A 57,549-nucleotide genomic window follows, 5' to 3' on the forward strand; every position below is an offset into this window, starting at 1 on the left:
TGGCACTCCAGCGGCTGAAGCGGCGGAAGGCGCTGTTCCAACTACCAAAGACCTCCGGCAGGTCGCGCCAGGGCGAGCCGGTCCGCACGATCCACAGCACCGCCTCGACGAACATCCGGTTGTCGCGGCCCGAACTGCCGCGCGTCCTCTCATCGCCAATGATGTGCGGCGCCATCCGCTCCCACGCCGCGTCATCCAGGATCAACCGATCCAGCACGCCCATCCGCCGCCTCCAAAAGGCAGCTTTGAATCATGCTTCCATCAGCCAGGGAATCCCTAGAGTCCACATGACCTAGAACAGGATCCGTTCGCCCTCGCTCACGCCTTCTGCTTCATGCCGTTGTTTGATCCTGTGATTCACGCCTCCGGCGATTCCACCTGCGGCGATCACGCTTTAGCGTCCGCCTCCGCTCGCCTATCGCTGTGAGACATGCCATGGGAGCGCAAGTCGCTCGGCCGCCTCGATCGCGTAGAACAATAGCGTGCCGATGACGCCGAGCACGACGAGGGCGGCGAAGACGCGCACCGTGTCGAACTGCCCCTGTGCGACCAGGATCACATAGCCGAGCCCTGCCGACCCGCCGACGAACTCGCCCACGATCGCGCCCACCAGGGCGAAGCTGATCGCGACCTTCATGCCGACAAACAACGAAGGCAGCGCGTTGGGAAAGCGGAGCTTCCACAGCACGCGCCAGGCCGAGGCGCGGTGGACACGAGCCAGCGCAATGGCGTCCGGATCCACCGAGCGCAGGCCGAGCGCGACATCGGCGACGATGGACACGATCGCCAGCATCACCGCGATGGCGATCTTGGGTTCCGCCCCGGTGCCCATCCAGATCACGAACAGCGGTGCGAGCGCGACCTTCGGCAGCGAGTTCATCACCACCAGCACCGTGGTGATGATCCGATCGAGCATGCGCGACGCGGTGATGCCGACCGCGAGCGCGACGCCGATTACGACCGACAGCACGAATCCCGCGACCGTCGTCCCCAGCGTGAACCCGGCATGGCGCGCATAATAGGCCGGCGAGGCGGCAAGCTCGGCAAGGATGGTCGAAGGCGGCGGCAGGATGATGGGCGGCGGGCGCAGCAGCCAGACCGCCGCCTCCCACAGCAGAAGCAGTCCGAGAAGCACCGCGATGGTGCCGAGAACGCCCTGCCCATGCCCACCCGCGCCTTCCGACACCGCTCTATTCCTTCACAATGCCGAGGCGCGAGAACAACCCGCGGATGGCGCCGACATGCCGCGCGAATTCCGGCGTCTCGCGGATGCTGAGCGGACGCGGGCGCGGCAGATCGATGTCGAACACCTCCACCACGCGCCCGGGGCCGGGCGACATCACCGCGACGCGGTCCGACAGATAGACAGCCTCGGCAATCGAATGGGTGACGAAGACGACCGTGCGGCCGCCATCCTGCTGGATGCGCGCCAGTTCTACGTTGAGGTCGTCGCGCGTCATGGCGTCAAGCGCGCCGAAGGGCTCGTCCATCAGCAGGATCTGCGGCTCGCAGAGCAGCGCCCGGCAGATGGCGGCGCGCTGGCGCATGCCGCCCGAAAGCTCCCAGGGGTTACGGTCGGCGAATTCGCCGAGGCCGAAGCGCGCAAGCAGCGCCTGGGCGCGTTCCACGAAGTCGCGCCGCCGCAGACCCTGGAACTCGGCGGCCAGCAGGACATTGTCGCGGATGCTGCGCCAGTCGAGCAGCACGTCGCGCTGGAACACCATGCCGAGCCCCTCGGCCGGGCGACGCACCTCCATGTCGCGGATGCGGATGCTGCCCTCGCTCACCTGGTTGAGGCCGGCGATGCAGCGCAGCAGCGTGCTTTTCCCACAACCCGAAGGACCGAGGAGGGAAAGGAACTCGCCCTCCTGCACCGCGAGCGCAACGCCGGTCAGCGCCGTCACCGGACCGCGGGCGGACCGGTAGGTCTTGCCCGCGTCCAGGATCTCGACGCAGGCGCCCATCAGGCGACGAGGTCGTTGGTGTAGTAGTTCCCGGCACGCCAGCCCGCGCGCACCGCGCCGGCGGCCTCGAGCGAGCGCAGCGCCGCGGTCCAGTCCTCCTCCGCCTGCCAGCCGATTGGGCGGCTGCGCGTCGCGGGCGTGTCGAAGAACTCGATGGTGAGGCGGATCTGCTCGCGCAGCACGGCGCGGTCAAGCCGCGCATCGGGGCGCTGGCGGATCATCGCCTCAACGCCATCATCGAGCGCCGTCTTCAGGTGTTCCCAGGCGCGCTGTTGCGTCGCGACGAGCCGCTTGAGCGCGGGGCCCCGGCTCGCGATGGTCGCCTCGGTGGCGATCAGGCCGTAGCTCGGGAAACTGACGCCGGCGTCCTCGGCCTGGATCGCCTTGCTCGGTCGCGGACCGGCGGCGACCGGCAGCGCCGATGGCGTGGTGGACATCAGCCCGTCGGCGCGCCGTGCCGTATAGGTGCCCCATAGCGCCGCGGGATCGACGAACAGCACGTTGACCGTGTTGCGATCCAGGCCACCGGCGCGCAGCCAGGCATCGATGAAGGGCGCCCAGGGGCTGGCCGCGAAGACGACGATGCTCTTGCCGCGGAAATCCTGCACGCGCTGGATCGGGCTGTCGCGATCGACCAGCACCGAGAGATCGGTCCGCCGCCCGAAGCCGGCGAAGGCGCGCACCGTCGCACCCTGTTAGCGCGCCTGGGCGATGAGGCCGACCTGGACCTGGCCGACATCGGCCTGGCCCGCATTGACGAGTTGCAGCGTATTGCCGCTGCCGCGCCCGTCCTGCACGTCCACGGTCAGGCCCGCCTCGCGGAACCAGCCGCGCGCTTCGGCAAGGTGCATCGCCGCCTGCACGCCCCAGGGCGAGAAGTCGAGCCGCACGGTCAGGCGCTCGGCCTGCGCCTGCGCGATGCCTGGCGCGGCGATGGCCCCCGCCGCCGCGACCAGCGCCGTCCGGCGTCCGAAGAGAAATCCGCTCATGCCCGTTCTCCCTGCTGGTTCCGTGCCTCGCGCAGGCGCGCGGTCTCCGCCGCGTCCACCGCGCCATCCCCGTCCACCGCCACGCCGTAGCGCGCACGGGCCGCCGTCGCGGATACCTTGCCATTCCACACGTCGCGCGCAACCGCCACCGGATCGCGCGCGAAGGCATCGCCATGGCCGCCACCGCCGGCCTGGTGATGGGTCAGCAATTCGCCGCCATGCATGGTCATGGTAACCTTGCCGGGAATGGCGCGGCGCGCCTCGCCCTCGCCCAGCCAATTGCCGGCGGCGCCACCGGGCTCGCCACCCGCGAGGCCATAGGGCGGGAAGCGCAGCCGGTCGGCGCGCAGCTGCAGCACCGCTTCCGCGGCGAGCAGGCGGTAGGATCGCCGCAGCCCCATGCCGCCGCGGAAGCGGCCCGCGCCGCCGGAATCCTCGACCAGCGCATAATCCTCGATGCGCACGGGATGCTGGCGTTCGAGCACCTCGACCGGCGTGTTGGACAGGTTCTGCGAGGGGTTGGTGATGGCCTCGATGCCGTCCTGGTTCGGCCGGCCGCCCCAGCAGCCGCTGATCATGTCGACGATGATGAAGGGGCGGTTGTCGGGATGCCGGCCACCGAGGCAGACCACGGTGTTGCCGCCCTCCCCGCCCGCCGGGACGATGTGCGGCACGATCTGCGCCAGCGCGCCGAACATCGTGTCCATCACGCGATAACCGGTCAGCGCGCGCGCGGCGACAGGCGCCGGCGAGATCGGGTTCAGCACGCTGCCTTCCGGCGCGGTCACCTCGATGCAGCGGAAGACGCCGGCATTGTTCGGAATGTCGCCGCGCAGCGCGCAGCGCACGCTGAGGAAGGTGTTGGACTTGGTGAAGGACAGCGTCGAGTTGATCGCCGCGCGCACCTGCCGCGAGCTGCCATCCCAGGACACCTTCAGTGTGCCGTCGCCGACTACGGTGATGGCGACCGACAGCGGCACCGGGTCATCGGAAAGCCCGTCGCTGTCGATATGGTCGGTGAAGCGGTAGGTGCCCTTGGGCCAGGTCGCGATCTCGGCGCGGGCCATGCGCTCGGCGTAGTCGAGAAGTGCTGCGAGGTAGCCGCGCATCCGATCCGCGCCGTAGCGCTCAACCAGGCGGCCGATCTCCCGCGCGCCAACCTGGCAGGCGGCGTATTGCGCGCGGAGGTCGCCCAGCACCCGGTCCGGCACGCGGACATTGAGGCCGATCACCGCCTCCAGCGTCTCATCCATCACGCCGTCGTGGAACAGCTTCAGCGGCGGGATGCGCAGCCCTTCCTGGTAGATCTCGGTGCTGTCCGCGGCATTCGAACCCGGCACGCGGCCGCCTACATCGGTGTGGTGGCAGATCACCACCGACCAGGCGAGGATCTCTCCGCCTTCGAAGATCGGGAAGAACATGAAGATGTCGGGCAGGTGCATGCCGCCCGAATAGGGATCGTTCATGATGACGGCGTCGCCGGGCACCAGGCGGCCGCCCCATTTCGCCTGCACGGCCTGCATGGCTTCCGGGATGGCGCCGAGATGCTGCGCGATGGTCTTGGCCTGCGCGACCATCTCCCCCTTCGCGTCGCAGATCGCGGCAGAGTAGTCCATCACGTCCTTGACGATCTCGGATCGCGCGGTGCGGATCACCGTGTAGGCGACCTCGTCCACGATGGCGTCCATCGCGTTCTTGATCACCGCGAAGGTGATGGGGTCGCCGGGCGGCGCGGCCATGTCAGGCATCCGTCTCCTCCATCTCGATCGCGATGCATCCCGAACCGGCGGCACGCGCGGTGCAGGCGGGCGGGACGACGATGGTGGTGTCGTAGCTCTCGATGATAGCGGGCCCGGCGATGGGTCCCGCCGCCACCGCCGCGCGCGGCAACAGGCGTGTGGGCACCCCCACGGCACCGCGTGCGAAGGAGACCATGCGCTCCCCGCTCTCGCCCGCCAGCGCGCGGGCATCGAGGTCGAGCGCGCCGAAGTCGAGCCGCGTCGCCGCCGTGCCGATCGCCGAGAGGCGCAGGTTCACCAGTTCGACCGGCTCCCCGGTCGCGACATAACCGAAGGTCTCGCCATAGAGTCGCTCGAAGTCGGCTTGCAGCGCGCCCGCATCCCACGAACCGGCCGGCAGCGGCACGGTGAGCTGCGAGGACTGCCCGAGATAGCGGACATCGGCAGCGAAGCGGAGTTGTACCGCGGCGGCGTCGTAGCCTTCCCCGGCGAGCGCCGCGCGGCCTTCCGCGGCCATACCGTCGAGCGCGGCGGCGACGGCGAATGCCGCGACGGTCGCGAGCGGGGCGAGCAGCGGGCGGACGAATTCATGCACCGCTTCCGCGGCCAGCATCCCGGCGGCGGAAAACACGCCGGCGACCGGGCTGACCAGCACGCGTCGTATGCCGAGTAGCCGCGCGACATCGACCGCATGCAGCGGCCCGCCGCCACCGAAGGCCATCAGCGCCATGTCCCGCGGGTCCTTGCCGCGTTCGACTGTCACGGCGCGGATGGCGCGCGCCATGTTGACGTTGGCGACCTGGCGGATGCCGTGCGCCGCTTCCTCGACCGTCAGGCCGAGCGGGCGGGCAACATGCGCCTCCACCGCTGCGCGGGACAGCGCCGCATCGACCGGCAGCGATCCACCGGCCAACGCGCGCGGATTGAGGTAGCCGAGCACCATGTTGGCGTCGGTGACCGTGGGCCGTTCCGTCCCGCGCCCGTAACAGGCGGGGCCAGGGTCGCCGCCCGCGCTTTCCGGGCCGACGACGAGCAGGCCGCCGGCATCGATGCGCGCGATCGACCCGCCGCCCGAACCGACCTCCGCGATGTCGATCGCCGGCACCTTCAGCATGTAGCCCGCGCCCTTGACGAAGCGGGAGGGCGTCGAGATGCCGTCGCGGAACTCGTATTCGGTGACGATCTGCGGCTCGCCGCCCTCGACGATCGCGGCCTTCGCCGTGGTGCCGCCCATGTCGAAGACGATGAGATCGGGCGCGCCGATCGCGGGACCGAGGCGCGCCGCGCCGGCGACGCCGCCGGCCGGGCCGGAGCCCACGGCGAAGACCGGTCGGTCGCGCGCAGTGCCGACGCCGATCATGCCACCATTCGAGGCCATGACCTGCACCGGCGCCGCGACGCCGATCGCGGCCAGCCGTTCCGCGAGCTTCGACAGGTAGCCGCGCATCGCCGGCAGCAGGTAGGCGTTCACCACCGCGGTGGATGTGCGCTCGTATTCCTTGATTTCGGGCAGCACCTCGCAGGATGCGGTGACGAGCAGCGCCGGCGCGGCCTCGCGCAGGAGAGCGGCAGCGCGGCGTTCATGCGCATCATTGGCGTAGGAGTTGATGAAGCAGATCGCGACGGCCTCGATGCCCTCGGCGAGGAAGGTGGCGGCCGCGGCGCGCACCGAGGTCTCGTCGAGCGGCGTCACCACGCCGCCATCGGCGCCGATGCGCTCGATCGCCTCCCGCCGCCAGCGCCGTGGCACCAGCGGGTCGGGCTTCTTCCACGCCATGTCGAACATGCCGGGCGTGCGAATGCGCCCGATCTCCAGCACGTCGCGAAAGCCCTGCGTGGTCAGCAGCCCGGTGCGCGCCCCGACCTTCTGCAGGATGGTGTTGGAAGCGACGGTGGTGCCGTGCACCACCTCGGCGACGTCGCGAGGATCGAGTGCGGCCTCGGCGAGCACGGCGGCGACGCCGGCGGCGACACCCTCGCCAGGATCGGCCGGCGTGGTCGTCGTCTTGTTCACATGGATGCGCCCGTCAGGCAGGGCGAGCACCACGTCGGTGAAGGTGCCGCCGACATCCACGCCAATGCGCGCCGCGCCGCTCAAGACGAAATCCCCATCGCCGGAGCCATCCTTTTCTTATTGACCAACTGGTCAATAGCGCGAAGTATGATACCCGCCATGCCAGCCCGTCAACGCCGGATCCGCGGCTCACGCGACGCCGAGGCCGCGCGCGCCGCGATCCTCGATGCCGCCATCGCCGAATTCACCGCCAAGGGCCTCGCCGGCGCGCGCATGGAGGCGATCGCCCAGGCGGCCGGCGTGGCGAAGGGGCTGGCCTTCCATCACTTCGGATCGAAGGACGGGCTGTGGGCCGCGGCACTCGCCGAGATCTATCGCCGCCTGCGCGTCGGTCAGGACGAGGCGGCGCTCGATGCGCTCGGTCCGGTCGAGGGCATGCGCCGCCTGGTGACGGATACCTTCCGCCTGTTCCGCGACCACCCCGAGATCGTCGCGCTGATGAACGAGGAGAACCTGCACCGCGGGCGCCACCTGCGCGCGGCGCCGGAAGTGCGTGCCCTCTACAATCCGTTGTTCGGCGCGATGGAGCGGCTGCTCGCGGAAGGCCGGCGGCAGGGCGTCTTCCGCGCCGAGGCCGAAGTGACGCTGCTCTACGTGGCGCTGTCGGGGCTCGGCTATTTCTACTGCGCGAACCGCTGGACACTCTCCGCCGCCTTCGCCGGCGACCTTTTCCGGCCTGAACGCATCGCCGACTATGAGCGACTGATCAGCGAGATGGTCGTCGCCCATCTCTGCGCAGACGTCCGTCGTCAGGAGATGTGAGACGACGAAGATGGCGGAGGATCTGGCTCACTGGGGGCTGAAGATTGCGTGGCCTGGCGCCGATCAGGCAGTCCCCAGACGAGTGCCCGCCGTGTCCCGGAAGATCCACACATCCTGCCTGCGGAGCGCGACATGGACCATCGCGTCCACCTCGACCGGTACTGATCCCCGCGCGCGCAGGCCATGTGCCGCAGCCGCCTCCTCGATAGCCGGGTCAAAGATCAGCGGCGCGAAGCGTGCCAGGCGCTCGACCGAGATCGTCACCCCCTCGGCCGCCGTCAGGTCATCGAGGTAGCGCGCCGGCACATCCTCCTCCGCCCGCAGCCTGTCCTCATCGGGGTCGCGCAGATCGACGGTGAAGACGGCGCGGTACGGGATGACGTTGATCACGTTCGGCTCGAAGGCCATTCAGCTTCCCGTCACCGTCCCGCCCGATCTCGCCGAGGGCATGGAGGCGGCCGAGCAAGCGTTCGGCATTGATGCGGAGGCCTGTCATGGCTGGGGCTCGCGGATCGGAAGGCGGTCGCGCACGATCTGCACGAAGAACTTCGTGCCGTGCGGCAGGGCGTCGTCGTTGAAGTCGTATCCCGGGTTGTGCAGCGGCTTCGATCCTTCGCCATTGCCGATGAAGGCGAAGCAGCCAGGCGCCTGTTGGAGAAAGCGGGCGAAATCCTCCGATCCCGTGTTCGGCGCCGCCGCCTCGGCGACGCTGTCCGCACCGAACACCTTGCGCGCCGCGGCGAGGGCCGCCGCCGCGGCGTCGGGGTCGTTGATCGTCGGCACGAATTCGCGCGTGTAGGTCACGTCGCAGGCGAGGTCGTAGCCGGCGGCGGTGCCGGCTGCGATGCGGCGCAACTCCGCCTCGATCGTCGCACTCACCGCCGGTTGGAAGCTGCGGGCGTCGCCCAGGATGCGCGCCGTGCTAGGCAGCGCGTTGCGGGCGCCGTCCGTCAGCAGCTCGGCCACCGAGACCACTGCCGTATCGGTCGGTGCCACGCGGCGGGAGACAATGGTCTGGAGATTGACGACGAGGGCGCAGGCGGCCGCCAGCGCCTCTCGCCCCTGTTGCGGCCGCGAGGCATGGCCGCCCACGCCGCGCAGGACGATCTCGAAATTGTCCTCGGCCGACATCACGGCGCCGGCCCGGGTGCGGAAGGCGCCGACGGGCAAGCCGGGCTGATTGTGGATGCCGTAGATCTCGTTGAAGGGGAATCGCTCCGCCAATCCATCGGCCAGCATGGCGAGCGCGCCCTTGCCCCACTCCTCGGCAGGCTGGAATTCGAAGCGCACGGTGCCATCGAAGCCGCCCTCGGCCGCGAGGATCCTCGCCGCGCCCAGCAGCATGGTGGTGTGCCCGTCATGGCCGCAGGCATGCATCACTCCTGGCATCCGCGAGCGATGCGGCGCCTCGCCCTGTTCCTGGATGCGGAGCGCGTCCATGTCGGCCCGCAGGGCGGTGGACCGGTTGCCGGTCCCGCGCGTCAGCGTCGCCACCACGCCGGTGCCGCCGACGCCCTCGGCCACCTCGGTGAAGCCGAAGGCGCGCAGGCGTTCCGCCACCAGGCGGCTGGTCCGGTTCTCCTCGAAGCCGAACTCGGGATGGGCGTGGAAGTCACGGCGCCAACCCCGCAACTCAGTCCACAGCGCGTCGTCGTCGGTCATCCCAGATCCCCCATCAACCCGTCGCAGCCGTGGCGCCGGCGACCGGTGCCTCGGCAAGGTCCCCGCGAAGACCCGTCATCACCACCAATGCTTCAGGCTGCCATATCCGTCTCGGTGACGAGCACCAGGATCCTTGCATCGTGGCCCGGACCCGTGGGTTCGGCCAATGCCGCGACGGCGCCGGCAAGGCCCGCGCTGCCGGACGGCGTCGTGCGCGGCCCGCCGCATCCATGCAGCAGCCCCGGCGCCGCCGCGGCCGCGGCATCCACCGCGTCATCGTATGTGCCCGCGACGCGCACGATCTCGGCACCCTGCGCCTGGATGCGCTGGGCGCGCGCCAGGGGCACGCCGTCATGCAGGTACACGCGGGCGCCGGCTCCGGCGAGACGCGCCGCCGCGGCGACCGCCAGGCCGTGGTTCCCGTCGCTGGCGCAGACCAGCGCAGGCTGGCCTGCCGGGCGCGATGCGACCAGCCCCGCGAAGTCCGTCCGCGCGGCACGGGCCAAGGCGCGGAGCCCGGCATAGGTCCCGCCGAGCGACTTGAAGCTGCCGAGCATCCGGCGCCCCTCGTCCTTGGCCAGCACCTGGGCGACGCCGAGCCTAGTGGCGAGCCGGGGCAGATCGAGCAGCGGCGTCGCCGCATAGTCCGGCGAGAGGCGGGACAACGCCGCCGCGACGGCGGCCGGCGCCACGATGGCAGCTTTGGACAGCGTGTTCATACGGCGGTGGTCGGCACGCCCCTGACCATCCATGTGCTGGTTTCCCTTGAGCGCGGGGGAACGGCAGCGCTGGATGCCTTCGAGAGGAAGCTCCGCGCCCGCGAAGAACTGCAAGGCGCCTGGTACGTCACGGGCGAGGTGGATTTCGTCCTCCTGCTGCGCGTGCGCAGCATGGAGGCTTATGAGAGATTCACCCGCGAGATGTTCCACGACGTTCCGAACGTCGCGTCATTTCGAACGATCGTCACCCTTCGTGAAGTGGAAGGCCTCCGCCAGCCATGATACCGGGCCGACGGCCGACGATTGCATTGGCATGCGCCTCGATCGAGACACGCCCACTCGCCTCGATAGGCACCCGATCACGAACCCGAGACTTGAGTTGCGTCACGTCGGCGGTCGCTATCGTTGTGAGTATGGGAGCGAGATTGGGCGCCGCTGTCGTCGTGGACCAATAGTCCTCGAAATCGTCGAACGTTCGTCGCGCGCGGATAACGCGCGCTTCGATATCGGCAAGACCCGCCCGCACCCACAGCGCATGCAGTCCTTCCGGCGTCGAGGCTTCAGCCCTCGGTGCCCGCAGTGGCGCGAACCCCATGCCTTTCATCTCGGTTATGATGGCCTCCGACGGGCCGCCGCCATTGACGACGTCCCAGACGTAGGCGGCCGCGAGACCGCCCGGCCGCACAACGCGAACCATTTCAGCGACGCCTTTGGCAGGGTCCGGAACGAAAAACACGACGAGCGCCATGACGGCCGCATCCAAGGTGCCATCGGCAAATGGCAATGCCATTGCGTCGCCCTGTCGAAACCTCGCGACAGGTGTCGCCAACCGCTCTCGTGCAAAGGCCAGCTGACCTTCCGAGGGATCCACGCCTTCGACGGTCATGGGGGCGCAGTGCTCGACCAGCAACTGCGTAAACGCGCCACTGCCACAACCGATGTCGACCCATCGCAAACTGGGCGGGGGCGAGAGCCATTCCAAAAAGGCGCGTCCGGCCAGTCCACTCCATTGGCCCATCATCCGTTCATAGGCGGCACCGTCATCGAACGTGATCGTAGGGGCGGACATCGGGACACCTCGCTGCGCATGTCGCGCGTCTCACGAACGTCGGACCCGACGATAACCGGATGCAACCGTGGGATCTACGCTCCGATCACGTTGCTGACTGCCCGGGATCGACAGTAGCCAAACTCCTGGCAGTCGGCACCAACGACCGCGCTTCCGCGGGCACTCGAAAGCTGTCAGTCCGCAGCCGCCCAACATCGGACCGGTTGGGGATGACGTCTACAAGGTCATCGTTCCATCGCGCCACGGATTGGCGTTGGACCGCCGCTACTCGGGTCGCACAAAGACGCAGACGATGCCAAAGCATGCGAGCTGTGCCGACATCACGTAGAAGGCAACGTCGTACCCTCCGCCACCGGCCACAAAGGCTATGAAGAGGAGAGGTCCGCAGACCGACGCAACGAAGCCGAACAGGCTGGAAGCCGAGGTCACGCTGCTGACCAGGTGAAGCGGTGCGACCCGCGCCAGTTCGGCGATGTGAACACCATTCCATCCGATCGCCGTGAAGCCCACCAGCGCGGCCGAAAGGTAGAGGATCCACGGCTCCTGGCCACCAACGCCTACAAGTAGAGAGACCGAGAGCGCGGAGATGATCGCCTGCACGCCGAGATGGCGCAGGGCACTGCCTATGCGGTCACCCAGCCAGCCGAGAACAATCCTGCCGCACATGCTGGCGCACAGCATGACCGCGACGACCTGCCCCGCCTCGGTCAAGGAGACGCCGTGCCGCGTGTAGACGAAGGTGGCCGTAAACGACGTCAAGCACGCCTGCATCAGGGAGTAGGACGCCCCAACCGCCGTCAGCATCGGTAGCGCCGGATGCGACTGCAACGCCCTGACGCAGCGCAGGACCTCCGTCGGTTGAAACAGGGCTCGCACCCACGCGGCGTCGCCTTCCACGCGCGCCTCCTCCAGCGACGCGCGCAGCGGCTGCACGGCCAGACAGCAGGCCAGCAGTACGAGGACGAGCAATCCGAGCGTCGGCGCGACGCCATGCGCGACGACGAAGGGAGCGGATACGAGTCCGGCCAATGCGCCACCGAGCGGAACACCGGCCTGCTTGATCGAGAAGATCAGTGTGCGGTGTCGGGGCGGTGCCGATCGTATGAGGATCTGGCTCCCGGCTGGCGTGTTCGGGCCGTTCCCGAGGCCGATCGCGAGGGCGCCGAGCATTCCCGGGAATCCGATTGGCAGCGACAACGCGAAGAGGCCAAGCGCCATGCAGACCATGCCGATCTGCAATGTCCGTATCGGCCCGAAGCGTCCGAGCATCGGTCCGCCACTGGCGAGGAACCAACATATTCCAGCGGAGGACAGCGCGGCGACGAGGCCGATGCTTTCCGTGGGCAAGCCAGCGCGCTCCATCAATGGAGGGCCCAGGATGGGAATGGAGATGCTCGCAAAGGCACAGACAGTCTGAACGAGAAGAGTTCCAGCGAGAGCGCTGACCCACAGAGGCACCTTCACAGTCGTTTCCACCCCAATGGGCGCCATGCGCCAGCCGGTTCAGTTCTCGGTCCGCAGTATCCGTTGCACCGTGCGGTGAGATCGACAAGGCACCCGCACATCCCGCTCGACCTCCCTGCAGCAGGAACCATTGGTTCCGGCGCGCCGCGCGTGAGACAGTTCGCGCAAGCAAACCCGGCAAGTCCCAGGCTTCGGGTCGTGGTGCACCGCATGGGGCGGCGCCCCGCACAAGGAACGATCCCGATGTCCAACACCAAGGCCCTCACCGCCGTGCAGCGGCCCGAACACAGGGTCCTCCCCCTGCCACCGACGATCCGCGGCGGCGCTCAGCGCAACCTGCAGGCCACTGCGCGTCATCTGGGCGCCGCGGTGCGTGCGGTTTGAGGGAAGTTCGCCGGTCTCGGGCCGCAGGTGCCGGGAGGCCGAGTTTACCCATGTGGTTGATGGGATGGTCGGCCGTATGGTCGAGCAGGACACGCCGAAGCGCCCCTGCGCCGCTCGTTCGGCTGAGGGCCAATGTTGAAGGGATCGCGTGCGCGACACATTCTGTATGGCGAGGCATTCGCGGGAGGGAATCAATGATGGCGCGCTTGCCGCGAATTGCCTGCAACGGCGCGGTGCCCGCCACATGACTGTCGCCGTGCGCGCAACGCCAACCGCAGCGCTCCTGTGGGCAATGGCGACGCTCGGCTTCGCCGCCGGTGCCACCGCGCTGCGATACGCCGAGGCCGAGGCACGGCTGCAGCAGGAAGGGCGCGGCCTGCAACGCCTGATCGCCCAGCGCGCCGACCAGCATGACGCACACTTGACCGCCATCTCCGCCCTGGCCGCCGGCCTGCCAGGCATGACGGAGGGACTGCGGCAGGTCGCGGAGAGCATCCTGCGCTTCTACCCGCGCATCCTCGCCGTGGATGCCGTCGCCCTGCCATCGGGCGAGGCGCCGGCGCTCGCCTTCACGACGCGCGATGGATGCGCGCCGGGCAGCACCTGCGCCGCGGGTGTCGTACGGGCGGCGGCCGTCGCCACCGACGCCATGCCCGTCCCGCTGCCGCAGGGGCCGGGACGCTACCTGCTTGCCAAGCGGGTGGGTGAAGGGCCGGCGACCCGCGCCCTTGCCCTTGAGATCGATGCGGCGCGCCTGCTGGAAGCCGAGGCCGCGACAGGCGAGGCCGCGGCCGGTGCGCGCCTGTCGCTCACCCTGCCGGACGGCACGCCGCTTCTCGCGCGTGCGGGGGATCCGCCAGGCAGCCCCTTCACCGTCTCCCTCGCCTTCGCGGCGCCCATCGGCAGCACGAGCCAACCCATGCTGCTGCACCTCGAGCGCCAGCCTTCACTGTTCGCGATCGTACCATGGGGCCTGGTCGCGGGCTTCAGCGTGGTGGTGGCGGCGGTCGCAGCACTTGGCCTCGGCCTGACGCGGTCCCGCCGGGCGGCGCGGGAAGCACGCAGGCGCGCCGAACTCGGTGAGCAGGCAGCGCGCCTCGCCCATGCGGGGCGCGTCAACGCATTGGGGGAGATGGCATCGGGCATTGCGCACGAACTCACCCAGCCGCTGACCGCACTGCTCAGCCAAAGCCAGGCGGCCCTGCATCTCGCGCGCCGCGGCTCTGCGGTCGATGCCGAGACGTTGCTTGCCGCATTGGAGGCCAATGTCGCCCAGGCGCGGCGCGCCGGGGGCATCCTGGCGCGGCTGCGCGACTGGGCGGCGAATGACCTACCGCCGCCGCGCCCGATCGAGATCAACGCCATCCTGCGCGGCGTCGCGGCGCTGAACGCGCGCGACATGCAACTGCGCGGCGTCGAGGTCGCGCTCGACCTGCCCGACCCCTCCCCCATCGCCCTGGCCGAACCGGTGCAGGCCGAGCAGGTGGTGCACAACCTGCTCCGCAATGCCGCGGACGCGATGGAGGCGAATCCGGCCGGCGCGCCGCGCCGTGTCAGCCTCGCCGCCCGCACCCTGCCCGGCGGCGGCGCCGAGATCGCGGTGGAGGACACCGGCCCGGGCCTGCCGCCGGCCATCCTCGATCGCCTGTTCGAGACCTTCTTCACCACCAAGCCTGGCGGCATGGGCCTCGGCCTGCCGCTGTGCCGCACCCTCGTCGAGCGCATGGGCGGCGGCATCGAGGCTGCCGCGGCGCCGAGCGGCGGCGCACGCTTCGTGGTGCGGCTCGCGGGCGCGTCAACATGACACAGCCCGTGGTGCATCTGGTGGATGACGACGCGCCCGTGCGCGGCGCCTTGGCGCTGCTGCTGCGCACCGTCGGCATGACGGTGGAGGAACACGCCGATCCCGCCGCCTTCCTCGCCCGCCTGCCCGGCGCACCGCCGGGCTGCCTGGTGCTGGACCTGCGCATGCCGGTGATGTCGGGATTGCAGTTGCAGGAGCGGCTTGTTGCACAGGGCTGCGACTGGCCCGTCATCCTGCTCACCGGCCATGGTGGGCTCGAGGCCTGCCGTCGCGCCTTCAAGGCCGGCGCGGTGGATTTCCTGACCAAGCCCGTGGATGAGGAGGTGCTGATCGAAGCGGTGCATGCCGGCTTCGCGCGGCTCGACACCACCCGCACCCGCAACGCCGAGCGGGCCGAGGCGCGCGCGCTGCTCGCCCGGCTGACGGCGCGCGAGGCGGAGATCCTGCGCCTGGTCGGCCTTGGCCACGCGACCAAGGAGATCGCACGCGCGCTCGACCTCTCGCCGCGCACGGTGGAGACGCATCGCGCCAATATCGCGGCCAAGCTCGGCACCGCCTCGGTGGCGGAGATGGCGCGGCTGGTGCTGCTCGGCGGGCAGGCGCCTCCGTAGCGCTACGGAGGGCCGCCCGTGGCGGTCGCGATACCGCGCGCGGGGCCGCTTCGGCATGGTCCGGCCCGGCGCGGCAGACCTGCCGCAGCAATGGAGAAACCGGCCATGACGCTTCGCACCACCCTCGCCGCCGCGGCGCTGCTGATCAGCACCGGCGCCGCCCAGGCGCAGGTCCTGCAGGAACGCAACATCTCGCTCACCGCAGCGCAGGCGATCGCACTCGGCGCCGTCGAGGCCTGCGCGGCGCGCAACATGAATGTCACCGCAACGGTGGTCGACCGTGCCGGTATCGTGCGTGCGAGCCTGCGCGCCGACCGCGCCGGGCCGCACACGGTCGAATCGAGCGTGCGCAAGGCCTTTACCTCTGTCTCCATGCGCAGCCCAACCTCGACGCTGCAGCAGGCGACGATCGACAATCCCGGCGCGCGGAACCTGGTGGACCTGCCGGGCGTACTGCTGCTTGGCGGCGGCGTACCGGTACGCGCGGGGGACGAGGTGATCGGCGCCGTCGGCGTCGGCGGTGCGCCCAGCGGGCAGATCGATGAGGAATGCGCCAACGCCGGTCTCCAGCGCGCGCAGGACAGGCTGCGCTGAGGCGTCGAGCCGCCCGAAGGCGGTGGCCCGACCATTCTTGCCACCGAAGCCGCTTCCGGTTTCGCAGGAGCCCGTCGTTGTCGCGACGGCAACCACGACGGGCGTAGTCAGATCGGCTGTCACCGCTGATCGGCCGGACCCGTCCCCGATTCGCATAGTTGCGAAGTGCTGGGCACGGCGCGAGGCGCTGGTGCCCCGCACCGAACCGCATCGAGTGCGGCAACGGTCGCGGTGGAGCACCGCATCTCGAAATGCTGCGCGGCGCGGCTGAAGCAGGTCATCCTGAAGGCGTCGGCCCTGGCCACTCAGCATCGCTTCCGCACGGTGACCCATCATCCACTATCGGAGGGCCCTGCTCCCCTCCGGCAAGTCCATCAGGCGAAGCCGGCGCAGGACCTGGGCCATCACCGTCTGCGCCGCGGCGGACAGGGCTCGGCCGCGACGGGTGATCAGGCAGATCTCACGCGAGACGTTGGGTCGCGCCATGCGCCGGAACACCAATCCACGCGCGACCGGCAGGCTGCCGAACAGCGCCGGCACGATCGAGAAGCCATCCCCGGCCATCAGCAGCGGCGCCAGCATGGTGAAGGTCGAGACCTCGTGCCGCGGCTGCGGCAGGACACCCGCGCCCTGCAATGCGACGCGCGTGCCGGTGTCGAGCGTCAGCGCCACATAGGGCCAGGGTGCGAGACCGTCCCAACGCGGCACGGCGGGGCCGGCGGCGAGCGGATGCCCCTCGCGCACCACCAGGCCGAGTTCGTCGCGCAGCAGCGGCCGGAAGGACAGCGCCGCATCGTCCTGCCAGCGGCTGGTGAAGCCCAGCTCCGCATCGCCGGTCAGCACGCGGTTCTGGACGTCGCTGGAGACACCGTCGCGGATGGTGAAGCGCATGTCGGGGTGCTGCGTGGCGAGTGCCTCGATCACCGGCGTCAGCACCACCGCCATGACCGAGGTGGCGGTGGCGATGCGCACATGCCCGCCCTGGCCGCCCGCCTGGCCGCGAAGGTCATCGATCGCCGTGTCGAAGTCGCGGATCAGCACGCGCGCCATCGGTAGGAAGCCGGCCGCTGCGGGCGTCAGCTCCACGCGCCGGGTGGTCCGGTGAAACAGCCCCACACCCATCGCGGCTTCCGCCGCCTTAATGGTGGCGGACAACGCCGAATGTGTCAGGCCCAGCCGGTCCGCGGCACGCGCGAAGCTGCCTTCCTCGGCCACGGCGACGAAGCAGCGGAGATGGCGGATCGAGGCATTATTCACCATTCACGCATAATCGGACAGGAAAATGCGTTTTTCAAGCGGAGTGCGCGCTGCCACGCTCTCCCTGGATTGGACGAGGCCAGGAGAGACCATGCTTCGTCTGGCGGTGGATGTCGGCGGCACCTTCACGGATATCGTGGCGCATGACGCCGCGGCGGGTCGCCTTGCCTTCGGCAAGGTGCCCTCCGTGCCGTCCGATCCCGGGCAGGGCGTGCTGGACGCGGTTGCCTTCATGGCCCTGCAATTGGGGCTGAGCGTGCCCGACCTGCTGGCACGGACGGAACTGCTGGTGCATGGCACCACCGTCGCCACCAACACGCTGGCCGAGGGGACCGGCCCACGGCTCGGCCTCATCACCACGCGTGGCTTCCGCGATGTGCTCGAACTACGCGAAGGCACCAAAGCCGAGCGCTATGCCTTGCGCACGCCATTTCCCGAAGCGCTGGTACCGCGCGAGCACCGCATCGAGGTGACGGAACGCCTCCGCTGGGACGGCAGTGTCGTGACCCCGCTCGACGAGGCGGATCTGCGGGAGGCGCTCGCGAGGCTGCGCGCGGATGATGTGGAGTCCATCGTCGTGGGCTTCCTCCATGCCCATGCCAATCCCGCCCACGAGCAGCGCGCAGTGGCGTCCATCCGTGCCGCCGGCTGGGCCGGCCCGGTGGTCGCCTCCCATGAGGTGGTGCGCTGCCGCGGCGAGTATCCCCGTATCTCCTCCGCAGCGGTGAACGCGATCGTCACGCCGCGCCTGGCCGCCTATCTCGGCGACCTTGAATCGCGACTGGAAGCGGTGGGCAGGCGCGTGCCGGTCATGGTGGTGCAATCCTCCGGCGGGTTGCTGCCGGCACAGGAGGCAGCGGGCTTCGGCATCGGCTGCGTCGCCAGCGGTCCCGCAGGCGGAGCGGCGGCGGCGGCACTGCTGGCGCGTCTGGTTGGCCGGCCGGATGCGGTCGGCTTCGATGTCGGCGGTACCACCACGGATATCTCGGTCATCGCCGATGGCGTGCCGGTGGAACGCGCACGCAGCGACACCGACGCCTATGCCATCGCGGTGCCGGCCATCGACATCCGCGTGCATGCGATCGGCGGCGGGTCCATCGCCGCGGTCGATGCCGGCGGCCTGCTGCAGGTGGGCCCGCGCAGTAGCGGCGCGGCACCCGGCCCGGCCTGCTTCGGGCGCGGCGGGACGCGCGCAACCGTCACCGACGCGGCGCTGGTGCTCGGGCTGCTGTCGGAGGACGCGCCGCTCGGTGGCCGCCTGCGCCTGTCCCGCAGCCTCGCGGAAGCAGCGGTGCGGCGCGATGTCGCGGAGCCCCTGCGCTTGAGCGTGGAAAACGCAGCGCGCGCCATCCATGCCTTGGCCGCGAGCCGCATCGCGGAGGGCGTGCGCGCCGCGACGGTGGGTTGCGGGCGCGATCCGCGTGACATGGCGCTGCTGGCCTTCGGCGGCGCCGGCGGGCTGTATATCGACCATGTCGCGACGGAATTGGAGGTCGGCCTGGCCGTCGCCCCGCGCGCGGCCTCGGTGCTGTCGGCCGTCGGCTTCCTGGGTGCGGAGGCGCGCGTCGATGCGCTCCGCAGCCTGGCCCGGCCGGTCGATGGCTTCGCGCCCGGCGAGCTCGCCGGGATCGTCGCGGAACAGGAAGCCCTGCTCGCCGCACACCTCGCCCGCGCCGGTTACGAGCGCGACCGCATCCGCTTCGTGCGTCACCTCGACTGCCGTTATATCCGCCAGACCGGCACGGTCGGCGTGCCGATCGACGAGGTGACGGGTGCGGCGACGATCGCCGAGGGCTTCGCCAGGCGCTACGAGGCGCTGTTCGGCCATCGCCACGCGGACGAGACCTGCATCGTCGAGACCTGCCGCATCGCGGCCTATGGTATCGATACACCTTTCGCCTGGCCCGAACTGCCGCCCACGCCGCCCGCCCGCGCGCGCGCCATGCGCCGTGTGTACGACGGTGCATGGCGCGACATGCCAGTCTTCACGCTGGAAGACATCGCCCCCGGCCAGCGCATCGCAGGGCCGGCGATTCTCGAATCCAGTACCACCACCATCGTGCTCGCCGCAGGGCGGGAGGCGCAGCTGGATGGTTGGGGCAGCCTGCGTCTTGCCCCGCTCGCCGCCGCGCAGGAGGCCGCATGACCACCGATGCCCTGACGGTCGCGGTCATCCGCGCGAAACTTCTCGCCGTGGCCGAGGAAGTGGTGGAGGTGATGGCGCGCACCGCCTTCTCCCCGCTGCTGAACCAGTCGCGCGACTTCTCCACCGCCGTGCTGGATGCGCACGGGCGCCTGCTGGCGCAGGCCGAGCGCGTGCCGATCCACATGGGCGCGCTGCCCTTCGCGGTGGAAGCGGTGCGCTATCGCTTCGGCGATGACGCATCGCCCGGCGATGTCTTCCTGCTGAACGATCCCTATGACGGCGGCAGCCACCTGCCGGACTTCACCTTTTGCCAGCCGGTCTTCGCAGAGGGCGCGCTGCGTTTCTGGGTGGTGAACCGCGCGCATCAGGGCGACATCGGCGGCATCTCGCCCGGCGGCTACAGCCCGCAGGCGACCGAGATCTGGCATGAGGGCCTGCGCATCCCGCCGCTGCGCTTCGTGACGCAGGGGCGGATGACTGAGGGAATCCTCGACCTCATCTGCCTCAATTCGCGCATGCCGCAGGATACCCGCGGGGACGTACTAGCCTGCCTCGCTTCGCTGCGCGCCGGTGCGGCGCGGCTCGATGCGCTGGTCGCGCGCTATGGCAGCGCCGTGGCGACATCAAGTTGTGAAGCGATCCTGGAGGCCGGCGAACGCGCCATGCGGCAGGAGATCGCGGCCTGGCCGGACGGCGTCTATCACGGGGAAAGCGCGCTCGACCCGCCGGCGCCTGGTGCCACGCCGATCACGGTTCGCGCGCAGGTGACGTTGAGCGGCAGCGATGTCGAGGTGGATCTGACCGGAAGCGACGACCAGGTCGCCTCCTTCCTCAATTCCTCCCGCCCCAACACCATGGCCGCGGTGAACGTCGCCTTCATGTATCTCAGCGCGACGCAGGACGCGCGCAACCAGGGCAGTTCCCGCCCGCTGACGATCCGCACGCGGCTCGGCAGCCTGGTCGATCCGATCGCGCCGGCCCCGGTGACCGCCTGCACCACGCTGACGGCGAGTACCATCATCGAGGCGGTGATGCGCGCCATGGCGACGGCCGCGCCGGACCGCGTGCTGTGCGGCTTCGCCCGCCGCTTCCGCATCGCAATCAAGGGTGAGGGACGCGATGGCCGTCCCTTCCTCTGGCATCATTTCTCCAATCGCGGCGGGGCCGGGGCGAATGCCGGCGAGGATGGCTGGACCAATCTCGGCGTGGTGCATTCGCCGGGTGGCAACCCGAGCCCAAGCGTCGAGCAGACCGAGGCCAACTACCCCTTTACCGTCGAATCCTACCTGCTGCGCGCGAATAGCGGCGGTGCCGGGCAGTTCCGCGGCGGTCTCGGCGGCAGCTATGTGCTGCGCTACGACGGCGCATCCGCGGCGTTGGTAACGCCGACCGGAGACGGCGTCGCCATCCCGCCCTATGGCCTGGCCGGCGGCCTGCCCGGCCTGCCGAACAGCGTTGCCATCGAGCATGCCGGTTGCGCCGAGCCACTCGATGCGAAATCCGGCACGCGCGTTCTGCATCGGGGTGACCGCTTCATCCATCACGCCGCCGGCGGCGGCGGCTATGGCGATCCCGCCCGGCGCGACCCGGACCGAGCCGCGCGCGATCGTCAGCGCGGCTATTGCGACCCATCATCAGAAGGAGCGACCGCATGACCGAGTGTCCCCGCCTCTCCCGCCGCGGCCTCCTGGTCGGGCTTGGTTCCGCTGCCCTGCCGGCAGCCGCGCGAGCGCAGGGCGCCTATCCGACGCGGCCGGTGGAAGTCGTGCTGTCCTGGGCGCCGGGCGGGTCCTCGGATTCCGTCGCGCGGCTGCTCGCACAGGCGCTCGCGACCGAGTTCGGTCATCCCTTCGTGGTGAACAACCGGCCCGGCGCGGGCGGGACGATCGGCCATGCCTATGTCGCGCGGGCGCGGCCCGACGGCTACACGCTGCTGGTCGCGACCAACAGCACCTATGCCATCGCGCCCTATCTCTACGAGAACATCCCCTATGACGGGGACACGGCATTCGCGCCGATCTCGCTGCTCGGCACCAATGCGCAGGTGCTCACGGTGCATCCCTCCGTACCCGCTACGACGACGCAGGACTTCATCGCCTGGGCAAAGGCGCAGCGCGACCCCGTCCCCTACGCGTCCTCGGGCATCGGGGCGACGAGCCATCTCTCAGCAGAACTGTTCATGTCCATGGCGGACGTGACGATGCTGCACGTGCCCTATCGCGGCGGCAGCGAGCCCGTGCAGGCGGTGGTCGCCGGCCAGGTCATGGTGAACTTCATGGATGCCAGCACGGCCAAGCCGCTCATCGAAGCGGGGCGGATCAAGGGGCTGGGCGTGACGACGCTGACGCAATCCCCCGTGCTGCCCGGGATCCCGCCCATGGCGGAGTCTGGCCTGCCGGGCTTCGAATCCTCAACGGACTTTGCCTTGCTCGCGCCTGCTGGCACGCCACAGCCGATCCTCGATACGCTGCTGGTGGCGACGCGCAAGGTGCTTGCCACCCCGGCGGTGCGCGAACAGCTCACAGGCCGCGGCATCGCACCCATCGGCGGCACGCCGGCGGAGTTCACCGCTTACTCCGCCCGCGAGAATGCGAAGTGGCGCGAGGTTATCCGCAGCCGCGGCATTCGCGCTGCTTGAGGCGGATTCCCGAGAGCTTCCGAATGCGGCGCCGAACGGCACTCGCTCGATGAGGTTGTGGAACTGCGCCGGCCAGCGCGACCGGTCCGACTCAGCGATGCAGTCTTCCCACTGAGGGCGCGCCTCGCCACAGCGGTGGTAGGCATTGGGCGGACCCGACGGTGCGCGCTCGCGCCTTGTGCCACGCTGCCAGCAGAACAGCGGCGCCAGGAGGCGCGAGGCCAGGCCGAGCGTCCCACCGACCGCCTGCGCCGCTGCGCCGTGACCCAGCGCCATGCGCTCGCCCGCGAAGCGCGCCGGGGTGATGCGGCCAAGCAGCAGATCCGCATCCGTCACCGTGGGCCGCTCTCCGCTGCGCCCGTAGCAGGTGGGGCCGGGATCGGTGCCGGCGCTTTCCGGGCCGACCAACAACCGGCCCGCGCCGTCCACGCGCGCGATGGACCCACCGCCCGCGCCGATCTCCACCAGTTCCACGACCGGGATGCGCAGGCGAAGGCCGCTGCCCTTCTTGAAGCGGTAGACGCGGTCAGCCTCGAAGCTGCTCTCCTGCGTCGGGCGGCCGTTCTCGATCAGGCAGATCTTCGCCGTGGTGCCACCCGTGTCGAAGGCTACGGGGCGATCGCGCCCGAGTCACTGCCACTTGCCGGCTATACGGAGGCCGCGTTGTTCGATGAACCGCACCGCCAAATGCCGGATTCAAATATCTACTCGGACCTGTGGCATGCCACGCGGTGTTGCCCGCCCAGGTCGCTCAGCATCGGGTCGTCGATAGCGCAGCGGTCTATTGCGATGGGGCAGCGCGTGCGAAAGCGACAACCGGTGGCGGGCCCGGAACTCACCTCCCCGCGCATGGCCACAGCTGCGCGGGGGCGTGTCGGATCCGCGACCGGCACGGCCGAAAGCAGCGCTCGCGTGTAGGGGTGTCGTGGGTCGCGCCACAAGGTGGCATGATCGGCGCTCTCGACGATGCGGCCTAGATACATCACCAGCACGCGATCGGCGAAATAGCGGACGACGGACAGGTCGTGCGAGATGAAGAGATACGACAGGCCGAGGTCCCGCTTCAGCGCAACCAGCAGGTTCAGGATCTGCGCCTGAATCGACAGATCCAGCGCCGAGACCGGCTCGTCGCAGATCACGAGCTGCGGCTTCAGCACCAGCGCGCGGGCGATGCCGATGCGCTGCCGCTGTCCGCCGGAGAATTCGTGCGGGTAGCGCGCCGCCGCATCGGGCGGCAGGCCGACCCGGGCGAGGATGTCGAGCACCTGCTCACGCCGCTCGCGCCGGCTGCCCATGCCATGCACATTCAGCGGCGTCTCCAGGAGGGTGCCGACGGTCTGGCGAGGATTCAGCGAGCCGTAAGGATCCTGGAACACCATCTGCATGTTCCGCCGCAGCGGCGCGAGCGCCCGCTGGCCCAACGTCGCGATCTCCTGTCCGGCGATGCGGATGCTGCCCTCGGCGGGGTCCACCAGCCGCAGGATCGTCTTGCCCAACGTTGATTTGCCGCAGCCACTTTCGCCAACCAGGCCGACTGTCTCACCGGCCGCGACGGCGAGTGAGACGCCGTCCACCGCCGTGACCGTGCGGCCGCGTGAGAGATAGCGGGTGTGGAGGTTGTCAACCGACAGCAGCGACATGTTCGGTACCGGCGGTGACGATGCAGGCCACGCGATGGTCGGGCGCCAGCGCCACCAGTGGCGGCGGGGTAAGGCGGCAGGCATCGACGCGGTCGGGGCACCTGGGCGCGAAGGGGCAGCCGCGCTCGCTCGCGGCGGAAGCGACGGAGCCTGGGATCTCGTTCAGGCGGCGCGTCGTGTAATGCGCCTCCCCGTCATGCCCGACCGAAGCGTCGAGCAGGCCGCGCGCATAGGGATGCCGCGGCGACGCGAAGAACGGCCGCACCGGCGCCTGTTCCACGACACGCCCGGCATACATGACCGTGACCCGGTCGGCCCATTGCGCAACCACGCCGAGATCGTGAGTGATCAACAGCACCGCCATGCCGAGCTGCCGGCGCAGGCTGTCGAGCAGGTCCAGCACCTGCGCCTGGATGGTGACGTCCAGCGCCGTCGTGGGCTCGTCGGCGATCAGCAGCTTGGGGTTGCACGCGACCGCCATCGCGATCATCACGCGCTGCCGCATGCCGCCCGAAAAGTGGTGAGGGAAATCGTCGTAGCGACGCGGGGCATCCGTCACGCCAACCAATTCCAGCAGCTCGACCGAACGCCGGCGGGCGGACGCCTTGCCGATGCCTTCGTGCCGCCGCATGACCTCGGCGATCTGCATGCCGATGGGCAGCACTGGGTTCAGCGACGTCATCGGCTCCTGCAGGATCAGCGACAGGGTGCGGCCGCGGATGTCGCGCAGCGTACGCGGCACGGCGGTCACCAAGTTGATCCCGTCGAACATCACCTCGCCGCGCAGGATACGCGCACCTGGCGGCAGCAGCCGCATCAGCGCGAAGGCCGTGATGGACTTGCCGCAGCCGCTTTCGCCCACCAGGGCCATGGTCTCGCCGGGAAAGACGTCGAAGCCGACCCCGTGCACCACCGTAGCGGCGGGAAATCCGATGGTCAGGTCCTCAACCCGCAGCAGGGGATGCGTCATGCCAGGCCCGAGCGCGGATTGAGGATGTCGTTCAGCCCGTCGCCGACGAGGTTCAGCGATAGCACCGTCAGCGCGATCGCCGCGCCGGGCAGGGCCGTGAGAAACCATTCCGTACGCAACAGGCTGCGCCCGTCGCCGATCATGCTGCCCCAAGAGACCAGGTTCGGGTCGCCCATAGCGAGGAAGGACAGGCCGGCTTCGGTCAGGATCGCGTTCGCCACCATGACCGAGGTGGTCACGATGATCGGCGGCAACGCGTTGGGCAGGATCTCCATGGCGATGATGCGCGGCGACGAGTAGCCGAGCGAACGTGCCGCCATGACGAAATCTGCCTCGCGCAGGGAACGGAACTGCGCCCGCACCAGCCGCGCGACCGTTGGCCAGGCCGCGACGCCGATCGCCAGCGCGATGGTCGAGGCCGCCGGCTGCACGATGGCGACGATGACGATAACCAGGAGGAAGGTCGGGACGGTCTGGAACACCTCCGTCAGGCGCGACAGCGCATTGTCGACGACGCCGCCGAAATACCCCGCGCAGGCACCGACCACCGTGCCGATGGCCAACCCGATCGCCGCGGCCGACAGCCCCACCAGCAGCGAGACCCGCGCACCATGCGCCAGCCCGGCGGCCACGTCGCGCCCCAGGCTGTCGGTGCCGAGCGGATGCTCCCAATCCTCGCCCGGCCACATCGCCGGCACCGCGACCATGTCCTGGGGGTCGCCGGGATAGAGCCAGGGCGCGAGCAACGCGACGGCGACCACCATCAGCAGGATCATCAGCCCGACCAGGAAAGCGGGGTTGGTGACACACGCCCGCAGCAGCCTGCCGCTGCGGCCGCGCGCCAGCGGTCGCGCGATGGGTGGGGCGGCGGCGGCGTCGGCCGGGCGATCGAGGGCGCCTTCCAGCGGCACGTCAATGCACCTCAATGCGCGGATCGAGCCAGGCATGTAGTAGGTCGATCGCCACATTTGCCAGGATGACGAGCAGCGAGGAGAACAGCAGCACCCCGAGCAGCACGTTGAAGTCGCGCCCGGTCACTGCCTCCAGCGCCAGCCGCCCCATGCCGGGCCAGCCATAGACCGTCTCCACCACGACGGCGCCGCCGAGCAGATTGCCCAGATGCAGCCCAGCCATCGTGGTCACGGGGATAAGCGCGTTGCGCAACGCGTGACGCAGTTGCATCGTCACGGGGTGCAGCCCCTTCGCCGCCGCAGTGCGCATGAAATCCTGCCGCTGCACCTCCAGCATCGAGGCGCGTGTCAGCCGCGCATAAACGGCGATGAAAAAGGAAGCCAGTGCGAGCGATGGCAGCACGAGGTACTGCGCCCGGTCCGCCAGCAGGGCGAAACCCGTCAGGTCGGTGCCCAGGGTCATGTTGCCATTGGCCGGCAACCAGCCGAGCTTCACCGAGAACAGCACGATGGCCATCAGCCCGATCCAGAAGCCCGGTGTGGAATAGAAGATCAGCACGACGACCTGAAGCAGCCGGTCCGGCCAACGATTGGCAAAGATCGCCATGACCCAGCCGGCCAGGATGCCGACAACCAACGCCATGGTCATCGCCGCGAGCATGAGCAGCAGCGTATTGGGCAGTCGCGCCAGGATCAGGTCTGACACCGGCATGTTGAACCTTGCGGAATAGCCGAGACGCAAATGGGCGAGGTTGTCGAGATAAGCGAGCAACTGCGTCAGCAGCGGCTGGTCGAGGCCGAAGCGGGCACGCAGCGCGGCCATGGTTTCGGCGGTGGCGGAGCCGGCTTCGGCGGCGATCACGTCAGCGGCGTCGCCGGGCACCATCTTCAGCAGGAAGAAGCAGAGGATGACGATGCCGATCATCGTTGGCAGCGCCTGCCAGGCGGTGCGGCGCAGTGTCCGGCCGGCGCGGCCGAGCACCGTCATGCGGCACCCGTCAGACGGCGATCGAGGTAGTCGAGCCGGTCCTGCCCCCAGAACAATTCGCCATCCAGGCAATAGGACGGCACGCCGAAGACCCCTGCGGCCTGCGCACGGTCGAGGTTCGCCTGCCACTGCCGCTCGGTCTCCGGCTCCGCCTCGGCGGCCAACAGTGCGGCGGCGTCGAAGCCGGCCTCGCGGGCGATGGCGGCGCGGGTGGCCGGATCGCTGATGTCGCGCCCCTGCGCCCAGTATCCGCGCTGGAGCGCGAAGCCGAGCGCGGTCGCATCCAGCCCGAGACGCTGCGCGGCCACCAGCATGGGCGATGCCTTGCCGGCGTCCTGCAGCGGCGGACGCCCTTCGAGCAGCAGTGGCATCCCGAGATGCATGGCGCAGCGCGCAAGGTCATGGAACCAGTAGGCGCGCCGCGCCTCCGGCCGCGTGCGGACAGAAATGCCGCCATTTTCTGCGATCAGCGCGATGGGGACGGGATCGATGCGCGCGCCGTGCTGCGTCGCCATTGCCCTGAAGCGCGGCGCCCCGAGATAGGCCCAGGGCGAGGAGACACTGAAATAGTACTCGACGATCACGGGCATGGCGCGCCTCCTTGCGTCGCCTGGTGAGTGAACGCGTTCATTTTTCTCGGGTCAATCGCGGAAGCGGCCCAAACCACCTTGCGATTGCCGAATATGCCCATGATTCGCCCAATTTCGCCCCAGCCGCGGCAATTGCCGCCCGCAAATCATGCGCCGCGCGGCTCGCTCCTCCAACTTGGACAAAAACTGAACCTGTTCATTCACGCGACCTTGGTGGCAGACTGGAGCCAACCGGATGGAGTGCCTGCGCGTGAATGCTGCGCCCAAGCTGCGCCTCGCCGCCGATGTCGGCGGCACCTTCACCGACATCGTCCTGGACAACTGCACCAGCCGCTGGACCTGCAAGGTGCTGACGACGCCGTCTCGACCCGAGGAGGGCGTGCTGGACGGTATCCATGAAATCTTACGGATCAGCGACCGCCGACTGGCCGATGTCGCCGACTTCGTCCACGGCACGACGCTGGCGACCAATGCGGTGATCGAACGCCGCGGCGCGCGTATCGCCCTGTTGGCGACGCAGGGCTTCCGCGACGTGCTCGATATCGCCACTGAGAGCCGCTACGACCAATACGAACTGGCGCTGATACGGCCGAAGCCGCTGGCGGCACGCGAACTGCGCTTTACCGTGCCGGAACGCATGGACGCCAGCGGCAGCGTACGCCTGGCGCTGGATGAAGCCGCCGTGGCCGCCCTGGTTCCCGCCTTGCGGGCGGAGAGGGTCGAAGCGATCGCGATCGCCTTCCTCCACAGCTACGCCAACCCCGCTCACGAACGCCGTGCCGCCGCGATCCTGCGCGAAATGATGCCGGAAGCGAGCCTCTCGCTATCCTGCGAGGTGTGCCCGGAGATCCGCGAATACGAACGGACCTCCACCACGACGGTCAACGCCTACGTCCAGCCGCTGATGGACAGCTACCTGTCGCGCATGGAGGCGCGCCTCGCCGAGGAGGGATTCCGCGGCACGATCGGGCTGATGACCTCGGGCGGCGGGCTGACCTCGATCGACACGGCGCGGCGCTTTCCGGTGCGCCTCGTGGAATCCGGCCCGGCCGGGGGCGCGATCTTCGCCACGCAGATCGCGGCCATGCTCGGCGAGACCGAGGTCATCGCCTTCGACATGGGCGGCACCACGGCGAAGATCACGCTGATCGAGGATTTCGCCGCGGAATCGGCGCGGCTGTTCGAGGTTGATCGGGCGGCGCGCTTTCTCAAGGGCAGCGGCCTGCCGGTGCGTATCCCTGTCATCGAAATGGTGGAGATCGGCGCTGGCGGCGGCTCCATCGCGCATCTCGATGCCCTGAAGCGCGTCGCCGTGGGACCGGAGAGCGCGTCCTCGGTGCCGGGCCCGGCATGCTACGGGCGCGGCGGCGCCAGGCCGACCGTAACGGATGCGGATCTGGTGCTCGGCCTGCTCGACCCGGCGGCCTTCGCGGGCGGCACCATCCGTCTGCAGCCGGACCTGTCGTGCCAGGCCTTGGCGGCGGATATCGGCAACGCCCTGGGCATGCAGCCCGAGATGGCCGCCTACGCGGTCTATGAGATGGTCTGCGAGAACATGGCCAGCGCCGCCCGCGTGCATGCGGTCGAACGCGGCGTGACGGCCAGCCAGCAGACGGTGATCGCCTTCGGTGGCGCGGCGCCGCTGCATGTCGGCCGGGTCGCTGAGAAAATCGGCGCCGCGCGCGTCGTGGTGCCGCCCAATGCGGGCGTCGGCTCCGCCATCGGCTTCCTGGCGGCGCCGATCTCCTTCGAGCTGGTGCGCAGCGAGTACATGCGCATCGACGCGTTCGACGCGGCGACGGCGACCAGGCTGCTCGACGCCATGGCGCGCGAGATCCGCGAATGGGTGGAGCCGGCCGCGCATGGCGCGCGGTTGTACGAGAAGCGCATGGTGTTCATGCGCTATGTGGGCCAGGGCCACGAGATCACGGTCGAACTCCCTGACGGGCCGTTGGCGGCGGATGCCGGCGTGGCGCTGCGCGCGGCGTATGAGGCGACCTATGCCGACATGTTCCGCCGCTTCATTCCGAATTCGCCGATCGAGATCCTGGCCTGGTCCGTCACCATCGCCACCAGGACCGCGCTGCCCGCGGCGATCGCCCAATCGCCGCCGGACGGGCCGGCGCCGCCGCCCGATGGCCATGCCGATTTCTTCGACGGCCGCGCCGGCGCCATGGTCGCGGTGCCGCGCTATCGCAGAACGCAGCTCGCCAACGGCGCGCGGATCGCCGGGCCGGCCGTCATCGTCGAGGACGAGACCTCGACCTTCGTCACGGCAAGCTACGATGCCTGGGTGGACGCCACCGGATGCATCGTGATGCAGCGCAGGTCACGGGGAGCCGCAGCATGACCACCGACCAGACTGCCCTCATCGACCTGCAGATCATGTGGAACCGGCTGATCGCCGTGGTCGAGGAACAGGCACAGGTCCTGCAACGCACGGCGTTCAGCCCGATCGTGCGCGAGGCCGGCGACCTTTCCGCCGGCGTCTTCGACATGCAGGGTCGCATGCTGGCGCAGGCCGTCACCGGCACACCCGGCCACATCAATTCCATGGCCCTGACGGTCGGCCACGTGCTGCGCCATTTCCCGGCCGAGACGATGAAGGAGGGCGATGCCTACATCACCAACGACCCCTGGATGGGCACCGGCCATACCAGCGACTTCGTCGTCACCACGCCTTGCTTCCACAAGGGCCGGATGATCGGGCTGTTCTCCTGCACCAGCCATCTGATCGACATCGGCGGCATGAACGCCTCGACTGAATCGACCGATGTCTTCATGGAGGGGCTCTACATCCCCATGCTGAAGATCGTCGACCAGGGCGCCGTGAACGAGACGCTGATGGCGATGATCCGTGCCAATTCGCGTACCCCAATCGACACGGAGGGCGATACCTACTCGCTGATCGCCTGCAACGATGTCGGCTGCCGTCGCCTCGTCGAGATGATGGATGAATTCTCCCTGTCCGACCTGGACGGTCTTGCCGAGCACATCATCGGGCATTCCCGCGCCGCCGTCCTGGCGGAGATCGGCAAGCTTCCGCGCGGCACCTGGCACAACACGCTCGTGACCGACGGCTACGGCGCGCCGATCACCCTGAAGGCCTCGCTCACCATCTCCGACACCGGCATTCACGTGGACTTCGCCGGTACCGACCCGATCGTGCCGCGCGGCATCAATGTCCCGTTGTGCTACACGCTGGCCTACACCGCCTATGGCCTGGGCTGCATCGTGGCCAAGGAAATCCCGAACAACTACGGCTCGCTGGAACCGCTGACGATCGAGGCGCCGGAGAACTGTATCGTCAACGCGATGAAGCCGGCTGCCGTCTGGTCGCGCCACATCATCGGCCAGTTGATGCCCGACCTGGTGTTCGGCTGCCTGCGCCAGGCGGTGCCGGACCGGGTGCCGGCGGAGGGATCGGCCACCCTGTGGAACGTGACCGTCAGCGGCAGCCGCCACAGCCCGCCGCGCTTCGGGGCCAATTTCCGCACCACCATGACCGGCAGTGGCGGCATGGGCGCCTTGCCTTATCGCGACGGGCTTTCCGTCACCGGCTATCCGTCCGGCGTGCGGGGAACGCCGGTGGAGATCGTCGAAACCATTGCCTCGGTCATCTTCTGGCGGAAGGAGTATGCCGAGGACAGTTCGGGGGCCGGCCTGCATCGCGGCGGCCTCGGCCAGGCGATCGAGATCGAGAGCAGCATCGGCGAGGACTTCAACTTCCACGCCGCGCATGAACGCATCATCTATCCGGCGCGCGGCTTCGATGGGGGCCTGGACGGCATGCCGGGACTGCTGGCGCTGCGCTCCGGCCCACGGCTCAAGGGCAAGGGCATACAGCCCGTGCCGGCCGGGGACCGGCTGCTGATCCGCACGCCCGGCGGCGGCGGCTTCGGCGATCCCGGCCAGCGCGATCCCGCGGCGGTGCGGGCCGACCTGCGGGCCGGGCTGATCAGCCCGCAGACCGCCCGCGACGCCTATGGCGTGGAGGCGGCGCCGGCCGACGGCTTGATGCCGGCCGACCGGTGACGCTTCACCGGCACCGCCGTCTCGGCCGACGCGGTTACGCCGTCCAGCGCGAGGCACAGCATGCGGTGGCAGGCCGCGAGGCCAGCCGTCAGGTCGTCGGCCCCGGCCCGCACCCAGGCGCGCACCGCGCCCTGGAAGACGATGTAGGCAAGTTCGGCAACATCGGCCGGCGCGGCCGTCGCTCGCAATGCGCCGCGGGCCGAGGCCAGGCCGGCCCGGCGCGCCAATTCGGCCTTCATCAGGCGCACGCCTGCCGCGTGCTCGCGCGCATGCTTGCCGACATTGAAGAACAGGAACTCGCTGAGGATAATGTGCGCCATCGCTGGGCTGGCATGGTGCAGCCGGTAGTACTCCGCGAAGATGGCCGTGAACTGCTCGGCCAGCGGCGGCGTCGTCGGGAAGGCGGCGCCGACGGCCCTGGCGCGGTCGAAATCCTCCATCGAAGCCAGGAAGGCAATGTCGCGCTTGTTGTCGGCGTAGAGGAACAGCGTGCCGATCGCGACACGGGCGCGCCGAGCGATCTCCTGCATGGTCGCGGCGTCGAACCCCTTCTCGGTGAAGGTGATGCGCGCCGCCTCCCGGATCGCCGCCAGCTTGAGACGCTTCTTCTGTTCCAGCGAGGCCGGGCGCCCAGGCTTCTTCGCCGCGCCGGATGCAGACGAAGCCTGTGTCGCGCGAGGCATCCGGCGCGTCCTCCCGCTTTCCAATCCTGCCCTAGATCGCATCCGACCTCGGCCGCGGTCAATCGTCCTGCTCACCGTTCTATCCCTCGGTCCCCCCTCGACGGGGCAAAGGAGCCACGCCCATGAGCGATCATCCCCTCCGCCTGTCCCGCCGGGCCATGATGGGCGCGCTGGCCGGCCTGCCGGTGCTGCAACCGGGGCCCGGCCATGCCGCCGAGCCGAGGCGCGGCGGCACACTGAACGTGCTGCTGAACTGGGAGCCGCCGGCGCTGCTGTCCTTCACCAGCACCTCCAGCCTGCCGCTGTCGGCCAAGGTCACTGAAGGCTTGCTGCAGTACGACAATGACATGGTGCCGCATGCCCAGCTCGCCACCGAATGGGCCGTCACGCCGGATGGGCTGACCTACACCTTCAAGCTGCGGGAAGGCGTCAAGTGGCATGACGGTCGCGATTTCACGAGCGCCGACGTGGCCTATTCCATCATGGCGCTGAAGACCGTGCATCCGCGCGGACGCAGTACCTTCTCCCAGGTGACGGAAGCCGCCACGCCGGACGCGCATACCGTCGTGCTGAAACTGGCCAAGCCCACGCCGTATCTGCTTCGTGCATTGCAGGCCGCCGAATCGCCGATCGTGCCGAAGCACCTCTATGATGGCACCGACCCCTTCACCAATCCGCACAACAGCGCGCCGGTCGGCACCGGCCCCTTCAGGTTCAAGGAATGGGTGCGCGGCAGCCACGTCATCTACGAGCGGAACGAGGCGTATTGGGATCAGCCGCGCCCCTATCTCGACCGCATCATCGCCAAATACTATCCGGACATGGCGTCGCGCTCTGTCGCCTTCGAAACGAAGAGCTGCGACATCGGCTACCGCACGCCCGTCGTGCTGAACGATGTCGCGCGGCTGCAGCGGCTCGACTTCCTCGGCTTCGAGCGCAAGGGCTACGCCTATTCGCCGCCGAACATCCTGTGCGTCGACTTCAACCTGTCGAACGAGGCCCTGGCCAAGTTCCCGGTGCGCCAGGCGCTCGCCCATGCGGTGGACCGCACCGTCATCGCGCGGACCGTCTTCTATGGCCTGGCGACACCCTGCGCCTCCCCAGTGGTGCCTGGCCTGACGGCGTTTCACGACCCGACCCCGAGCCCCTACGGCTTCGACCTGCGACGGGCTGAGGCGCTGCTCGACGAAGCCGGCTATCCGCGCGGCGCCGACCGTACCCGGCTGCGCCTGCGGCTCGACTACCCGGGGGAGGAGAACAGGCGCCTAGCGGACTACCTGCGCGCCGCCTTCAGCCGCATCGGCGTCGCACTCGAGACGCGCAGCAACGATTTCGGCGCACATGTGAAGCGAGTCTATACCGATCGCGACTTTGACATGCAGATCGCCTCGATGAGCAACCTCTTCGATCCATGCGTCGGCGTCCAGCGCTGCTACTGGTCGAAGAATATCGTCCGCGGCGTGCCGTTCTCCAACCCCAGCGGCTACAGCAACCCGCAAGCCGACGCCCTCATGGAGGCGTCGATGACCGAGCTGGACGAGGCGAAGCGCATCGACCAATGGAAGCAGGTCCAGCAGATGGTCATGCGCGACATCCCGACGCTCAACCTCGTCTCCCCCACCTGGATGACGATCCATCAGACCCGCGCCGAAGGTCATTCGGTCAGCGCGGACGGCTTCGAGGGCACCTTCGCCCATGCCTATCTGGACGCCTGAGCCGCCGCATGCGCAGGAAGATGCATCTGGCTTTCAACCTGTCGACGACGCACAACAACGGGCGCTGGAACCTTCCTGGCGCCTGGGATGACCGGACCTTCCCCGATGTGACGCTCTACGAGGATGCCGCGCGCCTGGCGGAGCGCGCCTGCCTCGACATGCTGTTCTCCGGCGACGGCACGGGCGTGCCCGATACCTGGGGCGGGTCGCGCGACGGCGCCGTCAAATGGGGCGTCTTCTTCCCTCGCGTGGACATGCTGCCGGTCATGGCGGCGGCTTCCCGCGTGACGAAGCATGTCGGATTCGGCCTGACATACTCGACCACCTTCATGCACCCCTATTACCTCGCGCGGCTGATGAGCTCGCTCGATCACATGACCAATGGCCGCATCGCCATGAATCTCGTGACATCGACCCGCCGTACGGATGCGGCCAATTTCGGCTTCGACCAACTGATGGAACATGGCGCGCGATACGAAAGGATGGAGGAATTCGTCAGCGTCTGCCGTCAGCTCTGGGACGCGACGGAAGCCGATGCGATGGTCTGGGATCGAGACAGCGGCGTGGTTGGCGACCCGGCCAAGGTGCACGACGTTCATCACGCCGGCCGCTTCTTCAAGGTCGAGGGCCCGCTGAACACGCCCCCCGCGCCGCAGGGCAGGCCGGTGATCGTGCAGGCCGGGGGCTCGCCGCGCGGCGTGCAGGCCTCGGCGCGCATCGCCGACCATGTCTTCGGCGGCGACATGCCACTCGAGGTGCAGGTGAAGCAGCGCGCGGCACTGGATGCCGCGCTGCGCGCCGAGGGGCGCGATCCGGACAGCGTCGGCGTGCTCTGGCAGACGCCGATCGCTGTGCGCGAGACGGACCGGGAGGCGCGAGCTTACCGCGAGATGCTGCGCGGCTCCATGTCGCCGGAAGCTGTCGCTGTCTACCTCTCCTATATCGATGGCTACGATTTCTCCACGCTACCGGCACATTTCACCCTGGGCGCGTTACGGGAGCAGATCATCGCCACGCAAGCTTCGCCGAACGGCCTTGTCACCAAGCTGGCCTACAAGTTTGGTGCCGACACAACGATCAGCCGCGAGGACTTCTTGGAACAGGCGCTGCTGACGGTGACGCAGTATGAGAACACCGTCGCCGGCACGCCGAAGCACGTCGCGGATGTCCTGGAGGAGCGCTTCGAGGCGACCGGATGCCGCGGTGGCTTCATGATAGGCCAAGCCATCGCGGTCATCGCGGATCTGCAATCGATCGGTGATCTCCTGGTTCCTGAACTGCAGCGGCGCGGTCTGTTTCGAACTGAATATAGCGGCCGAACACTGCGCGAGACCCTGGCGGAGTCCTGACCTGGGACATGATCGATTCCTTCTCGGTCCGGTTCAAGACCAGAAGCAGCAGTGGGAGACGTCCAGAGACTTCTCGTCACGGTGACCGCGGGCTGATTCACTGACGCGGATCGGCGCGAGGGGTGGCGATGGTTCGGCAGCCTGGGTTCTTCGATGTGGAGGAGCGGCTGCGCAAATTGTCGGCCAAGGGCGATGACCTCGAGCGGATCGCCGCGCTGGTGGATTTCGCGATGTTCTGCGTGGAGCTGGAGCAGGCGGTGCCGCATTCGGACGGCGCGAAGGGCGGCCGGCCTGCCTTCGATCACGTGCTGATGTTCAAGATCGCGCTGCTGCAGGCGATGCACGGGCTGTCGGACGAGCGCCGCGAATACCTCAGCAAGGACCGGCTGTCGTTCATGCGCTTCCTCGGCCTCGGATTTGCCGACTCGGTGCCGGACGCCAACACGATGTGGGCGTTCCCGAGGCGCTGAAGCGTGCCGGCGCAGTGGATCGGCTGTTCGCGCAGTTCGATGCCAGGCTGCGCGCTGCCGGCTATCTGGCGCTGGTCGTGCGTACCATCGGCATCGTCAGGGCGCGGGTGAAGATCGGCCTCGCCAACCTCGCCTACAACATGAAGCGGTTGGTCTGGCTCAGCGACAAGGCCGCGCCGGCGTAGCGCCATGCAAGCAGGCCAGCCGCCACCGCCGCAGTAGCGGCCCCGTCCGCGCGATGCACATCACGGAGCGGTCTCCCACTGCCGCCGCGCCAGCCTCAACGATCCCCCGTCGGCTGAAGCGCGGGGTTTCTGGAGGTGTCTAACTGCTGAGGATCTACCGCGAGGAAGGGCTGAAGGTGCGCCGCCGCGGCGGCCGGAAACGGGCGCTGGGCACCAGGGCGCCGATGTTGTTGCCGCAGGGTCCGAACCAGCGCTGGTCGCTGGACTTCGTCTCTGACGCGGTTGGCTGTGGCCGACGGTTCCGCATCCTGCGCGTGGTGGACGACTTCACGCGCGAATGCCCGGCGCTGGTGGCCGGTACGTCGCTGTCGGGTGCCAGGGTGGCGCGCGAACTCGACGCGATCGCGGCGATGCGCGGCCAGCCCCTGGCGGTGGTCAGTGATAACGGTACGGAGCTGACATCGACCTCGATGCTGCGCTGGTCGCAGGAACGGCAGGTGGAATGGCACTACATCGCCCCGGGCAAGCCGACCCAGAACGCGTTCGTCGAGAGCTTCAACGGCCGTCTGCGGGATGAATGTCTCAACGAGACGCTCTTCACCTCGATGGCACAGGCCCGGGCGGTGCTTGCCGCCTGGCGGCAGGACTACAACACCGTCCGGCCGCATTCGAAACTGGGCGGGCTCACCCCCGCCGAAATCGCCAGCCAACGGGGTTGGGGGCATGCCTCCAACCCCGTTGCCATCACCTCAACCATCAGCCGTCAACGCAGAGGACTCTCCGTCTGACTGAAGCCATCCAAGTGAGCACGTCAATAGCCTCCGGTAAAACTCGTACTGCCAAAAAGGGCAGGAAAGACAGGGGTCGGCATGGCGCCGCAAATCTGGGACCACATGCGTCTCTCGCGCAGGCCGCGATAACGACATCGGCTTAAGGCCGCGGCATTCTAGGCTTTTCCGCGAAGGCCCTCTCCGAAGGAAAACTCCTTCAATATCAATTATTTAACATGGTCGCCCGATCGGGATTCGACCCTGGGAACAGCATCCACCTAACCCACGGAAATCGCGGCGAAAATGACGCGATAGCTTGCCAGGAGACGGGCCGGCGCATCGTCAACGCACCTTCATCCAGGCGCCGCGCTGCGTCGACCGCCTTGCAGACCCGCGGTTCGGAATCTCTTCACCGCTTGCGGTAGCCTCCGCCAGCATCGCGACGAAGCTTCGCTTTGCCCTGTGCCGCTCAAGGATTTCGGCGACGTAAGCACGATGCGCCTCCTTGTCGCCCGCTGTCGTCCGCAGGACTTCCATCCGCTTGATCAGGCGGCACGCTTCGCCGTAGCCGCCCTTGTTCGCGAGTGCGATCTGACGCTCCGCGACTGCCGCATAGGTCTGCAGAGCATCGTCGGGGCACGCACTTTCACTCGCCTGCGCAAGCCGCAGAAGCTGCGGGTCGGAGCAGCGGTGCCGGCGCGACGCTGTCCAGGCCTCCGGCAGACGTCGTTCCAGAATGAGAATCTCCAACAGCAGGTCAGCGAGCCCGACCGGCACGAAGGCATGGGCGCCGGACTTCGTCGCGGCGATCCTGTCCTCGAGCAGCGCAACGGCCCGATCCGCCGCTACCACCCGAGCCTCAGCCTCGCGAGACGCCGTCTCTGCGATGCAGCGGTAGAGTTCCATGGATGGCCGCCGCTCGAAGCCGCGCCACAGTGCCGTTTCCGCCTCCGGCGCACGGTCGACGACGCGATACCGTCCGGCAAGGAACAGCAGCAGCCGCTCGGCCGATGGGTCGTCGTCGAACAGCCAGGCGCCCTCCTCCGCCCAGCGCAACGCCTCGGCCGCACGGCCATGCTCCAGGCAGAACTCGGCCAGGCGAAGGTAGTCCTGGGCCCGCAGAAGATCGGTGGCGCGCAGCGCAATACGCGTCTCGATGTCGCCATCCCGCGCAGCGAAGCTGTCCAGGATGCCGAACAGCTGGTAGCGGGCGACCCCGTCCCGATCCATCACCATCACGCGGCCGACCATCCGCCGTCCGGGCCCCAGCCGGTCCCAGGCCGATTGCGCGAGACGCCGGTACTCGGCCAGCCCCTTCGGCCCGAGCACATCCGCATAGCTGAGACTGGCGCCACGGAAGGTGCCGAACTCGTCCTCTGTCTCACGTTCGAACAGGTCGCGCGCCAAGGCCACGGGGTCGGGGCGGACGGCATGGCAGGCGGCGAGGTGCAGCGCGGCGGCGCGTTCAAGGATCTCCGTGCCGCCGCCATCGGAATCATCCACCTGTTCCAGGGCGCGCGCGATGCGGGGAAAGGCATCGTCGAGCAGCCGGAGCAGCAGCACGGCGTGGCCGGCTCCGATCAGCAATTCCATCCGATCCAGGACCTGCAGCACGCCCTGGACCCAGCTTCCGGCGTGAGCATAGTCCACATAGCGCCCTGTGCGGAGCGCGCGGTGCAGGGCTTTCCGGCATCGCTCGGCCACATCCTCCGGATCGCCCGAGGCGGCGCTGGCGGCGAGGTCCAGCCTGCCGAGCAGCGCCGGGTCGCGTTCAGCCAGATGGAGGATCATCTCCACCAGCCGGTCCGCTCCTTGGCTGCGCAGGTGTTCCCTGATGGTGCCGAGGCGGTCGGGCATCTTTTCCCCCGACCCCGCTTCGGCGTTGACCGTGAGCGCGGCGGCGACCAGGTGCTTGCAGAACCCATTCTCGAAGGCCGGGCATGAACATCGCCCGGAGATGGCCGAGCCCTGCCCGCGAAGCTCAATCCGGTAGATCTCGGAACCCATGACCTGGCCGACGATGCGATCCCCATCGCGCGACAGCAGTTCAACCCGACCGGCACGGACATATTCCTCGCAGCGGGCAAAGACGCTGTCACCGGCGAGAGTGCGCAGCGCCTGCAGGTTGAAGCGCGGCGCCCGCGCCGCCCGAGGCTGTCGGTTCCCTGCATACACTGTCGCACTCCGACCTTGAGCGGTTTCACCGCAGGACCGTCTACATTGATCAACCATATGGACTGAAAGGCAAAGGCTCTTACGGGAAGCCCGCCCGCGTCGCGTCGACCTTAGAGCCCCGAAGCATCGAGCGCAGCATCGGATGGATCAGTCGCAATCGCCGCCTCGCGCGTGACTTCGCGCAACACTGCCGCATCGCCGGAGCGTTCGTCCGCTTGACCATGATCCGCATCATGCTCCGCCGTCTCGCAACAATGCTCTCAACATGAAGAAAGACGTCTCGGATGGGCTCTCAGCGCCAACGAAATCGCCAATGCCCTGCAGCGGTTCGTGTTGGCGCTTCGAGTCGGAAAGCCGTGGCGGGCGCCAGGGGCGGCTGGCGGACCATCTGTGCCGGATGGACTTCGTCATGCTGGACGAACTCGGCTACTTGCCGTTCGCGCAGTCCGGCGGGCAAGTGCTGTTCCAGACCATCCAGCGCCGCCGCTTGCTGCACCAGCAGCAGGCCGCATAACCTTCAACCAAGGTGAGCCAGACACACCAATCCTGAGCATCCTCCACCGTCTCAAATCATCCGACGACGGAGACGCGACGCCACGATCGTGCTGCCAACGAAGCATGGCGTGCGAGGTCAACTCCGTCTCGTTATCCCTGCAGATCATTGCCGGTCGGCCCCGCAGCGTCGCGATTTGGTCGAGTACACGCCGAACACGCAGCCCCGACAGCATGGTGTCGACGACCAGTGACGCGCTCTTACTCTGGTGCGAGCCACACATCGGCCAGATGCTGATACACCATATGGCTCGGAGACATGGTGTAGTTGCGTACGCGCCTGTTCGTCACGACGATGCGCTGCCACCAGAGGATCGGTGTCGAGAAGCTGAGATCGAATACCCGCTCCTCGAACACACGAATCAGTCGCTTGCGCTCCGTCTTGTCGACGGTGCGGGATTGTTCATCAAATAGTCGGTCAAGCTGGCGATCAGTGACGCCGCTACGCGAGCTGGGAGATCGGTCCGACGAAAGATACTTCGGCATGATGGTGCTCGGATCATCGTTGTAGGGCGCCTCGGCGTCCACGACCGCTTCGTAGGTCAGCGCGCTCTGGGTTTGGTACCATGCTGAGAGCTCGACCTGCTGGTGTTCGACCTGAACACCGATCTGCCGCCATTGGTCGATCAGGAAAACGCCTGTCGTGACGTAGGGCGCGATGCTACGGTTCGTCAGCGTGAAATGCAGGTTTGGCACGCCCGCTTCGCGCAGCAGTCGACGGGCCTCCGCGCGGCTGGCAGCGATGTCGGCGCCGAAGCCTGGCCATTGCTGCATCTCCTCCGGCGTTGCGGAGAACTCGCTTCCCGGACGCACCACGCCTCCGACTGGTCCAAGCGTCGAGATGCGGCTCAGCGCCTGCGAACCTCCCCAGCGGTCGATCGCCATGTTCAACGCGCGCCGCACCCGCACATCGTTGAAGGGCGGTTTGGTGGTGTTGAACGTGCAGAGCAGCAAAGCCAGCCAGGTTGACTGTTGCACCGACGCATCCTGGCCGAGTCCACGGACGATCCGGTCACGCTCCACCGGCGAGAAGCCGCGGAACTCCGCCAGGACCTGCCGGCCCGCCAGCGCGTTCACGACCGCTGCGGAGGACATGGTGATCGCGCGGAAGCCATCGAGATAGGGCTGGCCCTCGCGGAAGTAGCCGTCGAAGCGCTCTCCAACCCAATGTGAACCGGCGACGTGCTCGACGAAGCGGTAGGGCCCGGTGCCCACGATGTTGCGGGCCGGGAAGTTCGGGTCGGCCCGCAGACGGGCCGCGCTGTAGATGGAGTTCCAGGGCGAGGCGAAGAGATCCATCATGGAGGCATTCACCTCCTTCATGCGGAAGACGACGGTCAGCGGATCCGGCGTATCGATGGATGCGATGGATGCGAAGGTCGCGAGCTTGTGGGACACGATGCCATCCGGCGGTGCGCGCATCCGGTCCCAACTCGCCTTCACGTCCTCGGAGGTGAGGATCGTTCCGTCGTGGAAGCGCACATTCGGATGGAGGCGGAACGTGTAGGTCAGGTGATCCGGGGCAGCCTCCCAGCTCGCGGCGAGATCACCGACGATGTTCGGGTAGTTGCCGGTCTCGTAGCGCAGCAGCGTCGAGTAGTGCGGCGAGACGCGCTGCAGGACGGCGAAGGTCCCGGTCGCATGCAGGTCATAGGTCGGTGGCTCGGCAGCGATGGCGAAGGTCAGCACGCCACCACGGCGCGGCTGTTCTGCGGATTGGGCAAGAACCGGGCCGGCGGCAAGCCCGGCGGGAAGCGCAAGCAGGCTGCGACGTCCAAATCCGCTCCGATCCTTCGACATGGTCATCCTCCCTGGTGTCGCGTTTATGTGGGCCAGGCTGGTCAGGTCCTGAACTTCGGGTCGAGCCAGTCGCGAAGTGAGTCGCCCAGCAGATTGAAGGCGAAGACGGCGAGCGAGATGGCCACGCCGGGAAAGATGATCATCCAGGGCGCCTCCTGGTAGAAGCTCGCGCTGTCGCCGGCGAGCATCAGCCCCCAGGCTGCCTTTGGCTCCGAGACGCCGAGCCCGAGGAAAGACAGTGACGCTTCCAGCAGGATCGCCTGGGCGATGTAGGCCGTCAGCAGGATCATGTAGGGCGCGAGCACATTGGGCGCCATGTGGCGCAGGATGATGTGCATCGACGAATAGCCACCGGCGCGCGCCGCATCGATGTAGGGCATGGCCCGCACAGCGAGAGCGGCTGACCGTACCACCCGCGAGGCACGCGGGATGATCGGGATCGCGATCGCGAAGACCAAGTTGAAGTCCACGCCCGCCACGGATGCCTTGCCGAGTACCGCCACCACGACGAGCGCGAGCACGATGATCGGGAAGGACAGCACCATGTCCACGAAGCGCTGCAGGAGCAGATCGACCCAGCCGCCAAAGAACGCCGAGGTGAGGCCAAGCAGCCCGCCGAGGGTGCAGCCGATGAAGGAGGACAGGAAGCCGATCGTCAGCGCGGTCCGCGCCCCGTAGATGAGGCGCGTCATGATGTCTCGGCCGAAAGAGTCGGTGCCGAGCGGATGCTCCCAGGATGGCGGCGTCAGCATGGATGCGAAGTCGATCGCCTCGGGCTCGTAGGGGGACAATGCCTGCGGCATGACCGCGGCGACCGTCATGAGGATGATGACTACGAGACCGGCGGCGCCCATGGGCTGCGTGCGCAGGAAGGTCATCAGCGCACTGCGGCGCTTCAGCGGTCCGGCCGTTGCGGTGGTTGCTGACATGGCGGTTCTCAGCGGTACCGGACCCGTGGATCGAGCACGCTGTAGAGCAGGTCGATCACAAGATTGGTGGCGACGAAGACGAGCGCGAGCAACATGACCAGCGCCTGGATCAGGATGAAGTCCGAGCGCGACACGGCTTCAACAAAAAGCCGGCCGATGCCATTGAGGTTGAACACCTGTTCCGTGACGACGAGGCCGCCGATGAGGAAGGCGAACTCCAGGCCGATCACGGTGATCGCCGGCAGCATCGCGTTGCGCATCGCATGCCGTGCGACGACCAGGCGCTCGAAGACACCCTTGGCCCGTGCAGTCCGAATGTAGTCCTCACGCATCACCTCGATGATCGAGGATCGGATCATCCGCGCGACGACTGCGGAGTACCGGTAGCCCACTGCGAGCGCCGGCCAGATAAGTTGCGAGATGTTGGCCACAGGGTCCTGGAAGAAGGGCGTGTAGGTGATGGGCGGCGACCACCGGAAGACTGCCAGCAGGCCGAGGATGATCAGCATGCCGAACCAGAAGGACGGCACCGCCAGCCCTGCGATGGTGATGATGCGCACGGCATTGTCGATCCAGGTATCGCGATAAAGCGCGGATACCGTGCCAAGGGGTATCGCGATGACGACCGAGATGAGCGCCGCCATGAAGGCAACCTGCATGGTCAACCCGATGCGGCCGCCGATCTCCTCTGCTACCGGGCGCCCGGTCCACATCGAGGTGCCCAGGTCAAGTGTGACAAGGCCGGCCATCCAGTCGACGAATTGCCGGGGCAAGGGCTTGTCGAGGCCGAGCCGAGCACGCTCGCGATCGACGATCTCCTGCGTCACGTGGCCGCCGTCGGCCCGCAGTTTCAGCTCCACGACATCGCCGGGAATCACGCGCAGCATCAAGAAGGTAAGGAGCGCCACGCCCAGCAGCGTGGGGATCATCAGCAGGATACGGCGTGCGGTATAGTGAAGCATCTGGCGCGTCCCTCCTCAGACCTTGATGCAGGCGGCGAAGTGACCGGGGTGGACCTCGCGCAACGGCGGGACGACCTCACGACACTCTGGGCCGGCCATCAGGCATCGGGTGTGAAAGACGCAGCCGGCAGGCGGCGTGAGCGGCGAGGGAATCTCACCCCCGATCAGGCGGGGCGCACGCGCGCGTTCGATCTTCGGATCCGGCACCGGTGCCGCGTCCAGCAGTGCCTTGGTGTAGGGATGCAGCGGAGCACTGTAGAGCGTGTCGCGATCCGCCATCTCCATGACACGGCCGAGATACATGACGACGACGCGGTGCGAGAGATGCCGCACCACGGCCAGATCATGCGCGATGAACAGATAGGCCAGGCCCAGTCGCGCCTGCAGGTCCTGGAGCAGGTTGACGATCTGCCCCTGGATGGAGACATCCAGTGCCGAAACCGGTTCGTCGCAGACGATGAAGTCCGGCTCCATGGCAAGGGCGCGCGCGATGCCGACGCGCTGCCGCTGCCCACCGGAAAGCTGATGCGGGAAGCGTTCCGCCATGTCGCGGTGGAGGCCGACCTGATCGAGCAGTTCCGCGACACGATCGCGCGCTGCGCCGCGCCCGAGCTTCAGTCGCTTTCGCAGAGGCTCCGCGATGATGGATCCGACGCTCATGCGCGGATTGAGCGAGGAGAACGGATCCTGGAAGATGACCTGGATCCGCCGACGCAGATCGCGCAGCCGCGCCGGGCCCGCCCGCGTCAGGTCCTCACCATCGAAGGCGATGTCGCCGGAGGTGGCATCATCGAGCCTGAGCACCAGACGGCCGACCGTGCTCTTGCCGCAGCCGCTCTCGCCGACCAGGCCCAGCGTCTCGCCGCGCCGGACCGTGAAGCTGACATCCTGGACGGCGCGCACTGTTCCGGTGCCGCCGAAGAGTCCACCGAGGCTGATCGGGAAGTGCTTCACCAAGCTGCTCACTGCGAGCAATGGCGGCCCGTCGCTCGGCGATGGCACGGTCGTCCCCGACTGCACCGTCTCCGGGACAGGTTCGCCTGCGAAGTGGCAGGCGGCGTGATGGTCATCGCCAATGTCCTGCAGGCGAGGATCCTCCTCGCAGGCTTTGGCGCGAAGCCGGCAGCGTGGCGCGAAGCGGCATCCGCGCGGCGGGGCCAGTAGATTTGGCGGCAGGCCTTCGATGGTCTCGAGGCGACCGACGCGCGTCTCATCGAGGCGCGGTACCGAGCGCAGGAGCCCATGCGTATAGGGATGGCTTGGGGCAGCAAAGACTGCGTCTGCACGCCCCTGCTCGACGATCCGCCCGGCGTACATTACCGCGATGCGGTCGGCGTAGCGCGCAACGATGCCGAGGTTGTGCGTGATGATCACCAGGCTGATGCCGAGGCGCCGCGACAGATCCTTCATCAGTTCCAGGATCTGTGCCTGGATGGTCACGTCGAGGGCTGTCGTCGGTTCGTCGGCAATGATCAGGCGCGGATTGCAGGCCAGCGCGATAGCGATCATGACGCGCTGGCGCATGCCACCGGAGAATTGGTGCGGATACTGGCCGAGCCGCCGATCCGCATCGCTGATGCCGACCATCCCGAGAAGTTCAATCGAGCGCGCCCGGACCTGTTCCGTGGTCATGCCGAGGTGCATGCGGAGCGGCTCGGCCAGCTGGAGGCCGATGCTGAGCACCGGATTCAGACTTGTCATCGGCTCCTGGAACACCATGGCGATGTCGCGGCCGCGGATCTCGCGCATTCCTTCCTCGGATCGCGCGAGCAGGTCCTGGCCGTCGAACATCACGCGGCCCTGTACGATCCGGCCTATGGGGCGCTGCAGCAGACGCATGACGGCCAGGGCGGAGACGGACTTGCCGCATCCGCTCTCGCCCACCAGCGCCAGCGTCTCGCCAGCCGCCACAGACCATGAGACACCGTCCACGGCACGCAGCTGGCCACGCGGGGTCGTGAACTCGACCGCCAGGTTCTCGACTGAAAGCAGGGGCGTAGCCGCCGCCGACGCGCGATCAACGACAAGATCGCCATCAGAACGTGACGGCAGCAGCATCCGGACGCTTCCTTCTTCACTCTTGTTCGGTGCGGTGACGCTTGCATCATCGCCACCCCGCAGCAAGCGCCGCGGCATGGTGCACACGTCGCCTCCGCGCGGGTTGCATCGCCACGAAAAGTCCGGAGAAGGCGGAAGTCTCAGGAAATTTGCGGATCTTGCGCTACATCAACGGCGCAGGGCCGATAGGGAACGGCTTTGGGCGCATTGGCAGTTCCGATTGGTTCGCGCCATTCCGGCAGTCCTACTGTTCCATCGGGTCGCGATGGAGGTCCGTCGGTTGGGCAAGCGTACGAACATGACGCTGGTCGGCTTCCTGCAAGCGCAGAACTGCTCGAACCTTCCAGGGTCCTGGCGGCACCCCGAGGCGATCCCCGACTTCCTGACCGCGGACCACTATGTTCGGATTGCCCGCACGCTCGAGGAAGGCAAGTTTCACCTCGCCTTCTTCGACGATCGCCTGGCGATGCCGGACATCTACGGCGACGACTACAGGACGGCGGTGAAGTACGGCATCCGTTCGGTGAAGATGGACCTTATCCCGCTGCTCACGGCGATGGGCATGGCAACGCGGCATATTGGTCTCGGCGGCACCTATTCGACCACCTACTACGAGCCGTTTCATGTTGCGCGGACCTTCCAGACGCTCGACCTCATGGTCGGCGGGCGCGCGGCGTGGAACGTCGTCACCTCGTTGAACGATTCCGAGGCCTTGAACATGGGGGCTGCCGGGCACCTGCCGCACGACATGCGGTACGATCGCGCCGACGAGTTCATCGAATGCGTCCTGGGGCACTGGAATTCGTGGGAGGATGACGCTCTGGAGGTGGATCGGCGGCCCGGCGGAATCTTCGCCGACCCCGACAAGGTCCATCGGCTGAACTACGAGGGGAAGTATTTCCGATCGCGCGGACCCTTCACGGTCCCACGCTCGCCACAGGGCCACCCGCTCGTGATCCAGGCCGGGCAGAGTGGACGGGGAAAGACCTTCGCAGCGCGCTGGGGCGAGTTGATCTTCGCATCCTACAAGTCGCTGACGTCGGCGCAGGCGCAGTATCGCGAACTCAAATCCGCTATCGCCGCGGCAGGACGCAATCCCGACCACGTCCACATCGCGCCACCGATCTATGCCGTGGTCGGCGAGACGCGCAGCATCGCGAAGGAGAAGGAAGCCTTCCTGGCCTCGCTCGCCCAGCCCGAGGACGCGCTCTGCCTGCTCGGCGAGATCCTCAATTTCGACTTCGCGGGTCGCGACCTCGATGCCCCGATGACCGACGCGGACATGCGGGCCATGACCGGCCAACAGGCGCTGCGCGACCGTGTAGCGCAGGCCGCCGGGACACCGCATCCAACGACGCGCGACTTTATCGACCTCTCGAAGCGCGGGACGCTCTACGAGATGCCTGTCTTTTGCGGCACGGCGTCCGACGTCGCAGACGAGATGGAGGCCTGGTTCCAGGGTGAAGGGTGCGACGGCTTTGTCGTCGCCGCGACCCACCGGCCCGGGTCCTATGAGGACTTCACCCGCTACGTCGTACCCGAACTGCAGCGACGCGGCGTCTTCCACACGGAGTACCGCGGCACGACGCTGCGGGAGAACATGGGGCTGCCGCGCCCGGTCGCGCATGGCGTGCCCAAGCGAACGATCTAGACGGGGGAAGCAGCATGGCGCGCGAATACAGGATGGTCTCGACAAGCGGCATTCTGGGATACGGCTACCCGGCGGCTGCGCTGGATGCAGCCATGGAACGTGGCGTGGACATGATCGGCTGCGACGGCGGCAGCAGCGATCCGGGGCCGTATTACCTCGGCAGTGGCAAGCCCTTCGTGTCGCTGCGCGCCATGAAGCGTGACCTGCGGCTCATGCTGATCGCGGCGATCAAGCATAGGGTTCCGATGGTGGTCGGGACGGCCGGCGGCGCCGGCGGCGAGCCGCACCTTCAGCTGGTGGCGCAGATGGTGCGCGATCTCGCCAAGGAAGAAGGCCTCAGCTTCAAGATGGCGCTGATCCATTCGGAGCAGGACAAGGCCACCATGCTGCGTCACGTGCAGGATGGCCGTACCCGTCCGCTGGGCCGCATGGGACCACTCGATACCGGCACCGTCGAGCGCGCCGAGCGGATCGTGGGGCTATGTGGCCCCGAGCCCTACATGCGAGCCCTCGATGAGGGCGCGCAGATCATCCTCGGCGGCCGCAGCAGCGACCCCGCGCCCTTCGCCGCCAGCGCAATGAGTGCCCAGTTGCCGCCCGCGCAGGCCTGGTACGCCGGCAAGATGCTGGAATGCGGCGCGCTCCCGGCATGGCCGAAGGGGCCGGATTGCCTGCATGTGATCGTCCGTGAGGATGGCGTGGTCTGCGAACCAATGGGCGACCGCGCATGCACGCCCTTGTCCGTCGCGACGATGGGACTGCACGAGAATTCGAGTCCGATCCGCCATGTCGAACCTGGCGGCGTGCTCGATACCAGCGATTGCCGCTTCGACCAGATATCGCCCAAGGCCACGCGGATCTCCGGCATGCGCTGGGTTCCGGCGGAAGACTACTCGATCAAGGTCGAGGCCGCGGAGCGCGTCGGTCATCGTGCGATCAGCGTCTGCGGCACGCGGGATCCGGTTCTGATCGGCAAGGTCGACCACTTCCTTGGCCTGGTGCGGGATCTCGTGCGCAAGAAGGCGGCTGATCTCGATATCCAGCCCGATGACTACAGGCTGACGATCCACACCTATGGCCGGAATGGCGTGATGAGCAGCCGGGAGCCCGTTACCGACGCCACGCCGCACGAACTCGGCTTCATCATCGACGTGGTGGCCCGCGACCCTGACATCGCACAGGCTGCCATCGCGCTGTCGCGCACCAGCATGCTGCACAGCGACTTTCCCGGCCGCCTATGCAAGGAGGGCAACATGGCGATCCCATTCTCGCCGTCCGACCTCATGGCCGGAGAGGTTTTCCGATTCACGATGAACCATGTCGTTCTTCCCTCCGATCCCTGCACCCTGTTCCCGATCGAGCACGAGACGGTCTGACATGCCCCGCATCCGAGACATCGCGCGCGTCTGCAAAAGCAAGAACGCCGGCCCCTTCGACTTGACCATCGACGTCATGTTCGATGAGCTCGAGACGTTCCGGCGCGTACGGGATACCGGGGTGCTGTGCCCCGCCCTTTTCGCAAAGCTCTACGGCGTCGACGAGAAGGATGTTCTCTTCACGCCCTACGAGCCAGGACACGCCTTTAAGGCGACCATCCCGCGCCTCGTCACGGCGGGCGATATCGGTGACACCGATGTCTATGGTGCACAGCAACATGCGCCGTTACTGGACGTGGAGGTGCCGATTTAGCCGCGCTGGCCTCTTTTCCGCCCCATGACGCGCGACTAGCATGCCCGGACCTCGGCCTCAAATGCCGAGGGTCGGGAGGAATCGTGCGACGCATCTCGCTGGATCCGGCGGAACTCGAGACCTTTCTCGCCATTGCGGAGACCGGGAGCTTCACGAAGGCCGCGAGGATGCTCGCGCTCGCGCAACCGTCGATCAGCCAGCGTGTGCAAAAGCTCGAGGCGGAACTCGGCGCAAGGCTGTTCGACCGGACTGGCCGCGATGTCGTCCTGACCGATGCGGGCGAACGGCTGCGCATGCGGGCGCGGCCGATCGTCGATGAGATGCGTGCCCTCGTTTCTGAGTTTCAGGCCGTCAGGGAGGCGCGCCGCCGGGAGGTCAAGGTCGCGGCATCACCGATGGTCGCCGCGGTGGTGCTACCGCCCGTCGTGCGCCGCTTTGCGGAGATGGCGCCTGGGGTTGCAGTGCATATCCATGAGACCGTACTGTCCCAAGCGCTCGATCACCTGGCGGCAGGGCGGGCCGATTTCGCGGTCATGGTCATGGACAACCCGGATGCGCGTTTCCGCTTCGACCTGTTGCACGAAGACGAGTCGGTCGTCGTTGCCCAGCGCGGACATCCGCTGCTGAATGAACCAATGGTGCCGCTGGACGCAATCCTGCGCTACCCCATGCTGCTGCCAAGGGGACATGTGTCGTTGGTGGCGGCGGTGACGCGGGAGTTCCGCAAGCGCGGGCTCGATTTCCAGCCGATCCTCAGCGCGCGTACGGTGCAGACCATCCTTGGCATGGTCGCGGCCGGCGTCGGCATCGCCCTGGTGCCGACATCCGTGTTGCGCTGCATATCCCAAGCGGAAATCGGTACTACGCGTATCGTCGGAGCACCGTTCCCCAGGCGCTTCGGCGTCGTCCAGCTGCGGGGGCAGGCGCTGTCACCGGCGGCGCGCGCCTTCCACGCTCTTTTGCGGCAGGAATGGCCCCGGCCTGACGCGGCCTCTCAGGCCACGGCGGCCGAATAGCCGGTCGTCAGTGCCGCCGTGCGCGCGGTATGGGCAGGCCCATCGTCGCGCGCAGCGTGGTGCCGGGATATTCGGTCCGGAACAGGCCACGCCGCTGCAGTTCAGGGACCAGCAGCCGGGCGACATCCTCGTAGGTTCCGGGGATCTCGGTTGCCGAAATCACGAAGCCGTCGCAGGCGTCGGAGAACCATTCCTCCATCTGGTCGGCGACCTGCTTCGGCGTGCCGCTGATCAGAATGCTCTCGTGCAGCGTGCCGCGGCCGGATGCCTCGACGAAGTCGCGGACCGACGGGTTCTTCTTGCCGCTCTTTTGGATCACGCGATCGCGCAGGCTGTGCCAGGAGACTTCAGCCAGCTCTTCATCCGAGAACGGTTCGTCGTAGGGGCGGGTGGCGAAGTCCACGTTCAGCACCTCGCAGAGCAGCGCCAGACTGTCGATGGGCTTCGCCAGGGCCTCCGTCAGCGCGCGCTTGTCGTCCGCCATGGTAGTCGTCTCCCCCAGGATAATCTTGGCTGACGGGGCTATCCTGACGAGATCCGGATCCCGGCCTGCGGCCGCCGCCGCGGCCCTCAGCGCCGCGTACTGCTTCCGACCCACATCCCGAGAGTGATAGGAGGCGAAGACCACTTCCGCCCAGCGCCCGGCAAAAGCGATGCCGCGTCCACTCTGCCCGGCCTGGAGCAGGACCGGCTGCCCCTGGGGCGAGCGCGGTACCGGCAAGGGTCCGCGCGACCGGAAGTATTCCCCGCGGTGATCGAGGCGATGGACCTTCTGCGGATCCGCGAAGCGACCCGTTGCCTTGTCCACCACCAGCGCATCGTCTTCCCACGACGACCACAGGCGCGTCACCACGTCGACGAATTCGTCAGCGCGATCGTAGCGCGCATCATGCTCCATGTGTTCGTCGCGACCCATATTCTCGGCTTCCGAGCCGTTCAGCGACGTGACAACATTCCAGGCGACCCGCCCCTTCGTCATCAGGTCCAGCGTGCCGAACAGGCGAGCAACATGGAACGGCTCGTAGTAAGTCGTCGAGTAGGTGGAGCCGAGACCAAGCCGGGACGTCGCCGCCGCCATCGTCATCATGACGGTCGTAGGGTCCAGCTTCACGGCGCGGATGCCGTGTTCGACCGTCGCGCGGTGGTCGTCGCCGTAGATATCGGGCATCGCGAGCCTGTCGTCGAAGAACGCCATGTCGAACTTGGCGTCCTCCAGCGTGCGGGCGATGCGCTGGTAGTATTCCGGCGCCAGGAAGTCCGTTGCCGAAGCGGGATGCCGCCAGGAGCCGACATAATTCGTGCAGTTCTGCGCCTGCATGAAGGCAATCAAGCTCATCTGGCGCTTGGCTGTGGTCATGGTTTCCTCGTTCTGTGGCGAGCCGCTGGACGCACCCGGATCCGTTCAGCTTCGAACGTCATGGTCTTCAATATCGGACTCGTGACCGCCGACTGTCGTGGTCGGCACGCTAAGAGCGCCGCTGAGCGATTGCCAATCACTAGGAATGATGCATCGATTGCTGATTCCTATGGTGCTACTTGCATCGGATGGGGGCATCGCGCATGAGGCCTGTTCCTGTGCGAGGCGCCGCCTTTTGGCTCTGGAGCATACCGCCCGTCAGATGCGCGGAAACGCGCTCACTCCCGCGTGCCGCGTCTTCTGCGCGGTGCTGAAGGATGAGTGGCAGTCGCCCAACTGAGAGCCTGCCGCCTTCAGCCCGCGCGCTGCAGCAGGCCCTCCTGTGCCGCGCGCGACCAGCGGGCATCATCTGCCCGCGTGCGCGCCGCAAAGGCGACCGCGCCCTCGACATTGCCGTAGTTCCCCATGGCGATGATGCGCTGATGGATGGCCGGCTGGGCGATGGCGGCGTCCAGCGCAGCATTCATGCGGACCAGGATCTGCGCCGGCAGGTTGGCAGGCCCGTACAGGCCGACCCATCCCATGAAATCGAAGTCCGGCACGCCCGCCTCGCTGATCGACGGGACGTCGCGCAGCAGCGGCAGCCGTTCGCTCGTGCTGACACCGATGATGCGGATGCGGCCGCTGTTCATCTGCGACAAGGCCGACTCCGGGCTGCCCCAGCCAACATTCAGGTGGCCGGCGATCAGATCGGCCATCATCGGCCCGCCACCACGATACGGCACCTCCGTCATCTCGGTGCGTGTCTGACGGGCAAAGAGATGACCGACGTAGGAATTCAAGGCCGTCGATGTGCCGAAGCTCACGCGTCCCGGGTTGGCGCGCGCATAGGCAATCAGCTCGCGCAGATCGCTGAACGGCGCCGCGCTGCTGGCCACCAGGACCATCGGGTAGGCCGCCAGCAACGCTACAGGCGTGAAGTCGTCGACTGGATGGAACGGCATGTTCGGCATGACATAGCGGTTGGTCAGATGACCGCTGGTGACCGAGACGTAGAGATAGCCGTCGGCCGGCGCGCGCGCCACCTGGTCCGACCCGATGACGCCATTGGCCCCTGCCCGGTTCTCTACGACGATCGGCTGCCCGAGCGACGGACGCATGGCTTCCGCCAGGACGCGAGTGATGAGGTCGGTGCCGCCACCCGGCGAGTACGGCACGATGATCCGGACCGGCCGCTGCGGCCAGTCCTCCTGCGCGGAGGCAATGCGGGGCGCGACCAACCCGGCCATGCCGGCGCCAATCAGGACGCGGCGAAGGACTGCCATGACGTTTCCTTTCCCAGCTTTCTAATGCGCGACGCGCATGCCGAGCGCGTCGGCTTGGCGCCGTTCGAAGGCGCGGCAGGCATCGTTCCACTCGAAGCCGCGTATGCCGCCGCGTACGGAAGCGGGTTCCACGGACTTGTAACACTCGGCCCATTCCGGCGGCAGCGCGACGGAATCGGGTGTCGACAGCCACAATCGGAACAGCAGGCGCTTGCGCTCCGGCTCCTCATGATCCTCGAACTCGGTGCGGGAATGCAGCACGACATGGTTGTTGATGAGTTGCATGTCGCCCGGCTCCAACCACATCGAGAACATGACGTCCGGTCGGCGAATGATCTCCTCCACCAGGTTGAGCGCCTCCCATTGCTGCTCGCTCAGCGGCGCCACGCCATCGAGCCGCTGCGCCATGTTCACCCGGTTGCGGTTGAGACGCCCGAACAACCGCCCCTCGCGCATGCCGAACAGCGGGCAGAGCAGGTAAGGGGCCTCGTCCGGGGCCTGCTCGCCCTGGCGGCTATAGGCGTAGGGCTGGTAGAGCAGTTCGAGTAGATCCGGCCGCTCCGCCGCCATGCGGTCGTGCAGGGTCATGGAACTGGAGCACATGCTCATGCCGCCCGACCTGGCTGCGTTGTAGCAGGTGAGTGCCACGACATCCGAGCCATCGATGTGGAAGTCCAGACTGGCCTTTGTGTTATAGCCGCGCCCGCCGCCATGGCGGTACGTCTGCCCGGCGTCGCGTACGGCGGAGATGTATTGCGAGGCTTTGCCCTGCGGCCGGGCGACACCGTAGTGCAGGCCGATGCCCCAAGTCATCAGCTCGAACTCCGCCTCGCTCATGCCTTCGCGCGGAAGACCTTTGACGAGCGAGACGCCGCGGCCCTGCGCTTGCTCCGCGAATGCGGCGGCGAACACGTCCCGCGCGGAGCCGAGGTCGAAGTCGTCCTTGCCGTAGTCGAAGATATGCCTAGCCGGATCGTAGGCCGCCTGCACACTCCGTCGTAGGTGGGCCGCCTGATCCGCATCGATGCGATAGATCCAGCTCTGGTCGCGTGTGAGTTCCTCGACCGACCAATGGGCAGGCGTGAGAGCTGTCTTGTAGGGCATCTGGTTGCTTTCATGGTTGGCCGTAGATCGTGGCGCGCAGTGCAACGCAACACGCCGCCATCTCGCGTCGGATCAGAGGAGGTCCGTCATCAGCACCGCCGGCGACAGCGGGCTGGCGAAGCGCGCCCGCACGGTGCATGGCCCGCAGCCGGGGCTGCGCCGAAGGACCTGTTCCACACCCGGCGTCACCAGACTCCGGCGCAGCGCGAGCGCCCCCGATCTTGCAGGGCGGAGGCGGCAGGTATGCGTTCCACACACCGTCATGTTGCCTCCAACGCGAATTGGAGCACGGTGCTCTCGGTGATGATGCCGCCCCGATTGCCGACTTCGAGCGAGCCATAGCGCTGCGCAAATCTGGGCGGAAGCGAGCGAGCTCCGGCCGGCGCCAGCCAAAGGCGCAGCAGGTGCCGGCGGCGTTCCGGTTCGGGAAAATCCTCGAAGTCGGTGCGGCTGTGCAGGATCTGGTGATTGTGCAGGAACTGCATGTCGCCGGGCCGGAACTCGATGGTCAGGTTCAATCTGGGATCATTGGTGAGCGCATCGAGGTATCCCAGCGCCTCGATCTCGATGGGCGTCAGCCTGCGTGCCGCTTCGTGGTTGGCCTGCGCTGAACGGATATACTGGCCGGAGTATATCGTGGTCAGCTCGCCAGCATGCCAGTTGAACACAGGCACATCGAACCACGGCAGCATGCCCTTCGGGATCTCGCCGCGCCGGTCGGTCGGGAAGGCGTTGAAGAGTGCGGCGCGCAGATCCGGCCGGCGCTCGAGCATGACGTCATGCAGGGTGACGGAACTGACGATACGGCTTTCGCCGCCTGATTTGGAGGGCATCAGGCACAACAGCCCGACTATGTCGCAACTGTCGGTGTGGAACTCGAGCGCGCGGTCGGTCTGATAATAGCGCGTCGTCGGCTTGTTGATGTCGAGCCCAAGGTTGCGCACATGGCCAAGAAGGTGGCCCTTCGCGTTCTGCGAGCGGAAGCTGCCGAGATGTACGCCAACGCCGAGATAGGCGATTGCCGCCTCTTCCATGGTGACAGCGCCGACGTCAAAGCCGCGGAACTGGACGAAGCCACGGCCATGCAGGAGCTCCTGCAGGATAGCGTCCAGCCGCGGGCCCAGGCATGGCAGCTTGAAGCTCTCCCGGGTGATCTCGCCCATTTGACGACCGGAGGCCTTATGCATCCGCGTCGCGGTCGCGATCTCGTCCAACTCGGTGTCGGAAAAATGATGCAGCCATGTGGGGTCCGCCTGAAGCTCGGATCCGCGCCACGCGGCCGGACCCTTGATCGGGCCATCGGGCATCGGTAGCGCGCCAGCCACATGGGCATGCGACATCGTTTCCTCCGCTTCACCTTGATGCTTGCCCCTGACTCTGTGGACGTCGCGGCGAGGCGTCCATTTGTATCTGCCTATGTGTCGCGCCAGTTTGCTTATGGGTGTGGATAGGCGTGGAACAAGCCCCATTGAGGGGGTGATCGGCGTCCAAACGGGGCTCTGATTCACTCTCGGTGCAGATCGGCTAGATGCGGCAGGCAAGTCACGAGGAAATCTCAGCATGCCGCGACCGTCACGCCACGCAATGTCGCCGGTCGGGCTCACGGTCGACGCGGTCTCCATCGAGGGTGACCACGTGGTGGTCAGTACTCATCCGATGTCGCCGGACGCAGCATGCACCGGCTGCGGCCAGAGATCGGAGCGAATCGATAGTCGCTACGAACGACAGCTGCAGGATCTGCCGGCCCATGGCCGCTGCGTCCGGTTCCGGGTTCAGGTGCGGCGGTTTCGCTGCGGGAATGCCGCCTGCAAGCGCCAGATCTTCGGTGAATTGCTCGGCCCGGGCGTCGCGTTGAAGGCGGCCAGACGCACCGCGAGGCTCGATGGGATCCTCCACCATCTCGGCGTGGCGCTGGGTGGCCGCCCGGCTGCGAGGCTGGCACACTAGGTGATGCTGCCGGTCAGCCGGGATACGCTGCTGCGGGTCGTCAGGCGCCGCGCCCTCCCGCCACTGACCGGCGCCTTGCAGGTTGTTGGCATCGACGACTTCGCCTGGAAGCGGGGTCAGCGCTACGGCACGATCATCTGCGACCTGGAGCGGCGGCGGATCGTCGATCTGCTCCCTGACCGCGAGGCCGGGATCGTTGCTGCCTGGCTGGCCGAGCATTCCGAGATCCGCGTGGTGTCGCGCGATCGTGGCGGCAGCTTCGGTCGGGCAGCGACCGAGGGTGCGCCGCAAGCCATCCAGGTGGCCGACCGCTGGCACCTCATGGAGAATGCCAGTGCCGCCTTCCTCGAAGCGGTAAGCCGATCGATGCCACCGATCCGTCAGGCGCTCGGATCGACGGTCATCGATCCCGCGCTGCTCACCTGTGCTGAGCGCATTCAGTGTGATGGCTTCGTCCGGCGGCAGGATAGCCGCCAGACTATCAAGGCCCTGGCTGCCCAAGGTGTCTCGATCAAGGCCATTGCCCGGCAAACGGCCCGCAGCCGCAAACTGGTGCGCGGCGTTCCGCGCGGCGGTGATGGCGACATGTTCCGCGGCCGACAGAACACACTGGGCCCCCACCTTGCCAGGCTCGCGGCCGACTGGGACGCGGGCTGCCACAACGGTGCAGAGCTTTGGCGGCGTATGCGCGCTGATGGCTTCGGAGGCGGCCTGCGGGTTGTGACAGAATGGGCGACCAGACGGCGGCGTGGCGAGAAGGCCGGGCGCGTCATGAGCCGCACGGTGCCGCCAGCCCGCCAGGTCAGTCGAATGATGACGATCGACCGGGAGCAATTGTCGAAGGCCGATGCAATCACAGTGGCTGCAATCGAAACCGGCGTGCCGGCGCTTGGCGCGGCGCGCAATTTGTTCGAACGCTTCCAGCAGATGCTGCGGGCCCGTGACGTTGCGGCGCTTGCGCCTTGGCTGCATGACGCAGGGAGCAGCCTGCTTGCGTCTTTCGGTAAAGGTCTCAGCGCGGACCTCGCCGCCGTTCGGGCGGCACTCACTGAAGCATGGCCAACGGCCAGACTGAAGGCCAGATCACCAAGCTGAAGCTGCTCAAACGCCAGATGTACGGCCGCGCGCGGCTCGACCTGCTGCGCGCCCGTCTCGTCTCAGCCGCGTAACACGGATGGAGGATCAGCCCCGCTTCCGTGCCGATTGAAAGCCGGATGGCCCCAGGCCGACCCAGAACACATCGAACGCGCAATTCACGAGATGGCCAAAGGGTCCTTACGCATTCGCATTTTCCTGCGGCCACCATCAGCCAGGCTTGACTGGTGTGGCAACAAGGATGCGCGCGGTCGCCTCAACCGCCCGAGCTATCGCCGAGTCATCAATCCGGGCATGCACGACGAAACGGAGCGTCGCACGATCCAGCGGCAGGACAAGGATGCCGGCAACCTTCAGCGTCGCCGCGGCATCGGCGGCAGGGATGCCAGGCGGGGCGGTGACAAGTACGATGTTCGTGTCGGGTGCTTCGCCCGCCGAAGGTCCGAGCGCATGCGACAACCCGCAATGCAGGAGCTTGGCGCGCCGATGATCCTCCTTCAGTCGTGCGGAGCGGCCCTGCACCGCTTCCAATGCGCCGGCAGCGAGGAAGCCAACGGGACGCCAATTTGCGCCGAGCGTCGCGCGCACCGCGAGCGCCTCGCGGATGAAGGGGCGGCTGCCGAGCAGCAGCGATCCCGCTGGCGCGCCGAGCGCCTTGTTGAGGCTGAGCGAAAGGCTGTCAGCCCCTGCGGCCAGAACGGCGAGAGGCAGTCCGGTCGCGGGCTCGGCATTCCACAAGCGGGAGCCGTCAATGTGGAGCCTAACGCCGGTGTCGCGACAGGCAGCGGCAATTGCGGCGGTCCAGCCGTCCGGCGGAACCGTGCCACCCGCGCGCATATGAGTATTCTCGAGCCACACGAGCCGGGTCGGCTGCTCCTCTGGGCGTCGCGGCTGGGCGAGGGCCGCCTGTATGGCCGCGGGTGACAGGTGGCCTCGCACTCCCGGCAGGCGCCGCACTGTCACGCCAGAGAGGCCCGCCGTGCTCGACGCCTCATGCCCGGCGACGTGGCTGTCCGCGGCCGCGACCATGGCATCGCCCGGCCGGCACCAGAGACGCAGCGCAATCTGGTTCGCCAAGGTGCAGGTTGGCAGGAATAAGGCGTCCTCAAAGCCAGTCAGATCGGCGACGGTCCGCTCCAGGCGCGACTGGTGCGGATCGTTGCGCGCGCCCATTTCGGGATCCTGCGTTGCCGCGAGCAGCATTGCGTCGCGTGCCGCCGGCGGGATCCCTGCCATGAGGTCCGAGCGGAAATCCGCTGTGTGTTCAGGCCAAGGCTTTGCCGCGATACCACATTGGTCGTTGTGCGAGGCGTCGGGAACTAGCATTGAGATCGCCAATCGGTTGTTGAGAGGCACGGCATGGCGAATGGAGGGATCGTATATGATTATATGTCAAGATATACGATTATGCCACGCACTCTAATCGGCTTCCGGCGATGAGCGCTGCTGTGCCCTCGCCTCGACCCTCCCGGACGCGCCGCGCGAGCCCGGACGGCAAGCCGAAGGCGACCGCGGGCAGTCCGGGATTGGATCCGCTGCGGGCGCTCGCCGAGCGCATCGGGCGTGGCACTGAAACCGCCCCCGCCTTTGCTGCCGCTGTGTTGCGCGAGGCGATCGTCGTCGGGCTGCTACCCGGCGGCGAGGCAATCCGCATCGATCCCGTGGCGCGCTCTCTCGATGTCAGTCCCATCCCCGTGCGCGAAGCGC

Annotated in this window: 45 protein-coding genes and 7 pseudogenes (1 of these 52 only partly in view); 22 read left to right on the forward strand and 30 right to left on the reverse strand. The window is 67.7% G+C overall.

All coding sequences use genetic code 11. The features are described from left to right. From AAFN86_RS25755 to AAFN86_RS25780, 6 genes and pseudogenes are all read right to left on the reverse strand, one after another. The coding region (locus tag AAFN86_RS25755; protein ID WP_347546487.1) for a transposase at positions 1-223 on the reverse strand (223 nt) is incomplete at its 3' end. A 192-nt stretch (positions 224-415) separates the two neighbouring features. Then, on the reverse strand, positions 416-1,186 hold the full coding sequence (locus AAFN86_RS25760; RefSeq protein ID WP_347546488.1) for an ABC transporter permease: 771 nt from the start codon (positions 1,184-1,186) through the stop codon (positions 416-418). 4 nt (positions 1,187-1,190) lie between these two features. Next, positions 1,191-1,964, reverse strand: a complete 774-nt coding sequence (locus AAFN86_RS25765) for an ABC transporter ATP-binding protein (RefSeq protein ID WP_347546489.1) — start codon at positions 1,962-1,964, stop codon at positions 1,191-1,193. After that, positions 1,964-2,953: pseudogene (locus AAFN86_RS25770) on the reverse strand (ABC transporter substrate-binding protein). The gene AAFN86_RS25765 and the pseudogene AAFN86_RS25770 overlap by 1 nt, the downstream one beginning before the upstream one ends. Further along, entirely contained in the window at positions 2,950-4,692 is a 1,743-nt protein-coding gene (locus AAFN86_RS25775) for a hydantoinase B/oxoprolinase family protein (protein WP_347546490.1), read from the reverse strand. Before AAFN86_RS25775 ends, AAFN86_RS25770 begins: the two are co-directional and overlap by 4 nt. A gap of 1 nt (position 4,693) precedes the next feature. Continuing rightward, positions 4,694-6,790: a hydantoinase/oxoprolinase family protein gene (locus AAFN86_RS25780; RefSeq protein WP_347546491.1), complete on the reverse strand. Its 2,097-nt coding sequence runs from the start codon at positions 6,788-6,790 to the stop codon at positions 4,694-4,696. A 75-nt stretch (positions 6,791-6,865) separates the two neighbouring features. Between AAFN86_RS25780 and AAFN86_RS25785 the strand changes: the two genes are divergently transcribed. Then, positions 6,866-7,528 (forward strand): TetR/AcrR family transcriptional regulator, encoded by a 663-nt coding sequence (locus AAFN86_RS25785; RefSeq protein WP_347546492.1) that lies wholly within the window; start codon positions 6,866-6,868, stop codon positions 7,526-7,528. A gap of 63 nt (positions 7,529-7,591) precedes the next feature. Here AAFN86_RS25785 and AAFN86_RS25790 read toward each other — a convergent pair whose 3' ends face one another. The 3 genes from AAFN86_RS25790 to AAFN86_RS25800 form a co-directional block, all read right to left on the reverse strand. Further along, positions 7,592-7,936 carry a hypothetical protein gene (locus tag AAFN86_RS25790; RefSeq protein ID WP_347546493.1) on the reverse strand — a complete coding sequence of 115 codons (345 nt, stop codon included), beginning with the start codon at positions 7,934-7,936 and terminating at the stop codon, positions 7,592-7,594. Between the two features lie 84 nt (positions 7,937-8,020). Further along, complete coding sequence (locus AAFN86_RS25795) at positions 8,021-9,190, reverse strand: M20 aminoacylase family protein (protein ID WP_347546494.1); 1,170 nt, start codon at positions 9,188-9,190, stop codon at positions 8,021-8,023. Between the two features lie 92 nt (positions 9,191-9,282). Next, positions 9,283-9,909, reverse strand: coding sequence for a pyridoxal-phosphate dependent enzyme (locus tag AAFN86_RS25800; protein WP_347546495.1), 627 nt, complete (start codon positions 9,907-9,909; stop codon positions 9,283-9,285). 6 nt (positions 9,910-9,915) lie between these two features. On the opposite strand from AAFN86_RS25800, the gene AAFN86_RS25805 reads away from it, so the two are divergent. Then, the gene (locus tag AAFN86_RS25805; protein WP_347546496.1) at positions 9,916-10,191 is read left to right on the forward strand and encodes an Lrp/AsnC ligand binding domain-containing protein; all 276 of its coding nucleotides are present in this window, start codon (positions 9,916-9,918) and stop codon (positions 10,189-10,191) included. On the opposite strand, the gene AAFN86_RS25810 is transcribed toward AAFN86_RS25805, so the two are convergent. Continuing rightward, entirely contained in the window at positions 10,154-10,978 is an 825-nt protein-coding gene (locus AAFN86_RS25810; protein WP_347546497.1) for a methyltransferase domain-containing protein, read from the reverse strand. The two genes, AAFN86_RS25805 and AAFN86_RS25810, sit on opposite strands and share 38 nt — an antisense overlap. A 264-nt stretch (positions 10,979-11,242) precedes the next feature. Further along, positions 11,243-12,469 carry an MFS transporter gene (locus AAFN86_RS25815; RefSeq protein ID WP_347546498.1) on the reverse strand — a complete coding sequence of 409 codons (1,227 nt, stop codon included), beginning with the start codon at positions 12,467-12,469 and terminating at the stop codon, positions 11,243-11,245. A 216-nt stretch (positions 12,470-12,685) separates the two neighbouring features. On the opposite strand from AAFN86_RS25815, the gene AAFN86_RS25820 reads away from it, so the two are divergent. The 4 genes from AAFN86_RS25820 to AAFN86_RS25835 all read left to right on the forward strand — a co-directional run bounded on the left by AAFN86_RS25820 (position 12,686) and on the right by AAFN86_RS25835 (position 15,835). Then, a complete protein-coding gene (locus AAFN86_RS25820; RefSeq protein WP_347546499.1) occupies positions 12,686-12,826 on the forward strand; it encodes a hypothetical protein in 141 nt (46 codons plus the stop codon). Between the two features lie 244 nt (positions 12,827-13,070). Next, positions 13,071-14,630: an ATP-binding protein gene (locus AAFN86_RS25825; protein WP_347546500.1), complete on the forward strand. Its 1,560-nt coding sequence runs from the start codon at positions 13,071-13,073 to the stop codon at positions 14,628-14,630. After that, positions 14,627-15,241 carry a response regulator gene (locus AAFN86_RS25830; protein WP_347546501.1) on the forward strand — a complete coding sequence of 205 codons (615 nt, stop codon included), beginning with the start codon at positions 14,627-14,629 and terminating at the stop codon, positions 15,239-15,241. The genes AAFN86_RS25825 and AAFN86_RS25830 overlap by 4 nt, the downstream gene beginning before the upstream one ends. Before the next feature lie 105 nt (positions 15,242-15,346). Then, a complete protein-coding gene (locus AAFN86_RS25835; protein WP_347546502.1) occupies positions 15,347-15,835 on the forward strand; it encodes a heme-binding protein in 489 nt (162 codons plus the stop codon). Between the two features lie 339 nt (positions 15,836-16,174). Here the strand turns inward: AAFN86_RS25835 and AAFN86_RS25840 are convergent, their stop codons facing one another. Further along, positions 16,175-17,095 (reverse strand): LysR family transcriptional regulator, encoded by a 921-nt coding sequence (locus tag AAFN86_RS25840; RefSeq protein ID WP_347546503.1) that lies wholly within the window; start codon positions 17,093-17,095, stop codon positions 16,175-16,177. Positions 17,096-17,183: 88 nt separating this feature from the next. On the opposite strand from AAFN86_RS25840, the gene AAFN86_RS25845 reads away from it, so the two are divergent. The 3 genes from AAFN86_RS25845 to AAFN86_RS25855 are packed head-to-tail and all read left to right on the forward strand — an operon-like array spanning position 17,184 to position 21,876. Continuing rightward, positions 17,184-19,238, forward strand: coding sequence for a hydantoinase/oxoprolinase family protein (locus tag AAFN86_RS25845; protein WP_347546504.1), 2,055 nt, complete (start codon positions 17,184-17,186; stop codon positions 19,236-19,238). Continuing rightward, on the forward strand, positions 19,235-20,893 hold the full coding sequence (locus AAFN86_RS25850; protein ID WP_347546505.1) for a hydantoinase B/oxoprolinase family protein: 1,659 nt from the start codon (positions 19,235-19,237) through the stop codon (positions 20,891-20,893). Before AAFN86_RS25845 ends, AAFN86_RS25850 begins: the two co-directional genes overlap by 4 nt. After that, on the forward strand, positions 20,890-21,876 hold the full coding sequence (locus tag AAFN86_RS25855) for a tripartite tricarboxylate transporter substrate binding protein (RefSeq protein WP_347546506.1): 987 nt from the start codon (positions 20,890-20,892) through the stop codon (positions 21,874-21,876). The genes AAFN86_RS25850 and AAFN86_RS25855 overlap by 4 nt, the downstream gene beginning before the upstream one ends. A gap of 252 nt (positions 21,877-22,128) precedes the next feature. Here the strand turns inward: AAFN86_RS25855 and AAFN86_RS25860 are convergent. The 6 genes and pseudogenes from AAFN86_RS25860 to AAFN86_RS25885 form a co-directional block, all read right to left on the reverse strand. After that, positions 22,129-22,488 (reverse strand): annotated as a pseudogene (locus AAFN86_RS25860) (hydantoinase/oxoprolinase family protein); the annotation flags it as partial. A 92-nt stretch (positions 22,489-22,580) separates the two neighbouring features. Continuing rightward, the gene (locus AAFN86_RS25865; protein ID WP_347546507.1) at positions 22,581-23,516 is read right to left on the reverse strand and encodes an oligopeptide/dipeptide ABC transporter ATP-binding protein; all 936 of its coding nucleotides are present in this window, start codon (positions 23,514-23,516) and stop codon (positions 22,581-22,583) included. Then, the gene (locus AAFN86_RS25870) at positions 23,497-24,486 is read right to left on the reverse strand and encodes an ABC transporter ATP-binding protein (protein ID WP_347546508.1); all 990 of its coding nucleotides are present in this window, start codon (positions 24,484-24,486) and stop codon (positions 23,497-23,499) included. Before AAFN86_RS25870 ends, AAFN86_RS25865 begins: the two co-directional genes overlap by 20 nt. Further along, on the reverse strand, positions 24,483-25,397 hold the full coding sequence (locus tag AAFN86_RS25875) for an ABC transporter permease (protein ID WP_347546509.1): 915 nt from the start codon (positions 25,395-25,397) through the stop codon (positions 24,483-24,485). The genes AAFN86_RS25870 and AAFN86_RS25875 overlap by 4 nt, the downstream gene beginning before the upstream one ends. A gap of 1 nt (position 25,398) precedes the next feature. Next, positions 25,399-26,385: an ABC transporter permease gene (locus AAFN86_RS25880; RefSeq protein WP_347546510.1), complete on the reverse strand. Its 987-nt coding sequence runs from the start codon at positions 26,383-26,385 to the stop codon at positions 25,399-25,401. Beyond that, entirely contained in the window at positions 26,382-26,975 is a 594-nt protein-coding gene (locus tag AAFN86_RS25885; protein ID WP_347546511.1) for a 2-hydroxychromene-2-carboxylate isomerase, read from the reverse strand. The genes AAFN86_RS25880 and AAFN86_RS25885 overlap by 4 nt, the downstream gene beginning before the upstream one ends. 250 nt (positions 26,976-27,225) lie before the next feature. Between AAFN86_RS25885 and AAFN86_RS25890 the strand changes: the two genes are divergently transcribed. Together AAFN86_RS25890 and AAFN86_RS25895 are read left to right on the forward strand one after the other, a co-directional pair. Beyond that, positions 27,226-29,325: a hydantoinase/oxoprolinase family protein gene (locus AAFN86_RS25890; RefSeq protein ID WP_347546512.1), complete on the forward strand. Its 2,100-nt coding sequence runs from the start codon at positions 27,226-27,228 to the stop codon at positions 29,323-29,325. Next, a complete protein-coding gene (locus AAFN86_RS25895) occupies positions 29,322-31,010 on the forward strand; it encodes a hydantoinase B/oxoprolinase family protein (protein WP_347546513.1) in 1,689 nt (562 codons plus the stop codon). The genes AAFN86_RS25890 and AAFN86_RS25895 overlap by 4 nt, the downstream gene beginning before the upstream one ends. On the opposite strand, the gene AAFN86_RS25900 is transcribed toward AAFN86_RS25895, so the two are convergent. After that, positions 30,959-31,693, reverse strand: coding sequence for a helix-turn-helix domain-containing protein (locus AAFN86_RS25900; RefSeq protein ID WP_347546514.1), 735 nt, complete (start codon positions 31,691-31,693; stop codon positions 30,959-30,961). The two genes, AAFN86_RS25895 and AAFN86_RS25900, sit on opposite strands and share 52 nt — an antisense overlap. Positions 31,694-31,815: 122 nt before the next feature. On the opposite strand from AAFN86_RS25900, the gene AAFN86_RS25905 reads away from it, so the two are divergent. From AAFN86_RS25905 to AAFN86_RS25920, 4 genes and pseudogenes are all read left to right on the forward strand, one after another. Next, positions 31,816-33,408, forward strand: a complete 1,593-nt coding sequence (locus AAFN86_RS25905; RefSeq protein ID WP_347546515.1) for an ABC transporter substrate-binding protein — start codon at positions 31,816-31,818, stop codon at positions 33,406-33,408. An 8-nt stretch (positions 33,409-33,416) separates the two neighbouring features. Continuing rightward, the gene (locus AAFN86_RS25910) at positions 33,417-34,757 is read left to right on the forward strand and encodes an NtaA/DmoA family FMN-dependent monooxygenase (RefSeq protein ID WP_347546516.1); all 1,341 of its coding nucleotides are present in this window, start codon (positions 33,417-33,419) and stop codon (positions 34,755-34,757) included. A 128-nt stretch (positions 34,758-34,885) separates the two neighbouring features. Continuing rightward, a pseudogene (locus AAFN86_RS25915) lies at positions 34,886-35,301 on the forward strand (transposase); the annotation flags it as partial. 254 nt (positions 35,302-35,555) lie between these two features. Then, positions 35,556-36,200, forward strand: a pseudogene (locus AAFN86_RS25920) (IS3 family transposase); the annotation flags it as partial. Between the two features lie 324 nt (positions 36,201-36,524). On the opposite strand, the gene AAFN86_RS25925 reads toward AAFN86_RS25920, so the two are convergent. Continuing rightward, positions 36,525-38,357, reverse strand: coding sequence for a DUF6880 family protein (locus AAFN86_RS25925; RefSeq protein ID WP_347546517.1), 1,833 nt, complete (start codon positions 38,355-38,357; stop codon positions 36,525-36,527). Between the two features lie 337 nt (positions 38,358-38,694). Here AAFN86_RS25925 and AAFN86_RS25930 point away from each other — a divergent pair. Continuing rightward, positions 38,695-38,838 (forward strand): annotated as a pseudogene (locus AAFN86_RS25930) (ATP-binding protein); the annotation flags it as partial. Between the two features lie 109 nt (positions 38,839-38,947). Here AAFN86_RS25930 and AAFN86_RS25935 read toward each other — a convergent pair. From AAFN86_RS25935 to AAFN86_RS25955, 5 genes and pseudogenes are all read right to left on the reverse strand, one after another. Continuing rightward, positions 38,948-39,103: pseudogene (locus AAFN86_RS25935) on the reverse strand (IS3 family transposase); the annotation flags it as partial. 7 nt (positions 39,104-39,110) lie between these two features. Next, on the reverse strand, positions 39,111-40,709 hold the full coding sequence (locus AAFN86_RS25940) for an ABC transporter substrate-binding protein (RefSeq protein WP_347546518.1): 1,599 nt from the start codon (positions 40,707-40,709) through the stop codon (positions 39,111-39,113). Between the two features lie 41 nt (positions 40,710-40,750). Continuing rightward, positions 40,751-41,638, reverse strand: a complete 888-nt coding sequence (locus AAFN86_RS25945; RefSeq protein WP_347546519.1) for an ABC transporter permease — start codon at positions 41,636-41,638, stop codon at positions 40,751-40,753. 8 nt (positions 41,639-41,646) lie between these two features. Further along, positions 41,647-42,600, reverse strand: coding sequence for an ABC transporter permease (locus AAFN86_RS25950; protein ID WP_347546520.1), 954 nt, complete (start codon positions 42,598-42,600; stop codon positions 41,647-41,649). A 15-nt stretch (positions 42,601-42,615) separates the two neighbouring features. Beyond that, positions 42,616-44,658 (reverse strand): ABC transporter ATP-binding protein, encoded by a 2,043-nt coding sequence (locus tag AAFN86_RS25955; protein WP_347546521.1) that lies wholly within the window; start codon positions 44,656-44,658, stop codon positions 42,616-42,618. A 280-nt stretch (positions 44,659-44,938) separates the two neighbouring features. Here AAFN86_RS25955 and AAFN86_RS25960 point away from each other — a divergent pair, with 280 nt between their 5' ends. The 4 genes from AAFN86_RS25960 (at position 44,939) to AAFN86_RS25975 (ending at position 49,014) form a co-directional block, all read left to right on the forward strand. Beyond that, positions 44,939-46,309, forward strand: coding sequence for an LLM class flavin-dependent oxidoreductase (locus tag AAFN86_RS25960; RefSeq protein WP_347546522.1), 1,371 nt, complete (start codon positions 44,939-44,941; stop codon positions 46,307-46,309). Positions 46,310-46,323: 14 nt separating this feature from the next. Continuing rightward, complete coding sequence (locus AAFN86_RS25965) at positions 46,324-47,685, forward strand: acyclic terpene utilization AtuA family protein (protein WP_347546523.1); 1,362 nt, start codon at positions 46,324-46,326, stop codon at positions 47,683-47,685. Between the two features lies 1 nt (position 47,686). After that, positions 47,687-47,998, forward strand: coding sequence for a DUF4387 domain-containing protein (locus AAFN86_RS25970; RefSeq protein ID WP_347546524.1), 312 nt, complete (start codon positions 47,687-47,689; stop codon positions 47,996-47,998). Positions 47,999-48,081: 83 nt separating this feature from the next. After that, entirely contained in the window at positions 48,082-49,014 is a 933-nt protein-coding gene (locus AAFN86_RS25975) for a LysR family transcriptional regulator (protein WP_347546525.1), read from the forward strand. A gap of 7 nt (positions 49,015-49,021) precedes the next feature. Here the strand turns inward: AAFN86_RS25975 and AAFN86_RS25980 are convergent, their stop codons facing one another. The 4 genes from AAFN86_RS25980 to AAFN86_RS25995 all read right to left on the reverse strand — a co-directional run bounded on the left by AAFN86_RS25980 (position 49,022) and on the right by AAFN86_RS25995 (position 54,140). Further along, the gene (locus AAFN86_RS25980) at positions 49,022-50,371 is read right to left on the reverse strand and encodes an LLM class flavin-dependent oxidoreductase (RefSeq protein ID WP_347546526.1); all 1,350 of its coding nucleotides are present in this window, start codon (positions 50,369-50,371) and stop codon (positions 49,022-49,024) included. A gap of 353 nt (positions 50,372-50,724) precedes the next feature. Then, positions 50,725-51,696: a tripartite tricarboxylate transporter substrate-binding protein gene (locus tag AAFN86_RS25985; RefSeq protein ID WP_347546527.1), complete on the reverse strand. Its 972-nt coding sequence runs from the start codon at positions 51,694-51,696 to the stop codon at positions 50,725-50,727. 21 nt (positions 51,697-51,717) lie between these two features. Beyond that, the gene (locus AAFN86_RS25990) at positions 51,718-52,800 is read right to left on the reverse strand and encodes a TauD/TfdA family dioxygenase (protein WP_347546528.1); all 1,083 of its coding nucleotides are present in this window, start codon (positions 52,798-52,800) and stop codon (positions 51,718-51,720) included. 260 nt (positions 52,801-53,060) lie between these two features. Further along, positions 53,061-54,140 carry a TauD/TfdA family dioxygenase gene (locus tag AAFN86_RS25995; RefSeq protein ID WP_347546529.1) on the reverse strand — a complete coding sequence of 360 codons (1,080 nt, stop codon included), beginning with the start codon at positions 54,138-54,140 and terminating at the stop codon, positions 53,061-53,063. Positions 54,141-54,360: 220 nt separating this feature from the next. Here AAFN86_RS25995 and AAFN86_RS26000 point away from each other — a divergent pair. Beyond that, positions 54,361-55,916 (forward strand): annotated as a pseudogene (locus tag AAFN86_RS26000) (ISL3 family transposase). Positions 55,917-56,052: 136 nt separating this feature from the next. Here the strand turns inward: AAFN86_RS26000 and AAFN86_RS26005 are convergent. Continuing rightward, positions 56,053-57,168, reverse strand: a complete 1,116-nt coding sequence (locus AAFN86_RS26005) for a GntG family PLP-dependent aldolase (RefSeq protein ID WP_347546530.1) — start codon at positions 57,166-57,168, stop codon at positions 56,053-56,055. A gap of 110 nt (positions 57,169-57,278) precedes the next feature. On the opposite strand from AAFN86_RS26005, the gene AAFN86_RS26010 reads away from it, so the two are divergent. Beyond that, on the forward strand, positions 57,279-57,549 hold the start of the coding sequence (locus AAFN86_RS26010; RefSeq protein ID WP_347546531.1) for a GntR family transcriptional regulator. Its footprint extends 521 nt past the window's final position; only the first 271 of its 792 coding nucleotides appear in the window; the start codon lies at positions 57,279-57,281; the stop codon falls past the right edge of the window.

The sequence above is a fragment of the Roseomonas sp. CAU 1739 genome (assembly GCF_039839775.1).
GTDB lineage: Bacteria > Pseudomonadota > Alphaproteobacteria > Acetobacterales > Acetobacteraceae > Neoroseomonas.

Excerpts from the sequence above, each read along its gene's own strand:
- AAFN86_RS25905 (WP_347546515.1), top strand. The coding sequence starts at position 31,816 with ATGAGCGATCATCCCCTCCGCCTGTCCCGCCGGGCCATGATGGGCGCG.
- AAFN86_RS25800 (WP_347546495.1), bottom strand. The coding sequence starts at position 9,909 with ATGAACACGCTGTCCAAAGCTGCCATCGTGGCGCCGGCCGCCGTCGCG.
- AAFN86_RS25815 (WP_347546498.1), bottom strand. The coding sequence starts at position 12,469 with ATGGCGCCCATTGGGGTGGAAACGACTGTGAAGGTGCCTCTGTGGGTC.
- AAFN86_RS25840 (WP_347546503.1), bottom strand. The coding sequence starts at position 17,095 with ATGGTGAATAATGCCTCGATCCGCCATCTCCGCTGCTTCGTCGCCGTG.
- AAFN86_RS25990 (WP_347546528.1), bottom strand. The coding sequence starts at position 52,800 with ATGCCCTACAAGACAGCTCTCACGCCTGCCCATTGGTCGGTCGAGGAA.
- AAFN86_RS25955 (WP_347546521.1), bottom strand. The coding sequence starts at position 44,658 with ATGCTGCTGCCGTCACGTTCTGATGGCGATCTTGTCGTTGATCGCGCG.
- AAFN86_RS25825 (WP_347546500.1), top strand. The coding sequence starts at position 13,071 with ATGACTGTCGCCGTGCGCGCAACGCCAACCGCAGCGCTCCTGTGGGCA.
- AAFN86_RS25785 (WP_347546492.1), top strand. The coding sequence starts at position 6,866 with ATGCCAGCCCGTCAACGCCGGATCCGCGGCTCACGCGACGCCGAGGCC.
- AAFN86_RS25835 (WP_347546502.1), top strand. The coding sequence starts at position 15,347 with ATGACGCTTCGCACCACCCTCGCCGCCGCGGCGCTGCTGATCAGCACC.
- AAFN86_RS25870 (WP_347546508.1), bottom strand. The coding sequence starts at position 24,486 with ATGACGCATCCCCTGCTGCGGGTTGAGGACCTGACCATCGGATTTCCC.
- AAFN86_RS26005 (WP_347546530.1), bottom strand. The coding sequence starts at position 57,168 with ATGCTAGTTCCCGACGCCTCGCACAACGACCAATGTGGTATCGCGGCA.
- AAFN86_RS25810 (WP_347546497.1), bottom strand. The coding sequence starts at position 10,978 with ATGTCCGCCCCTACGATCACGTTCGATGACGGTGCCGCCTATGAACGG.
- AAFN86_RS25880 (WP_347546510.1), bottom strand. The coding sequence starts at position 26,385 with ATGACGGTGCTCGGCCGCGCCGGCCGGACACTGCGCCGCACCGCCTGG.
- AAFN86_RS25950 (WP_347546520.1), bottom strand. The coding sequence starts at position 42,600 with ATGCTTCACTATACCGCACGCCGTATCCTGCTGATGATCCCCACGCTG.
- AAFN86_RS25765 (WP_347546489.1), bottom strand. The coding sequence starts at position 1,964 with ATGGGCGCCTGCGTCGAGATCCTGGACGCGGGCAAGACCTACCGGTCC.
- AAFN86_RS25945 (WP_347546519.1), bottom strand. The coding sequence starts at position 41,638 with ATGTCAGCAACCACCGCAACGGCCGGACCGCTGAAGCGCCGCAGTGCG.
- AAFN86_RS25820 (WP_347546499.1), top strand. The coding sequence starts at position 12,686 with ATGTCCAACACCAAGGCCCTCACCGCCGTGCAGCGGCCCGAACACAGG.
- AAFN86_RS25985 (WP_347546527.1), bottom strand. The coding sequence starts at position 51,696 with ATGGCAGTCCTTCGCCGCGTCCTGATTGGCGCCGGCATGGCCGGGTTG.
- AAFN86_RS25995 (WP_347546529.1), bottom strand. The coding sequence starts at position 54,140 with ATGTCGCATGCCCATGTGGCTGGCGCGCTACCGATGCCCGATGGCCCG.
- AAFN86_RS25980 (WP_347546526.1), bottom strand. The coding sequence starts at position 50,371 with ATGACCACAGCCAAGCGCCAGATGAGCTTGATTGCCTTCATGCAGGCG.
- AAFN86_RS25965 (WP_347546523.1), top strand. The coding sequence starts at position 46,324 with ATGGCGCGCGAATACAGGATGGTCTCGACAAGCGGCATTCTGGGATAC.
- AAFN86_RS25900 (WP_347546514.1), bottom strand. The coding sequence starts at position 31,693 with ATGCCTCGCGCGACACAGGCTTCGTCTGCATCCGGCGCGGCGAAGAAG.
- AAFN86_RS25865 (WP_347546507.1), bottom strand. The coding sequence starts at position 23,516 with ATGTCGCTGCTGTCGGTTGACAACCTCCACACCCGCTATCTCTCACGC.
- AAFN86_RS25845 (WP_347546504.1), top strand. The coding sequence starts at position 17,184 with ATGCTTCGTCTGGCGGTGGATGTCGGCGGCACCTTCACGGATATCGTG.
- AAFN86_RS25970 (WP_347546524.1), top strand. The coding sequence starts at position 47,687 with ATGCCCCGCATCCGAGACATCGCGCGCGTCTGCAAAAGCAAGAACGCC.
- AAFN86_RS25790 (WP_347546493.1), bottom strand. The coding sequence starts at position 7,936 with ATGGCCTTCGAGCCGAACGTGATCAACGTCATCCCGTACCGCGCCGTC.
- AAFN86_RS25830 (WP_347546501.1), top strand. The coding sequence starts at position 14,627 with ATGACACAGCCCGTGGTGCATCTGGTGGATGACGACGCGCCCGTGCGC.
- AAFN86_RS25910 (WP_347546516.1), top strand. The coding sequence starts at position 33,417 with ATGCGCAGGAAGATGCATCTGGCTTTCAACCTGTCGACGACGCACAAC.
- AAFN86_RS25895 (WP_347546513.1), top strand. The coding sequence starts at position 29,322 with ATGACCACCGACCAGACTGCCCTCATCGACCTGCAGATCATGTGGAAC.
- AAFN86_RS25885 (WP_347546511.1), bottom strand. The coding sequence starts at position 26,975 with ATGCCCGTGATCGTCGAGTACTATTTCAGTGTCTCCTCGCCCTGGGCC.
- AAFN86_RS25940 (WP_347546518.1), bottom strand. The coding sequence starts at position 40,709 with ATGTCGAAGGATCGGAGCGGATTTGGACGTCGCAGCCTGCTTGCGCTT.
- AAFN86_RS25855 (WP_347546506.1), top strand. The coding sequence starts at position 20,890 with ATGACCGAGTGTCCCCGCCTCTCCCGCCGCGGCCTCCTGGTCGGGCTT.
- AAFN86_RS25795 (WP_347546494.1), bottom strand. The coding sequence starts at position 9,190 with ATGACCGACGACGACGCGCTGTGGACTGAGTTGCGGGGTTGGCGCCGT.
- AAFN86_RS25775 (WP_347546490.1), bottom strand. The coding sequence starts at position 4,692 with ATGGCCGCGCCGCCCGGCGACCCCATCACCTTCGCGGTGATCAAGAAC.
- AAFN86_RS25850 (WP_347546505.1), top strand. The coding sequence starts at position 19,235 with ATGACCACCGATGCCCTGACGGTCGCGGTCATCCGCGCGAAACTTCTC.